The organism is Flammeovirga sp. AWQ4_249 (assembly GCF_056161045.1).
In genome coordinates this window covers 1-57,671 of sequence record NZ_JBSWYJ010000026.1, presented here as the reverse complement: position 1 = coordinate 57,671, position 57,671 = coordinate 1, and the positions used below count along the sequence as shown (strand labels likewise).

Below are 57,671 nucleotides of genomic sequence, written 5' to 3'. Positions count from 1 at the left end.
ATAAAGCCAACTGATGTTTAAACTATTTTCAAAATATTCTAAAACTTCCTCAATGGGATGTTTGTGAACCCCTTCCATATGACCATCAACCAATCGGAGTGCAGCCCATTCATGTGGAGTAAATGATTCTTTTAGCTTATCAAAACGACAAATTTCATCAAAATCATCTTCCAATACTTCCTTAAATTTTACGATATCAATCTTGTTGTTGATAATATCTTCAATTTCTAAAGGAGAAAGAAACTCTTCCCATTTTACTCTTTCTTGTGGGATTTTATGTATTGTCTTAAAAAGAATATCAATTTTTGTCCATAATTCATCATAACTATAATTATGGAGCTCAATAAACTGTACAGAAGAACGAAGTGCAGTATATAGTTTTCTAGCTTCAATAGCTTTTTTACCAGCATCAAACCAATCTTCCCAAACTTTTTCTTCTAGTTCTTCTGGAAATTCAACAATCCACTCGTACTTACGCATATCATTTTTTTGATGCGTAAGATTCATTCTATTTTCAATACGGTCTCTCAGGTTTTGTAGGCCTTTTATGGAGTTCGGTAAATTGTTCTTTTTAATTAATTCATCAACAAATTTCTTCTTAGAAGAGAATTGCCATTTTACGAGAGTCAAAGGGTTACTACGTGTACGAATGGCCATAGTGACCCATTCCATAGCATCTCCAATCTGCTCATCAGAAAGCGTTTTTTCGACTTCAGTACCTCTGTTATTAAATGCACTTAAGCATCCTCTTTTATGGTTTTGCCAATCCTGAACCGTTGGTACTCTTCCTCTTTTCTTGATGATATAATTAAACATCTTGTAGACATCAGCATCACTAATTACTTCCATAAATTTAGTGACCTGACCTTCTTGTCGAAGGATCCAAAGACATTCATCAAAAGAAAGATCAACTTGTATATTATCAGAAATTTCACTCAAGATCTTATCCTTGAAAGGGATGATTCTATCTAAAATTTCATGAATATGAAGAATAGCACTGCTTTCAAAGTTGGTAAAAGGAATACGATCTTTCCAGATGTAATCTTCATCATCTAAGCTCCTAGCAAATTCTAAATAAGTTTGCAGGCGATCTTTATAATAGTTGACTTCTTTAAGGTCAAATTGTTGATAACAGCCTTTTAAGTGTGTATGTGGAGATTTTCGGTTACATTTTAAGTAAAGTTCTTTGGCTGAAATTCCACATTCAGATATATCAAATAATGCTTCCCTGAATTCATCCAATTGAGAAATTGCACTATCTATTTGTTTAGAATGTAAAGCAAAATTTCGTTCCAATTGCATTGCACCTAAACTATTATTGTCTTCTTTGAATTTATCTAATGCATCGATCTGATCGTGCATTTTTTTATAAATATGTCCTCTGTCATATCGGTGATCATGAACCATAGCACAAAATGTCCCTAAAGAAATATCTTTCATTCTTTGGTACACCACTTCAAGTGCAGCTCTTTTTTGTGAAATGACTAATACGTTTTTTCCACGTGTTGTGAAATCAGCGATTAGGTTACATATTAACTGTGACTTTCCACTACCTGGAGGCCCTTGTACCACCACAGAATTACCAGACTTTACTTCTTTGATGACCTTTTCTTGTGAGGCATCAATAGGATAAGGAGAAAGTAATTCTTCTTCTTGATGTGCTTTGCCTGCAAAAGTTTCTTTTAAACCTAAGCCATCCAAATGATTTACCGAACCCCCAAAAAATCCTTCAAGATCTTTGACATTATCATTATCAATTAATTGATCATAATCAGGCATTAAATAAGAGTCTGATTGCGGAAAAATGCCTATCAAAGCTTCTGAAAACAATTTCATTTGCCCCTCTTCAAAATTAGAGGTGAAATGTGTTTTGGTTAAAGCTTCAAAGGGTTTGACCCATTCACCAAAAGTATCTTGATTAAAGTTTAATTCTAAATTCGAATCTTCTAAGGTGTGATATAATTTAGTAAGAAATGCAGTTGTGTCTTTAGGGAAATCCTCAAATGTGAGTTCTAGAAAATCATCGTCAAAAGAAACTGCATTGTGATGTGAAATAGCAAGTAAGAGTGTTTTATTAAAAGTGACTTCTGTATCATCTCTTAGTACAAGATTCCAATTGCCATCTTCCTGCTTTAATTCAACTGGAAAAAATAAAAGTGGTGCACGTAAATTCCCCCCAGAAATTAAGCGACCTTGAACAAAAGGATACCCTAAAAATAAGTCATGACGCCCCCCTTCTTCCAATACAAATTTGGCAGCTTTAGCAACACGACGGATTTGTGTGCTGATTTTGTTAGCACTACTATCCCTACTATCAGCAATAGGACAGATAGGAATTTCTTTAAATCCTTTAATGACTTGTCTAATAATATCAAATGCAGGAAGTTGCATTAATTGATCTAAATCAGCAATGTCGATATACTGCCCTGAATAAGCTCTTGGTAAATACAATGACTTATTTCTTGCGGACAGGTTAGCAAGTCTTTTTTGGTACGTTTTGAGGGTCTTTTGCACAGTTTACTTTTTATTTTCACTATTTCTCACAGAATCTTTCTAAAAAAATGTAAAACAATAGGAGTAAATGCTTTCTCTTACTCACCTTTGCAGGAGAAGATTCTGAATTTACTATCAAGATACACAACGAAAATTAAAATCGTAATGGATAACAGAAAGAAAAATATAAATTATTCAATTATTCTAATTACACTGATGGGAATTGTATGGCTTTACAGGACTTATTTTCCAGAAGCTCAAAAACATTTCTATGTAAGAGGAACGACAATGGGGGTTGTTCCTTATAATATTAAGTATATTGATGAGGAAGGAAGACCGTTAGATAAAGAAATTGAAAAAATATTGAAGGATTTTAATCAATCGTTATCTACCTACATCGAATCTTCTGAAATTTCTAGATTTAATAAAGGACAATCTTTAGCCTATGAATCGACGTTTTTCTATCCTGTATTAGTGGAAAGTAAGCAAGTATATGATGCGACAGATGGTGCTTTCGACCCAACTATTCAGCCTCTAGTAAAAGCATGGGGTTTTGGTCCTGGAAAAACACCGACAATTAAGGATAATGAAGTAGATTCAATAAAAGCGTATGTTGGTTTTGATCAGTATATCACATTTGATGATAAGGAAGTAACCAAATCTTTGGAAGGTGTTGAACTTGATTTTAGTGCAATTGCTAAAGGATATGCTGTTGACGTGGTGGCTGATTTACTAAGAGAAAAAGGAATTCATCGTTTTATGGTAGAAATTGGTGGTGAGGTTGTTTGTGAAGGAACGAATGAGAAAGAGGCTATTTGGAAAATAGGAATCGATAATCCACGTTATGATGAAGGTGGGCAGGAACAACAGATTTCATTAATTGTAGAACTTGATAATAAAGCATTAGCTACTTCAGGAAATTATAGAAACTTCTATGTAAAAGATGGAAAAAAATATGCACATACTTTAGATCCTAGAACTGGGTATCCCGTTCAACATAGCTTATTGAGTGCCTCAGTATTTTCTTCAAGTTGTATGCGATCTGATGCCTATGCTACTGCATTTATGGTAATGGGTGTAGAAAAAGCAAAGAAAGTAATCGAAGCAAACCCAGATTTGGAAGCAATTCTGATTTATGATGAAGGAGGGAAAATGAAAAATTACATTTCTGATGGTGCAAAAAGTATAATTTATAAATAATTAAATAAGCCTCTTCATTATTCGTGAAGAGGCTTATTTTTTAATCGTACAATTCCCACCATTTTTTAAGGGTATCATTTTTACCTAAAGTAATTATTTGTCCTAGAGGGGCAGTGAAGACTTCTAAATCTTGTTTATGGGCTTCCCTAAGAAAACGTTCAATGGGTTCTTTCCATGGATGTAATGCCAATACAAATCCACCCCAATGTACAGGGAAAGCTTTTTTCACTTTTGCATCGACTGCAGCTTGAACACTTTCTTCCGGATACATGTGTATTTGATGCCAATTTTCATTGTATTGCCCATTTTCCATGATTCCCCAATCAAAAGGACCTAGTTTTTCGCCTACTTCTTTGAAATGCTCACCATAACCACCATCTCCACTCCAATAAATATTATAATGATCAGTTTTTAATGCCCAACCACCCCAAAGTGATTTTGCTCTGTCATTCAAACCTCTACCTGAAAAATGCCTTGACGGAGTATAAGTGATGGTAATATCATCTACTTTAATTTCATCCCACCAATCCATTTCTGTAATGATTGACGGATTTACACCCCAAGAAACTAGATGACGTTTAATGCCTAACCCTACAATAAATCGATTGGTTTTGGTCATCAATTTATCAATACTATCCATATCCAAGTGATCATAATGATCGTGCGTCATCAATAAATAATCAATCTTTGGAAACTGATCTATAATTTCTAAACTATTCTTACTAAATCTTTTCGTTCTAATTGGTCCAATAGGAGAGGCATCTGGACCCAACATTGGGTCGATCAATATACTTTTACCATTCAGTTGTAATAGACCTGCTGAATGTCCATACCAGATAAATTTAGGTAGCTCTATATTTTCATTAAATGATTCTCGATCAAAAGGAAGGATAGGTAAGTTGTCTTTTGGTGCACGAGTAGCTCTATCAGTAAATTGCTTTTTGAGTAAACCTGGAATATTTCGAAAATTTATATTCATGGTAGTAACGGCCAAGTTTTCAAATTTTCCCTCTTTCCATTGAGAGGATTTTGAAAACTTTTGTTCTTCCTCAGGGGTAAACTTACCGCCAAATTGTTTCTTGAAATTGCTTAGCATACATTTTAGTTTGGGTACTTCTTTCAAGTTAATAATCAAATTGTAAGTAACAAAAACAACCTCTTTGAATTTTCAAAGAGGCTGTTTGATGAATTGAGTAACTTGGATGTACGTAAAATACCCGTTTCATCTACGTACAATAATGAACCGTTAGGAATTCAGAACTTCAAAAAATGGTTGTAATTTACTTACCATATACTACTTGTTGATTGATTTGGGGGATATTATCTTTTTCATACCAAAAGACAATACCGCTTAATATCTCTGTTATTAGTGCTAGATAGAATAAACTTCCTCCATCACCGTTAACATCTATGCCTAATAGGGTCAAATGTAAAAACAAGGCCCCTCCAATAATTCCTAATGTTAATCCTGCACCTATCCAAGAGGTACGTGGAAATACGATTAATATTGCTGCTATGAGTTCCATAATACCTACTGCAACGCGACCAAAAGGCTCCATTCCAACTTGTGTGAAAATATATACACTATCAGGATGAGCTGTAAATTTGAATCTTAATGTTTGTATTAAAATAATTGCGACGGTTAATTTTAAAGCGAATATCAGGTACTTCTTCATAACAGTAATATTTTAATTTTTTGTTTTGGTATGTTACAAATATGCAAGGTTCAAATTCCACGAAGTGTGAAGTAGTTCACAATCATTAAAAAAAGTAAAAACTAATGATTGTTAATGGATAAATCTTTTGAAATCTGTTAACCGTACACTTAATCAACTTTATCTCAATTGTTATTATCCTAATTTTTATCACTATGTTCGGTATTCATCCAATAATCAGAAAAATCATCTTTTGGTTTAAATTAACAATGACATTAACATCAAGTTCATTGATTGCATCAGCAGAAGGAGCTAGTGTAGAGTCTGATTTTGTAATTATGTCATTTATTGAAGATACCGTTACATTAGTAATGGATTAATTCTTATGTCTGATAAGAAGCTTAGTTAATAGATAAAGTTTATTTGGTTTATCATGTTTTATGATGACCTTTTTTTTTGCTTAATATTTCTGAAGGATAATTTTTAATTTCTTAAATAAAATTAGCTGGTAATCTCACATCTTTTAAGTTTAAAAAATCAACTTAACACCGTCAAAACCGTTTTTAATTATCATTAGCAAAGGATAATGAACTGTACTTAAGAAAAATGTGTTGAATGCATTAGGGAAAAGGATTCAAATACCCTATTAATGTGAATTTTACGCTTAAATTTTTCTTTTTGAAGTCTGATTTTGGTCATTTTTTAAACCAAAATATTCGTCTAGTTTGCGGTGCAAAAAAAAGAAAATTATATCATTATTATATATCATAATTATAAAATATGAAAACGATCGATTCTTATAATTTCGAAGGAAAGAAAGCAGTTGTACGTGTGGACCTTAATGTTCCATTAAACCCTGACTTTTCAGTTCGTGACTTTACACGTATCAATGCAGTTATTCCTACGGTAAAGAAGATCATTGCAGATGGTGGATCAGCAATCTTAATGTCTCACATGGGACGTCCGAAAGATGGTTTTGAAGATAAATTCTCTTTAAAGCATATCATTGCTCCACTTTCTGAAAAATTAGGCGTTGAAGTTAAGTTTGGTGGTGACCCTATCGGTGCTGAAGCTGATGAGATGGCTGCTAACTTAAAGCCGGGTGAAGTAATGTTATTAGATAACTTACGTTTCTATCCAGAAGAAAAGAAAGGAGATGAAGGTTTTGCTCAAAAATTAGCTTCTAGAGGCGATGTATGGGTAATGGATGCATTCGGTACTGCACATAGAGCTCACGCATCTACAGCTGTTATCGCTAAATTCATGAAAGAAAAAGTTTCTGGTTATGTAATGGCTGCAGAAATTGAAAACGCAAAGAAAATTACTGAAAACCCTGAGCGTCCTTTCACTGCAATCATGGGTGGAGCTAAAGTTTCAGATAAAATTTTATTAATCGAACGCATCATGGACGTTGCTGATAATATTCTTATCGGTGGTGGTATGGCATATACATTCTTCAAAGCACAAGGTGGTACTATTGGTAACTCTTTATGTGAAGAAGATAAATTAGACTTAGCTTTAGAATTAATCGAAAAAGCAAAAGCTAAAGGAGTAAACTTAATGTTGCCAGTTGATTCTGTATGTGGTGATAAGTTTGGTGAAGATGCTACTGTAGCTTCTTATGACTCAAATGCAATTGCAGACGGTTACATGGGTCTTGATATCGGACCAAAAGCTTCTGAGGAATTCTCTAAAGTAATCAAAGAATCTAAGTCAATCCTTTGGAATGGACCAATGGGTGTTTCTGAGTGGGAAAACTTTGCTAACGGTACTACAGCTGTTGCAACTGCAGTTGCTGAAGCTACTGAAGGTGGTGCATTCTCATTAATCGGTGGTGGTGATTCTGCTGCTGCAGTAAACACTTTAGGTTTCGGTGATAGAGTATCATACATTTCTACTGGTGGTGGTGCAATGTTAGAATTAATGGAAGGTAAAATTCTTCCAGGTATTGCAGCATTAGAAGACTAGTAGTTGTTCAACATAAATAGAAGGTTCCCCTTCGATTCTAAGCGATACTTCTCAACAAGAGAGGTGTCGCTTTTTTTACAACTTAATTTTTATAGCAGATAGCATTGGAACTTCTAACCGATCATCATATTGCACTCTACAAGCATTCGTAAGGTAAAAGGTAAGTGGTGATCTATATTTCTCTCCATTTAATTTATAGTAACGATCATGATCAATAACCCATCCATTAAGTGAACCGTATCTTTCTTTACCTAATTTTAAAAGAGTGCTTCCAATTTTTTCTCCTTGAAATTCATTGTGAATGATCATTGCAAACCACTGCGTATTCTCTCTTTCAAACCTGAAAAACCAACCGACAACTTTATGAGCATGTGTTGTAGCAATGATGTGTTCTTTATGCTGTTGATTATTAAGGTAAGTGTCAAACTCTTCTTCAGATTTATAAGTCAGCTGCATTGGATATTCATCATTCCATAATTTATACAATGCTGTTTTGGTATAAGAAGATAAATTTTGAACGACCGAGAAATTGTAATCTTCTGTGATTAAAATACTTTCCATCAGTTTATTATAATTTATTTTGAAAATGTATAAACTTAAACAATGTTACTTTCGTATTATTTGATGAAACAATCAAAAACTATAGAATTAAAATGAGAAATACTACACAAAAATTAGAGATCTTCATGATTTATCAACGAATAAATAATGAAAGAGGCTTAAGTTTCTTTCATGTTTAAATTTACAAAAAAGTAATTATCGCTTGAATGAGTGACAAAATTAATGATTTGTTACTATTCAATCGAAAATGACTGTTTTGTAACTTCTTTTAGGAAGAAAGATTATTTTAAAGAGTTGACTATCAGTTATTACGATAATATTTAGTATTTACCCGTCAATTCATGTTAAACAGTTAAGACAATTTAGAAAAAAATGTTAGATATCAAACTTATGTTAAAAAAATATATTTTTTGAAACGTAGTTACATTTTTCCCGTCTAGAGTAATACCTAATTTTAAAACCTTGTATCAATGAAGACTGTCACTAATACCTACAATAGTACTACTATACCAAAAAAGTGGATGACAACCCTTACTGGTATATCTTATCTTCTTATGGGAATATTATTTTATATTCGCCCTTTTGAAGGCATACATCAAATGTTGATTGCGTTTGGGGTAATGCTTACGCCATCTTCTTTATTTGATGTTTATTTTTCAACAGATAATAAGGATAAGATTTATAGCTGGGGCTTTAATATGATTAATGCCATCTCTGATCTATTGATGGGATTAGTTTTCATTATCCATGTTCATTTAGGTAATTCATTTGTCCTTTATTCTGCTAGTTTTTGGATTTTGATGAAAGGAACTTTTGGATTGAATTTTTCTACTCAGATCAAAGGGAATTATCTTATAAAGTTGGTTTATTTATTCAGTAGTTTATTTGGGATTAGTATTTCAATGTTATTGATTACAACTGATTTATTCCCAGTCTTTCCAATAAGAGAAGTTTTCGTTGCAGGTTTATTCTCCTGTACAATCAATAAATTTATTTCTGTGTATTTACTCAATAAGAGTCATTATTAAAATTAGAATACTCAGAAAATTAGTGACAAAAAAAGCTCAAATTGACGTATCAATTTGAGCTTTTTTATTTATTAAAGTATGAAGCTTTCTGAATTAATGCTCAGTAAATAGCCTTATTTTATACTCACTTTTGCTGTAATAGAGGCTAATCTTTCTTTGTAAACATCTTTATCGAAGTTTTCCAAATTTTTTATAGCAACATTAAATTTTACAGCGTATGTGCTTTCAAATTTGTATTTATTCTTTTTCATATATTTTCTAAAGTTTGTCTATCACTATAAATACAGCCTTAATTTACATACTAAAAATGAATGAAGAACAATTCATTATGTAAATGAACTTAAAAATTATAATAATTTAATCTGGAGTTAACTTTAGTTTAATCCTCCCCCTGATGAGTTTAACTTTCTAGCTCTACGTCCTTGGAACTGACCTCCAAAAGCGTAAGAGAATGAAAATCTATAAACAGGTCTCTCTTGTAGGTAATATGTGTTTTCTGTAAAACCATTACCATAGATCGTTTTTGAATCACCAGAATTGATAATATCATCAATTTTGAAAGAGATATTTCCTTTCTTCTTCAGTACTTGCTTTTTGATTGCTAGATTTAGTGCATAACGAGGAGCAGTGATTCTTTGTGCATCATATTGCTGACCAGAATAACGTCCCATAATCTGAAGCGTAATCGATTTCGGTAAGTTCAATCGAGTATTTAATTTGGCTTCCCAGTTGAATGGATTGGCATCTTCAGGAATGACGAAATCTTCATTATCATCTTCAATATCTAAGTAAAAGATATTCATATTGGCATCAATTGACCACCAATCCGTTAATTGGTAATTGGCAGAAATTGATGCACCTCCTGTGATAGAAGAACCTAAGTTTTCATAAGTATAAATCGTCAGATCTTCTTCTTCATCATAAGTTGAAACCGAGCGAATGATATCAGTACTATGACGTAAATAAATACTAGTATTTAGACCCAATTTATTTTTATTTAAACCATGATCAAAACTAATCGAATTAGTATATGAAGGTTGTAATGATGGGTTACCAACAGTCATAGTAGATGAATTTGATCTTTGTTCAATTGGAAGTAAATAGAAAATATTTGGTCGATTAATTCTTCTACTATAACTCAATCCAATAGTATTATTTTCACCAATTTGTTGTTGTAAATGAACGGTAGGAAAAAGGCTATTATAAGTGATATTGAAAGTGGTATCCTTCAGACTCTCTTGATTTAATGTACCATCAATTTGTGCCATCTCACTTCTTAAACCTGCTTTTACAGAGAAGTTCCCCAATTGTAAACTATATGATACATACAATGAATTGATCATTTGATCATAATTATAGATATAATCAGTAGTCGATTCACCATATGAATTAGAGATTTGAGCTTCAGCATTTGTAAGCTCACCTTTATAGCCTACCTCAAATGACGATTTATCATTAATGTCTTGAGAATAATCAACTTTTGCAGTAGCATAATCCCAATCTGAATTGGTATTGTTTTCTCCTTGACGTAATGGATCATTTTCTATACTTGTATAGGAAGAGTTTACCGAAGAACCACTATTATAATATAAGTCAGTTTCTAAAACACCTTTTTTGAATTCTTTCCTATAGTTTAATGAAATAGAATATCCACTAGCATCATTTTGACTTCCGCCTGTTTCATTTTCTGTATTCATTTCTCCTCCAGTAGTAAAGTTTCTATTCATATAAAAATTCTCATTACTACCTTTCCAGTTCCATTGTTCAGTAAATACAGTAATTGTATTTGTTGAATCTAGGAAATAGTCAAGACCAAATTTATAATTATAGTATCTACCATTTCTGATATTTGTCCCATCTTGATCAAAACTAGGAGAGGTTTCGCCTATTAATGTTCTTTTTCTATCATTTTGATTTTCAAAACGATTTTCACCATACGAACCTTGACCAAAGAAATTGAATTTATTGACACGGTAATTTAAACCTAAATAACCATTGTATTTTTCACCCGAACCTGCACCAACGTTTAGTGAACCATTCATTCCTTTCATTTTATCCTTCTTAGTGATAACGTTAATGATACCCGATAATCCATCAGGATCATACTTCGCTGAAGGGTTAGTGATTACTTCAATCTTTTTAATTGAACCTGCTGGAAGTGTTTGAAAAATTTGAGCAGGATCTATTTGAGAAGGCTTACCATCGATCAGTACTCTAACATTGCTTTCACCTCTTAAACTAATCGACCCATCAGAATCAACACTGATTTCTGGGATCGTCTGTAATACTTCTGAAACAGAATTGCCATCAGCAATCATAGCTTCGCTAACATTGACTACCTTTTTGTCAATACTTCTTTCAATGCTAGTTTTTTCACCTTGAACAACCACTTCTTCTAATTCTTCTACATTAGGTGCCAAGATAATATTACCAAGGTTAGTAGTTTGCTTTTCAACTTTTACTGTTTGTGTAAGGTTTTTATAACCTACAAACTGAACTTGGAGTGAATATTCACCATATTGCACATTTCGGATTACAAATGATCCGTTGTCATCTGTGAGCCCTCCACCTATATTTTTGCTGTTACTGTCGATTAGTACTACAGTAGCATAACTTACAGGGGTATTGCTTTGTTGATCGATAATAGTTCCTTTTATACTTCCTTTTGCAATTGGGTTATCATTTGCTTGAACACTAGTATTAAAACTAAATAAGGTTAGTATAGTCAAAAAGTAAATTAATTTGAACTTCATTTGTAAGTAAATTATTAGGTGTATTGTTTGTTTATTAAGTTTTACAAACTAAAAGTTCGCAAAATATGATAAGTATTAATTTTTATTGATTAAATTGTTTTAATTATTGTTAATGATTATTACAAACTCATAATTACTGCTGTTACAACTTCTAACTGTTTATGTTGACTGATCCTGAAATACTGATATTAGATGATCATTTGCTATTTTGTCAGGGAATAGAAAGAATCTTGGTAGAAAGTTTTTCCTCTACAATTAAGATCATAAATAATCCTGTTGAGGCATTAGATCTTGATCTCAATTACTATGATATTATCTTAGTGGATATGGATATGCCTCAAATGAAAGGTTATGAATTTGTACGTAAAGCTAAAAGCCTTGGATTTGAGTCTACTAAGTTCTTAATTGTGTCAATGCATAACAAGCCTTCTTTAGTGAAAAAATCAATAGAATCAGAAGTAGATGGCTATATTCTAAAAGATGATCCAATGCCTATTTTTATTGATGCAATTACTAAAATTTTATCTGGCAAAAATTATTATTCTGAAAGAATCAAAGACTCAATGAAATTCTTGACGCTAGATTCTATTATCCTTTCACCTCGTGAGGAAGAGATTCTGAAATATATTGCTAGAGGTTTAAACTCTAATGAAATATCGAATGAACTATGTATTAGTGTAGAGACGGTAAAGACGCATAACAGAAATATCAAAACAAAGTTGAAAATTGATAATAGGGCAGAACTTATTAAGTATGCATTTAATAATCTATTGATTTAAAAATACTACAGACTTACTATCATTTTAATCTTGCTTAAAACTGGAAATGAAATTTTTTAAAGTTCATTTTTTATTGCTTTTTATATCACTTCAATGCCTTACTATGTATGGGCAAACTGATGTTAATCTGAAAAAATCTTCTGTTGACTTATCACCATTGGTTGAAGTTTATCAGTCAGATATTGTCAGGTTTAAAAATCATATCCCAATATTTCATGAGACATGGCAAAATCAATCTATTTCAGGTCTATCAAGAGGACCTTTTGATAGAGGACATTGGTATAAAATTAGCCTGTCAAGTAATAAAGAAGTAGAAAAGGTATTGTACTTTAACTATAGTTTAATTCAAGTTTTGGATATATGGATAAAGTCATCAAATGGAGGTTATAAACATTTGGAGGGAGGAACAGAGAATAACCGTCTTCAACAGATGATAAAAAGTTCTGATAAGGGATATAATTATCTATTAAAATTTGAGGAAGAGGAAGTAAAGGATATATTTTTTCATCTAAAAGGAAACGGTTGGCCCATTCATACAGAAGTATTACTATATAACAAAGATACTTTTATTGAAAAATATCATTCAGATTTTCAAATTCTAGGGTATTTAAGAGGAATCGTTGTTACTTTACTCTGTATTGGTTTTTTGATCAGTATATTCTCCAAACAAAAAGTATTTCTTTATTATGTGTGTACTATACTATCGGGAGTTCTTTTTGCTGAAAGCGAAATAGGAACGTTTATTAAATTCCTTGGTATAAAATATCATGATTTTAATTATTTATTTAGACATGTATTCAATCTGACATTTGTCTATTTTTTAATTCATTTTTATAATCATATACTACCTGATAGAAAGCTATTTATTGACGCTATACAAAAAGCTAATCCTTTTATTGCTTTATATTTTTTTCTTTCAATGTTTACGTTGATTGCTCTTCATAGTGAAAATTTTGTCGCCGTAAATTTTGTAGTCATTGTACTTTTATCATGGTTAAGTTTCGTTCTTTGTACAGTAGTACTTTATCGAAATAGAAAGCATTCAACCTTATCAAAGTATATCTTTTATTTACATATTTGCAGAATAGCCACGATAGCAATATTTGTTACCTTACCTCATCTCGGTATTATCAAAAGGTCATCAATTACAGACTATGTTTATTACATTTTTATTGTTTATGAATCCATTATCTACTTTTATCTCTTGATGAGAAGATCATTGACAATTTATAATGAAAAGTTATTGCTGATGCAGGAAGTGGATGATGGTAAAAGAAAATATTCTAATGCATTGTTAGAAGGTCAAGAAAAAGAAAGGAATAGAATTGGAAGAGAATTACATGATACGATAGGTGGGAACCTTGCGATCGTCAATAAATCCAAAGCATTAGAAAATCTAGAAGTAAAAGATATTCTTTCTCAAACTATCGATTCTATACGAGATTTAAGTCATGATTTAGTATCCCCAAGTTTTCAACATATTTCTCTAAAAGAATCTATTATTGACTTAGTCGCAAAATATAGTTCTGTCGATCAAAAAATTCAGCTTCAGTTTCATGATTGGCCACAGGTAGAGGATACCAGAGTCAAAAATCATTGCTTTAGAATTACACAAGAATTATTAAATAATTCTTTGAAACATAGTCAATCCACCAATATTTTCATTCAATTTTTTGGTACTGAAGACAAAAAGGGAAGAATAGTCTATGAAGATAATGGCGTTGGTTTTGAAGTTGGTAAAGTAAAAAACGGAATTGGCTTAGATAATATTCGATTTAGAGTAACAACATTGAAAGCATTATTGACGATAGAGTCTTCCTCAAATGGAACGACGATAGTTGTAGATGATATTTCATTTGATTTAGCATCATCAAAAGTAAAAGACCATGAAAATTAAATTTTCCTCATGGTCTTTTTTTATATTTTAGTCATTTGACTTTTTCTTAGTCTTTCTTTTATTGCCTTGACGACTACGTTTGATTTGTTTCTTACGTTTCGCTTGTTGTTGAGCAATATCTTTTTCCTTTTCTAGCATAGGGAAAGGATTTTCTTTTATTTCAGGAATCTTTTTACCGATAAGCTTTTCGATATTTTTTACATCCTGAAGCTCAGTTCCATCCGCAAAGGAAATAGCAACACCTTCTTCTCCAGCTCTACCAGAACGTCCAATTCTATGAACATAAGTTTCTGCCACTTCAGGGATCTCAAAGTTGATGACTAATTTTAATTGACTGATATCAATACCTCTTGCAGCAATATCAGTAGCCACTAAAACTCTAGTTTTTTTCTTTTTGAAGTTCTCTAAAGCTCGTTGACGAGCCGTTTGAGACTTATTACCATGAATGGCCTCTGCCTTTATTCCATTTTCACTTAATGTTTTAGAAAGATGATTTGCCCCTCTTTTTGTACGCATGAAAACAAGAATAGTATCTTTTTTATTTTCTTCTAAAACCTCAAATAAAAGCTGTTTCTTATTTCTTTTATCTACATAATAGATGAACTGATCAACGGTCTCCGCTGTCGTTGAAGTAGGAGTTACTTCTATTTTTACAGGGTTTTTAAGCATAGAATTACTTATCTGCTGAATACTTTGAGGCATTGTAGCAGAGAATAATAATGTCTGTCTTTTCTGTGGAATTAATTTAAGAACTTTTTTGATGTCATTAATAAAGCCCATATCCAGCATTTTATCAGCTTCATCCAAAACAAACATCTCTATTTTACTCAGATCAACGTAACCTTGTTGATGTAAATCCAATAGACGGCCAGGAGTAGCGATTAATACTTCCACACCTTGCTTCAACCTCTTTACTTGTTTGTCTTGAGGTATACCACCAAAAATTACAAGTTGTTTTAACTTTGTTTCTTGATTGTAAATACTAAAATTATTGCCGACCTGCAATGCAAGTTCACGAGTAGGAGTAAGAATTAAAGCTCTAATAGCATGTCCATTATTCGAGTCTTTACTTAAGTTTTGAATAATTGGAATGCAAAAAGCAGCTGTTTTACCTGTACCCGTTTGAGCACAACCCTGAATATCCTTTCCTTCTAATACAGAGGGAATGGCTTTTTCCTGAATAGGAGTAGGTGTATCATACCCTCTATTTTCTAATGCTTCTAAGATTTCAGGAATAATTCCTAGTGAATCAAAAGTCATGAACGAAACGTTTAAATGATTGAACTGCAAAGGTACAGTATAGTTTTTAAGTAGCCTAAGATCAATTACAAACGGAAACGAATATAGACTTTTTTATATGATTTTTTTAAAAAGAAAAAAAGCTGTCGAAACATTCAACAGCCTTTTCATTATGATGTGTGACTACTTATACAAATTTGAAAGGCAAAGCTATTCTTCAGCTTTGCGACATTCGAAAAACTCTGTTGAATACTAAAATGTATTGCTAAATGGATTTCTTTTTACATGAACATGCAAAAGTTGATTTTGAGATATAATGATTCAGAAAATCGTCAGTACATTTAGATAGATAATAATTTAGTAAGAGAGTGTTTCTTATGGTTAAATATATCTTAGATATTGGTACTCCTACCTCTTTTTCATTCCAACATGTATTTATTACACCAATATCTTGTACAAATCTATCATATTTTTAACATTAACCCAAAAAAAAATTCTTTTCCTTACAAAACTTCGTTCCTAACACTGACAATACGACAGAGAATTATGTCAAAATAACGTTTTTTTCGGCTTGGAATGCAATTTGAAAAGAAATGCTTGACGTTATCCATAGGGTAGCGCACAAGTAAATTAGTATTTTAACGAACAAAAAATATATAAACATGGCAGCAAAAGGTTCTATTTCAGTGAATACTGAAAATATCTTTCCTATCATTAAAAAATTCTTATACTCTGATCACGATATTTTCTTACGTGAATTAGTAGCAAACGCAGTTGATGCAACTCAAAAGCTTCAAAAGCTTGCTTCAATGGGTGAGTTTAACGGAGAGTTAGGAGATTTAACGATTCAAGTTGACGTAGATAAAGAAGCAAAAACAATCTCAATCACTGACCGTGGTATCGGTATGAGTGAAGAGGAAGTTGAAAAATATATTAACCAAGTAGCCTTCTCTGGTGCAACAGAATTCGTAGAAAAATTCAAGGATGTAGATACTTCTACTATCATTGGTAAATTTGGTCTAGGTTTCTATTCTGCTTTCATGGTAGCAGATAATGTTGAAGTGATTACAAAATCATTCAAAGATGCTCCTGCAGTAAAATGGACGTGTGATGGTTCTACTGAATATGAAATTACTGAATCTGATAAAGCAGATAGAGGAACAACAATCGTTCTTCATGTAAATGAGGATTCTGAGGAATTTGTAGATGAGCACCGTTTACGTCAAATCTTAAACCGTTATTCTAAGTACATGCCAATCCAAATTCAAGTTGGTGTTGATAAGCGTACTGAGAAAGAAGGTGAAGGTGATGATGCTAAAGACGTAGAGATTGTTGAGCCACATATTATCAACAAATCTGAGCCATTATGGGCAAAAGATCCTAAAACACTTACTGACGAGGATTACTTAAACTTCTACAAAGAGTTATATCCAATGTCTGAGGAACCAATGTTCTGGATTCACCTTAACGTTGACTACCCATTTGAGTTAACAGGTATCCTTTACTTCCCTAAAGTAAAAGAAGATGTTACTCCTCATAAAGATAAGATTCAATTGTACTCTCGTCAGGTATTCATTACTGACAATGTAGAGGAAATCATGCCTGAATTCTTAAGATTAATGCATGGTGTAATTGACTCTCCAGATATTCCATTAAATGTTTCTCGTTCTTACTTACAGTCAGATGCAAACGTGAAGAAAATTTCTTCTTACGTAACACGTAAAGTTGCTGATAAGTTAAATAGCTTATACAAAAATGACCGTGAGAACTTTGAGAAGAAGTGGGAGTCTATCGGATTATTCGTGAAATACGGTATGATGACTGATGACAAATTCTTTGATAAAGCAAAGAAATTTACGCTTTTAGAAACTCTTGATGGTAAGTTATACAACTTCGAAGAGTACAAAGAGTTAGTTCAAGGTAACCAAAAAGACAAAAATGATAAGTACGTATTTTTATATACTACTGATCAAGGTACTCAAGATACATATATCCAAGCAGCTCAAAAGAAAGGATATAGTGTATTGAAAATGGATACATTAATTGACTCTCACTTTATCAGTAATACTGAACATAAGTTTGATGATATTACTTGGAAGCGTATTGATTCTGATACAGTAAACAACTTAATTGAAACTGATGAGAAAAATGAGTCAGTTTTAACGGAAGACGAAACTAAGAAGTTAGTTGAAATCTTCAAACGTGCTTTAAATGATGATAAATTAGAGCCAAAAGTTGAAGCGATGACAGCTGATGAACTTCCAGTAATGATCACTAAGCCAGAGTTCATGCGTAGAATGGAAGAAATGTCTGCTATGCAAGGTGGAATGGGCGGTATGTTCGGTGGTTTCCCTGGCGGTGATACAGTAACAGTAAATGGAAACAGTGAACTTGTTGGTAGAATCTTAAAAGAAGAGGATTCTGCTGCTCAAGATAAGTTAGTGAAACATGCTTATGACTTAGCAAAATTATCTCAAGGAAACTTGAAAGGTGCTGATTTGACAGCATTTATCAACCGTTCTTTAGAGATTATCTAAGTCTTATAGATAAATCATTTATTAGCCATTGAGATGTATTTCTCGATGGCTTTTTTTATCTTTATAGAAAATAAATTGGTAGAGTTCTTGATACTCTTAACATTGGTAAGAATACTTTTACTTTAGTAAGCTCTTAATGCTTAGGGAAAAATGAACTGTTCTTAAGGAAAAATGAACAATACTATTTTATCTAAGAACACCCATTTTTGTACTATTAAATATTCTATTAAAAACTGATCTTAATTATCAACGATTTAATACAATGAAAAAATCACACATTATCACAGTTATTAGCCTGTTACTATCATTCTCATTATTTAGCTTTATCAATACAGATGATGAAGGATTGTATACATTTAAAAACTTAAAAGGAAAAGATGTTAATCTATCTGAGTTTAAAGGAAAATATGTATACATAGACGTTTGGGCATCTTGGTGTAAACCATGTTTAGGTGAAATACCAAAACTTAAAGAATTAGAAGAAAAACATAAAGATGGGGAGGTTGTATTTGTAAGCTTATCGCTAGATCAAAATACTGCAGCTTGGAAAAAAATGGTCAAAAAGAAAGAATTACATGGAAATCAGTTTCATTACAATGGAAATGATTCTTTTGTAAAGAAGTTTAATATTGAAGGAATTCCGCGTTTTATCTTATTAGATAAAGATGGAAATGTAAAAGATCCAAATGCACCACGACCTTCTTCAGAAGAAATTCATACTCTATTCAAAGAGTTGGGTATATAAATAAGATGAAATATTTAGGAACTGTATGGGAATTGACTCATACAGTTTTTTTATTTTTATGAAATGGTAATTCAAAAAACAATCTCATTACGCCCATATCCAAGAGGCTATCATATTATAACGGATGAAGTTATCTCTTATCCCAGAAATAAAAGGGAAAACAGGCATACTACAGGTGTTTATACAGCATACTTCAGCTTCATTGACTATTAATGAAAATGCTGACCCTGATGTAAGAACTGATTTTGAAAGTCATTTTAATAAAGTATATCCAGAAAATGCTCCATATTATGTTCATACTTATGAAGGTCCAGATGATATGCCAGCACATTTGAAAGCATCCACATTAGGGAGTAGTGTCTCATTACCTATAGGCAATGGATATCCACAATTAGGAACTTGGCAGGGTATATATCTTGGAGAACATAGAAATAGAGGAGGAAGTCGTAGGTTAGTACTAACCTTCATTGGAGAATAGATTATTTTTTCTTCTTCTTTTTCTTCTTTTTTTGCTTTTTATTCTCCTGAATATCTTGTTTTTCTTTTTGCTTATCTCCCTTAGCTTCCTGTTTTTCAATCTTTTTTTCCTCATCAGGAAGCTGACCATAAGTACCTAGAACGGCGGTTTGCGCACCAGACATTATCGTGTGAATCAGGAAATGAATAACAGCTTTGTACTTTACTCTTTGATAATAAAGTGGTGAATGCCTTGGTTTATGGTTTTTAAGATTATTAGTATAAACAATATTATTGGCAGCAAATGCAGCAATAGATAAAAAAACATTGGACTTCTTATCGTTTTTACCTGTTAATTTGATTTTTAAGTCTTTGTAATAAAAATCTAAATCCCCTCTACCAATACTATCATTTAAGGCAGCATTAAAATCTATTTCCGTAGCTGTACCACTTTGGAATAAAACTCCCATGTTAGGCTGTGTAAATTGATTTAAAGCAGAAAGTGGAAATGCATTAAAATGACCTTTTGCAATCATAAAATCAGGAGCATTTTCTGCTAATAGTAAATCAATATCTAAAGTGGTATTTGCCTTTTCTAAGAAGTCAAAACTAAAGTCGAGGTGTATTGTATTATCTTTTGTATTTTTAAAATTAGTAATCAAACCATTTATATTGGACAATGGAATACGACCGGCCTTAGTAGCTTTAGGTGCTTTTTCTCGGTAAGTAAGATGACTTGAATTAAGACTGATAGTATCTACAGCAACTTGTACATCTAAATTTCTTAATGCTGTGTGAGGAAGAGATTTAAACTTTGTTGTGTCTTCAAAGAAATTTTTATCTCTATATATATCAGCGGTTAGACTATCAATAGAAAGGCTTTCTAAATGGTATTTTTCTTCATTAAATAATTCTTTTTCTATCAAACCATTTCCTTTAATATCTTTAATTTTTAAAGTAAAACGATCAGTTTGAATTCCAGCTTTGACAAAGAATTCATATTCATTATATTGAGGGATTAATTCTATTCCTTTAAGTCTAAAGAAATCTCTTTTGTTACTGATAACTAGAGTATCAAACTTATATTGATAAAGACTACCATACCCTTTCATAAAAGTAGGTCCACAAGTATATCGAAATTCTTTTAAGGCAACGATCTTGTTTACATTTTCGGTAGTGTCAAGATTAAATTCTAATCCTTTTAAAATAAAGTTTTGTTTGGTATGAAATACATGATGATGCTTGTAATTGTTTGTAACATAGTACCCATTTAATTCTAGATTTTGAATATTTATGGAAGTAATACCAATCGTAGATAACCTAGTTCTTAGGGTTTGAAACTTAGGCATTGGGTTTGCCTTTTTTTCTTTTTTAGGTGCTGAATCTTTCCAGAAATATTGCATACTAGGATTTACTAACCTAAAATTTTCAATATTTACATCACCTGCAATTGCACCAAAAATGAGATTTGAAAGTTCAATTTCTAAGGTATCTACTTTACCATTGACCCAACTCTTCTTGTCTTTACTCAAATGCGGTATAATACTAATTCCAATGGCTTCCACTTTACTATTTGTCCATTCAATATTAAATTTTTTAAAATTGACGTAATAGCCTTTCTTATCTTTTCCTAAAGCAAGTTCTTTTAAACTTTGAGCAGCAAACTCTTCAAGCCTTACCTCACCTAATTGAACACCATAATAGACTATAATCGCTACAATGAATGAAATGATGATGAGAACGTATTTATTTTTTAATAGGAGTTTCAAGGTTCAAGGAAAGTATATTTTGATAATAGGTACTGTATTAAAATAAAAAAAAATCCCCTGTAAATGAATTACAAGGGATAATTTTTGAAATAATTATTGAGATAACACAATGAAATACTCTTTAGAATAAATGCATGACAGCAAAAAGAGAAACACTCGATACCACTACCCAAAGTGCTATACCTTGGTACATTGGACGAGTTCCAACGTGTTTGATACTTGATACATTCATTGTACATCCAATTGTAAATAGTGCTAAGGATAATCCTTTGTGAGCAATAAATTTACAGAATGGTGCAATAACCTGAGCACCTGGAACATATGAGTTGATTAACATCGCGATAACAAAACCAATAATAAATGTTGGCATTGTCTTTAAATTCATTTTTCCTTTTTGTGAAAAAGAAGCAATCAATGATACAGGAACAATCCATAATGCTCTCGTCAATTTTACAGTAGTAGCAATCTTAAGCGCTTCATCACCATACTTTGCGGCAGCACCGACTACAGCACTTGTATCATGAATAGCTAAAGCTGACCACCATCCAAATTGTACCTGTGTAAGGTCGAAATAATGTCCTACTATTGGGAATAAAACTAAGGCTACTGCATTGAGTATAAAAACGGTTGCCATCGCAACTGAAATTTGATGATCATCTGCTTTAAGGGCAGGAGCCATCGCCGCAATTGCACTTCCTCCACAAATAGCGGTTCCAGAAGCTATCAATCGATAAATTGTCTTATCTAATCCTAATTTTTTACCTAAGAATGCACCAAAACCAAGAGTTAAAGCGATACTACTGAAAGTAACTAAAGAGCCTTCACTTCCTGTCTTCATAGCATCCACGGCATTTAAGCCAAAACCTAAGAAAACGACTGACCATTTGAGGAGCTTACTACTTAAATTTTTATTTAATTTTTGATTGGGAATGTTAAAGAATACCGCAAATAAGATTCCTGCAAATAGAGCCATAGCAGGAGATACCCAAGGAGTAAGGGTTAGTAAAGCGAGAATAATGTAAATTAATTTGTCTGAATTATTAGGTTTTTTCATTTTATATTTATTTTGATAATGATACAAAGGTCTTGTAATTTTTTATCAAAATGAATCATAAAAAAGAATCGTCTATAACTTTTTGTTATAATGAAGCGTAGCGTAATCCATAAATTTAGTGCCTAAACCAATCGAACCACCTTCTTTTATTACAAAATGTAAATCTCTATTGATTTCAAAGTCATCAATTTCTATAATTTGGAGTTGATCTCTATTCAATTCATCTAAAATGGAATAAATAGATAAAATAGCATAATTTGGAGAAGAAGAAACATACCTTTTTATACTTTCTGTAGAATCTAAACACATGATTGTGTTAATATCTTCTTCTTTTATTCCTTTTTCGCTTAAGGCATCTTTTATAATCTTTCGAGTACCACTTCCTTGTTCTCTGATTACAAATGGTTTTTTGATAATAGCCTCAAGAGAAAGTGTATTCTGATGTGATTTATGAAATTTTGTAGAGCAAACAGTCACTAATTCATCTTGTAAAAAAGGAATATATTTTAATCCACCTCGGTGCGGTGAACCTTCAATCATACCCAAATCAATGATGTCATCAATCAACCAATTTTCAATCGCTTCAGTATTTCCAGATTTAATTTCAATATTGACATCCTTAACTTTCTGTTGAAAAGAAGCAATGACATCTGGAATTATATACTGAGCAATAGTAGTACTTGCACCAATTCGTATAGTTCCTCCATGATGATCCTTTATGGCATCAATTTCAAATTTTAATTGACGCTCTAAAGCAAACATTTTCTCACAATAAGCTTTTAAAATTTCACCGGCAGGGGTAAGGTGAATAATAACTCCTTTTCTTTCAAGTAGTGGTAACTCATATTCTTCCTCAAGTGCTCTTACATGCTTTGTAACGGCAGGTTGAGATATTTTGAGTACCTCAGATGCTTTTGTAAAACTTTGTCTTTGAACAACTTCATAAAATACATGTAATCGAAAGAGGGATTTCATAAACTTGAAAAGGATTTATTTTTTTCTTAATTTATGAAAAATAACAGATACGAAGTTGCTAAACTAATTTTAATCCAAAACTCCCTAAACTATTTTTAAGCTAAGCTGAAAATTGTTTTTGACGAATAGTATGAATGATAATAATCAATGAATTATGATGATTTTCATTGTTATAAAACATTTGAAAAAGAAGTAACTTTTGTCTGTAAATAAAATTATTGATCCAATAACTATCTCCTAGATGACATCATTAAAATTTAACCATCCAATTTTGGTATATGACAGTCATGTGCCTATACAACATTATTTTTTCAATGACTTAAAAAGAAAAAACAACACATTGAAAGAAATTGAAATAAATGCCTGTCCTGTACCTGAAAGTTTATTGCTTCACATTCTAGAAAATGTGAAAGGTTCTCCTTCTAGAATTTTGATTAATGAAAAATCACCTTGGTATAGGTGTTTTGCTGAAGACTTTATCGAAATGAATCAAATGGTCTTGTTGCAAACCCTTACAAACTTTCCTTCATTACTCAAAACACCTATAGTAGTTCTAGAAAACGAGATTATTGTAGCTCCTAATGTAGAAAACTTCTCTTACTCTAATGATGAAGTACTTATCTAAAAATTTAATAAGCTCATTTTAAAACAGTGGGCTTATTTTATTTTGTGTCTAAAAGCAAGTCTTAATAAATTTGCATGATGTACTGAACCTTCGTTTTTTGCAAACTTATCCTCACGAATAAACTGTGCTTCAATACTCATTAAGTCTGTTAATTTACGATTAACGAGGGCTATTGATCTGTTTTTATTAAAGAAAGAAGATTCATTTTTATCTTCAAAATTGATAAAAGCTTCAGTTCCTACACCAAACATCCAATTATCAATTTTTTTACGAATAATAAATGAATATCTCATCCTAAAGTCTACCTCGGTTTTTGAAGTTCCTTCACTATCTGTTAGATCTGTAAATATTTGCTGTTCAAAACGTGCTCGTTGTTTTATAAAAATAGTTCTGTCTTCAGAAAGCATATGTGTACCAATGAAATCCTGCATTGGTCGGATTTCTTTTACATCAGGCTCATTATTTCCAAAAATATAGAAATAACCTCCACCAACTCTTAGCGAGAAGTTTTTGTTGAATTTGTATTTCAAACCAGATCGAATTTGAAAACGATCAACAGGTTTGTCGAACATTAGCATATAAGCAGCATCCGTATCTACACTCCATTTCTCAGCAAGTTGAACACTGTTGAAGTAATGTAACCAAAGACGATTATCTTTATTGTCTTGGGCATTTGCTTGATGAATATTAGAAAGAATTAATACTAAAATGTTTAGGATAAGAAGTCTCACGATTCGTTTCATAAAAAAGTTGCTAGTTTGATAGAGTTAAATAATGTTACTCTACCGCAAAACTAACAACTTTTTTGGTTTGACCCTATAAAATTAAGTCATTAACAGAATTAGAATCTTTTTCCAATAGAAACCCCAAAACTCCAAGTGTTATAAAGGTTACCTTTTATGTCGTAAGAGACGTTTGGAGATAGCTCCCAATAATTATGTAATTCAAATTCTTTTTCGATTAGAAATTTACCTACAAATAAGTTTTTATTTTTTTCAACTTCAAGACCTGGTCCAGCACCAATATTCCATCCTTCCCAAGGTGAATAGAATAACACCAAAGCGCCAACATAAGCATATTCTCTTTCCAGAGTTTCAGCACTGCCATGTTCACCATGACCACCTGATAATTCAACCATATATTGTGCAATTTCAATATCATTGATTAACCCTACAGAAAACTTATGTGAAATCTTATAAGTATAATCAAATCCAAAAGTTGGCACCAATAAACCTTCTTGAGATGGGATAGCCTGAGGTATATAAGTGTAACCCATGTACATAGAAAATTTATGACGCTTCTTTTTTTCACCTTCATGATGTTCTTTTTGATGCTTATCGTGTAGATTGATAGCATGAGTAGTTGTAGAAGGAGAATGATGGTCTTGTGCAAAGGAATAATTTCCTAAGAACAATAATAGAATGCTGAAAAACGACGTAATTGTTTTCATTTTCATTTGCTTGTTTTAATTATTGATGTAAACTTAATGTTTAATATTAAACTAATAAAAAACAAAATGTGAACATCTTTGAATCGTTTGCTAAATTTTTAATTAATATGGCAATGAGTAAGTTAGATAGGGTTGATAAAGGCTTTAAACAACAAAAGACTACTACCGAAGTAATAGTCTTTTGTAATTTATGGACTTATAATGTCTTTTTTAATTCAATGATTAAACATTGACCGGGATTCAAAGTAGCAGACATCCAATTATCATTAAATTGGTAATCTTTTTTCTCCACGAAGTCCCAATATTTTCCATTGTAAGTACCTGGAATATTTAGATAAAAATCTTGACTGTTTTGATAATCTGTATTGGCAACAACCAATAAGCTATGCTCTGGATGCCAAGGATCAAATCTTTCAAAACCGATTACATTTTCAAAGGCTGTTTCTGGATAATGAATTTTCATTGATTTATCATTACCTCTTAAATGTGTGTTACCAAGTAACCAACCAAAATGATTGTATATCGAATTAATGTATTTGATATAGCCAATCAAGTTATGGTCGTTGTTCCATCTTAGTGCCGACTTATAGAAAAGTGGTAAACGTTGTTGACTATAAAAATCAGTTTCTGATTGTAAGAAATTCAAACCAGTATTTACAGGCCACTCTTCCAATAATTCATACCCTTGATGGATAAATGGAATTGAGTTTGGCAAGAACTTATTCAGTACATACGTAACCTTACAATGTGGTTCTCCACCTCTCATCATAGCACGAGGCGTATTGTGCGTCTCTGGAGTTCCATAATAAGGAAGTGGTAAATGTTTACTAGAATCTTCAACGATACGTTGAATACCATCTCTCTTATCTCTAACTGTGACTCTCCATTCATGACCTAATACTGCGTTGAAACCAGCTTCTCTACTTTGTTGAGTCACATCAAAGTTTTCTTCACAGAAAGCAAAGTCAGCATCATTTTTACGTGCAGTATGAATGATTTCTTCCATTAATGGTTTTGGAAGAGCATGCCCCATATCGATCATGACACCATCGATACCAAATGATTGGTAATGTGGAATTACACCCGCGATTTTATCCCAAAGCGGTCTATTGACATGAGTAGGTTGAGCCAGTTCAGGATTATAATAACGGATTGTATCATATGCAATGTAGTTATAATCATTTGGTGTATGATCATAAGGGAAGTTATACATACGTAGATACGTTACATCTGACCAAGCAGGTTGAATATCATCTGGTGGCCAGTCCGCAAATGCTCCAGGAATGATTAATTCTCCTTCATCTGTATAAGCGACAAACTTACCATCTTGAACTTGAATTTGATCTGGTGTTGGTGGTTTTTTGAATAAAGATCTATACTCATTACTTGGAGCATAATAGAATCCATTTCCTTTTGGTATTTTCAGAATTTCTGCTAATTCATTGGCAGGAAATTCTGGACTTTGGTATTCATGCGCTCTATGACGGTCGATCCAATAAAACCACTCAGGATTTGTTTTTACCCAATCACCACCTAAAGAAGAAGTTCTTAATACAAACTCCATGATGACACGCATACCCATCATATGGGCAGCTTCTACGAAGGCTTCAAATTGATCCTCTACAGAAAAAGGAACTAATGGGTCCGCTAAATTTTCATCAAGTTTATATTGATCTTTAATTGCATAAGGAGATCCTAAATCACCTCTATTACCATCTTCACCAATACTGGTAATTGGCAACATATATACAGTATCGCATCCTAAATCTTTAATGTATTTAAGAATTGCGATACATTTTAATAAAGTACCTGTTTCTCTAAAACCATTATTACTACTTGTAATATCCATTCGCTGGCCAGAACCTACATGACCATCGTTGTCATGATCATAGGCTGTAGTCAATCTTGGAAATAGATTATAGAATGAAGCTGTATAAGTCCAGTCTCCACCATATCCATGGATTTGATTACGTAAAGTAGATAATGAATGATTGTAATTTACAGAAGCATCTGTCGGATTAGTTATTTCCTTGATGGCATTCTTAAAGAAAGTAAAAGGATTGGTTTTAACAGAATATGAGGCTCCGTGTTCTTGTCCCAACCATAAGGAAGGAACATAATACTCCCTCGTTTCTTGAACTTCATGTTGTTCAAGGTAGTTGAGAATTTTTAATAGCTTTGAATCTTTTTTCATACTTACATTTTTTAAATCTCAATGTCGAGAAATAAATGATGTCACCCATTTGTTGACTATCTAATTTACAATCTTTTTGGACATTCAAACCACCTTGTTACAATTGTTTTTGTTAACAATTTATTTCAACCCGTTTCGATACATTTTTTTATCAACATTGTCATGTAAATTAATTATTTATCTAAAAAAACTTAACAATATATGTAATTGAATATTTGCTAAGTAACTTTGTATGTTCGAATATATTAGACCTTAATTTTATTAATTTCTAAACGAAAAAAATAATAGACTTCTATTGATTTGAATTCACAATCAAGATCTATATGGTGGGTAATTTCCCTGACAACATTCTGCTTTCTAATCATAGGCTATAAAGTATATGAAAACGGAGGAAGTCAATCTAAGAAATTGGCTTTTGAAGTTACTAAAGAAAGAGCAGTACGTTATGGTGAATCAATTGAATCTCGTTTGCAAACTTTGCTTAGCGAAATGAGATTGATTGGTAATACCATGCGTATCATTAATGGTACTCAGGATAAAAAAGACCTTGTAATGGAAGGGCTTTTAGATAATACAGTACATAATTATTCAAATATTGAATCTTTATGGATGGTTTTATTTGATAGCATGGATTCGAACAACCTAATTTATAATCCCATTTTTTACGATAAAGAAGTAAAATATGAAGATGGAACAATTGAACATCGATTGATTCATAAAAAAATAGATTGGGATAATTTTCCTTTGAAAGATCGTGTAGTAAGTTCGAGAGAATCTTTTGTAACATTACCCAAACATATTAGAAGTGATGATGACAATAAATTTGTGGTTCATGTAGTACAACCTTTCTTTACCTACGATGGAAAATTTATTGGAGCAGTTGGAAGTTCTATTCGTCTTACATTCTTCCAAAGATTTATTGAACAAAGCGAAGATTTTAATAATAGATATGTTTGTATCGCTGCACCTAATGGACAAATTGTAGGTTCTGTAAATGAGTCTGACATTGGAATGAATGATGGAATTCCGGCTTACTTGTTTGCATCTCTTCGTAATGATCAAAAAGTTTCTAGAATTGTAGAAAATAAAGAAACAGAACAGAGCTACTATGAAATGTTATTCCCGATTAAGATTCAAGGAATGACAGAGCCATGGGTGATCACGACTAGAGTCCCTCTAAAGACGGTTTTAAAAAGCTCTATTCAATCAAGAAACTTCACAATGGCACTCGTATTTTTACTTTGGGTGATCATTACTTCATCATTGACATTTATGATAAGTAAATGGAAGAATGAGTTGAATCAAAGGAGAATTGTTGTTGAAGAATATAAAAAAACCAATGAACTACTTCGTAATATTCTGGATAACTCAGATTATATTATGATGTATACACTTGATAGAGATAAAAGACTATTAAGCTGTAATAATAAGTTTATGAAAATTACAGAGATGTTGACAGGTATCAAACTGGAAAATGGTATGTACTTACTTGACATCTATGATAAAATAAAAGATAACAATAAAAACATCTTACAAAGTGAATATTTCGACCGTTGTATTAAAGGTGAGGATATCGTTGTTGTAGATCGTTTCAAAGGATATTATTTCGAACAATTTTTTAACCCATTTAGAAATACACAAGGCGAAATCATTGGTGTAACTTCTTTCCTTGTCGATGTTACAGAATTAAAAGACGCTCAAAAGCAATTAGAGGTGCATAAAAACCACCTTGAACTTTTAGTTGAAAAAAGAACGAAGCATATCGAAAGACAGAATGAGGCTTTAAGAACTCAATCTGAAAAGCTGAGAATTGCCCATGATGAAATTCGTGAGCAAAACAATACACTCGAACACAAGAGTGAGGAAATTGAAAGTAAAAATACAGCACTTCAAGACTCTCTTGTGAAAACAGAAGAAACTCTTTCTCAATTAAAAGAAATGCAAGATCAGTTGGTAAGTTCTGAAAAACTTGCCTCGATTGGTCAGTTGACTGCCGGTATTGCTCACGAAATTAATAACCCAATTAACTTCGTTGCCAATAACGTACTTCCATTAAAAGATGATGTTGAAGACCTTATTCAAGCATTTAACGAACTGAAAAGACATACTAAAGAGGATATCATTACCGAAATAGAAGAAGACTATGAAGTATCATTAGTCATCGAAGAAATAGGTGATTTATTATCAGGTATTGAAGAAGGAGCAAAGAGAACCACACAAATTGTGATGGACTTAAAGACTTTTGCTAGAATGGATTCTTCTCAATTCAAAGATGCTAAAATTGAAGAAGGTATAGATACTTCATTGACGCTTTTAAATAACAAACTAAAAGATAGAGTTCAAGTACATAAGGATTATGGTGATATCCCTCCAGTAATTTGTAATGAAAGCAAAATCAATCAAGTATTTATGAATATCTTGAACAATGCTGAGCAAGCAATTAAAGGTGAAGGAAATCTAACAATAAAAACTTGGGCTGACCAAAAGATGGTATACATCAAAATATCTGATGACGGTTCTGGTATGGATAAAGAAACGGTGAATAAGATCTTTGATCCTTTCTTTACCACAAAGCCTGTAGGATTAGGAACAGGGTTAGGAATGTCAATATCATTTGGAATTATCCAAGATCATTCGGGTGATATTAAAGTTGAATCAGAGCTAGGTAAAGGAACTTCATTTACAATTTCACTTCCAATAGAAGGACCAAAAGGAGAATAAATTAGAAAGATTCTTTTACTTTATTCAACACTTTAGCAATTCCTTGCTGTATGATAAAAGGCAACATAAAATAGCAAAGCATCATCTTTTCTTTTGATTCCAATTGAAAGATACTTTTCCATACTTTTTTGACGTTAATAAATTCCTTAAAAGAGACCAATGCTTTTTTCATAAAAGCTCTTTCATTAAAGGATAATTTATTTTTATGATAATCTATTTTGCGAATAAAACTCGTGTAAATTCGAATAGATTGAAGTTCAAATGGAAGATAAAAGGAAGCGTATAATCCTTCTTTTTCCATCAACTCTTTTGTTTTGTATTGTAGTTCAAATTCACCTAAAGAATTCATGTTGAAAGAAGAAGTTAGAGAATTTTCCCTTTGTCTATAAAAATAAACTCCTTCATTAATTGCTACTTTATCCAAAGCAAGAATTATTTTTCTAGCCTGAAATTCATCTTCATAGTAGTTTTTACTTGGGTTGTTAATGATAGAATAATCTCTAAAAGAAGCTTTATAAACTCCAAATGCTGAAATTTTCCAATCTAATGTATAGTAAAACATTTTCTTCGCAGAAAAGACACCTTCTTCTACTCGATTTTGTACATGTGTTCTCTCTGGGTTATTAGGATAATAAAAAAGTAAAGAAAAAAGAGAAGCATCAACCCCAAGCTGATTGATTTGATGTAACGCTTTTGCAATCGCATTTTCTGATAACCAATCATCATGATCAACATAACAATAATAATCTCCAGTCATAATGTGTAATGCCTTATTACGAGCATTACCAACTCCTTCATGTTTTTGTTGAATGACAATTACTTTTTCGGGATACCTTTTTTGATAATGATTTAATATCACTAAACTTCGGTCACTAGATCCGTCATCTACACAAATGATTTCAATATCTTTATGAGTTTGATTTAAAAGACTATTAAAATAATCCTCCAGGTAATCTTGACTATTATAAACCGCGGTAATGATACTAACCTTCATAACTTTCTAAAAATACAGAAATTGTTTCTTTACGTTTTATCTTTTGAGTTTCTGTCTTTAAGAATTTTCCAATGGAGAAGATATTCTTAGGAACTTCATATTTACCTAAATTTTCTTCTAATTCCATATAAACAGATTTTTTTTCATTTTCTGTCAAACTGATCCCTTCAATAAAAACGGTCACTTCTTCTCCTAATTTAGCATGTGGAATTCCTCCTACAAATAGATTGACTGATGTATAACCAATGTTTTGAAGCGAAACTAAAAGTAGCTTTTCTAATTTTTCAGCTTGTACTTTTACACCTCCAGTATTAATGATATTATCAGCTCTTCCAAGCCATTCAAAACTAGTTTTCGATTTTAATTTAACTACATCATTGGTTTGAATTTCTTCAAAATCTGTCATTGGAGCAATAATATTCAAACAATTTCTGTCATCTATTCCTATCGTTACTCCTTCAAGTACATGATAAAGGTGATCACTCTCTTTTGAGATTTCTTTTAATGCAATATGAGAGACTGATTCTGTCATTCCATAGGTCATATAAACATTAACATCTACTAATTCGTTGTCAATTAATTTTTCAAGATGAGCATTAATAGGTGCACCACCAATGATGATATTTTGACAACTTTTTAAATGATCCAATTCTTCTTTCTCATCAAAACAACTTTGTACTTGTAAAGGTGCTAGAGCGACAAAGTCAAAAGAAGGTAAAAAAGGTGTTCTAAAAGGATGAGAGGTTGGAGGAATAACCCAAAGATTAAAATGATTCACCAAAGCTCTAACAATCATCATTTTTCCGGCGATATAATCAGTACTAAGACAACATAAAGCTTTATTTCCTTCTTTTAAACCTAAAATTTTAGCAGTAGCTAATGCACTAGATGTCATTTGCTGTCTTGTAACAGTTATATTTTTGGGAGAACCAGTACTTCCAGATGTTTGTAATGTAAATTCCACTTTGCCATTTAACCATTCAAAACAAAAAATAAGAATGTTATCTACAAACTCATCTCCATCCATAGAGAAGTTTCCATGCTTGATATCTTCAATTTCGAATTGTTGATTGGCAATTTTTATGAACATAAATGAATATTATTGATTAAAAGGATAAAAAGAGGTTGCCATTTTAGGAATGATAATTGAACTTTGTAGCCTAAATGCAAATACAGAATACCTAAATGGATAATAAAAATAAAACAATAAGGCTTAATTCTATATGTCTTCTGATTTTATTTACTTTTTTTTCTTTAAAAGTAATAGGACAGGCAAAAGATAGGACCTTAATCAAAACCTATTATGATGATTGGGCAGGAATCGTGGCGGAAGAATTCTATGTGATTGATGGTGATTCTAACCGAATTGATGGAGAATATAAACGCTATTACCCAGGATCAGATGACCTAATTGTAAGATCGCATTATAAAGATGGTGTATTAAATGGAACATTTGAAGAGTACTATGAAAACGGACAAAGACATTTCATAACACACTACAAGAATGGAGTCCAAAATGGTAAATACACTTCATTTTATGTAGAAGGAATGAAGAAAACTGAAGCTCATTTCAAAAATGATGCAATGGTCGGAACCATGAGAAAATTTTATCCAAGTGGTGATCTTCAAATAGAAAATGATATCAAAAAAGGACTTTGGACCGAATTCTATCCAACAGGAGAGAAAAAGTCTGTTTCACAAATGAATGGTGAAAAGAAAAATGGTCTGACTGAAGTGTTTGATGTAAAAGGAAATTTGGTACAAAAAGCAACTTACAAGGAAGGTGTAATAGATGGTACTGTTTATACTTACTATCCAGGTACTGCGTCATTGAAAAAAGAAAGTAATTTCATAGAAGGAAGTTTGGAGGGAGAGTCTAAAGAATATTATGAAAATGGTATTGTCAAAGAAATCATTCCGTTTAAAAATAATAAAGAAGACGGTTTAAGAAAAAGCTTCTATCCAAATGCTAAACTAGAATCTGAAGAGAAATTAGTTGAGGGACACACCACTGGAAATTATAAAAATTACTATGAAAATGGTCAGTTGAAATCTGAGATGATTACTTCTTTAAGTAGAGATAGAAAAGGAATATTCAGAGAGTATGATGAAATGGGTGTTTTGCTAAAAGAAGGACATATGCAGGATGGTAAAATGCATGGAAATACATCGGTTTATTATGCCACTTCAAACCTAAAATCAAGTATTAATTATGCTAAAGGATTAAGAAAAGGTGATTCAAAAGAATACTATGAAGATGGAAAAACAGAAAAAATACATGATGTATTCTCAAAAAATGGGACTGTACATTCATCTAAAGAATTTTATGAAACTGGAGTGTTAAAAAGTGAAGGTGATTACCTTGGTAAAGTAAAAGATGGAGAATGGAAGTATTACTATTCGAATGGTACCCTAAAGAGTAAAATCACTTATATAAAAGGTTTTGAAGAAGGTGAGGTAGATATTTTCAGACAAAATGGAATTCTTCTTACCAAAGAAAAATATAGAAAAGGACGTTTAGTAGGAATACGAATTGAGTATCATGAAGATGGAGAGACAGTTCTTCATGAAGTGCCTTATGATAAGGGATATATTTATGGTACAGTGAAAGAGTATTATAAAAATGGTCAACTTCGAGAAATAGGAAAACAATATAAAGAACAAAAGCTTAAGAATTGGAAGTACTATGATGAAGAAGGAAATTTAGAAAAAGAAGAGATTTACGAAAAAGGGACTTTAATTACTGTAAATTACCCTAATGAATAAAAATGAGAATAGATAAATATTTATGGTGTGTTCGTGTATTCAAAACACGTACAACAGCTACGGATGCTTGTAAAAAAGAAGAGGTTTTATTGAATGATCAAATACCAAAACCTTCTCAAAAAGTTAGTGTTGGCGATATCATCAAAGTTAAAAAAGAGCCTATTTGGAGAACTTATAAAGTACTCAACATTATCGAAAAAAGAGTGGGAGCAAGTTTAGTGGAGGAAAATGTAGAAGATATCACTTCTGAGGAGGAGCTTCAGAAGCTAAAAGAATACATTGACGAAAGAAAATTTTACCTGAGATAATGGCAAAAATAAAAGAGGTTTTTCCACAAAACCTCTTTTATTTTTTTGTAAATATATGTAAATTAAATTCTAAATTATACCTTAAATGAAATAACAAGACTTTTTATGTATTTTGAATACATCCATTTTCTACTGTTAATAATGTATTTATCAATAGGTTTGGCTATATGGTCATTTTACAAAACCTATATATTAAGAGAAGACACTTCTAATGGTTCTTCTTATAATAATGATGATGACGATAATAATGGTGGATGGCCCGTTACTCCTAAAGAACCTGATCTAGATTTACCTCCAGGAATATTCATTTTACCTCCTAATGCTCCAGACCCAAGTCAAAGAGAAAAGGAAGTCACACTTTTGTAGATTTTATTCTCCTAATTTTTGCCTTAATGTATAAGCTTGTGCTGCAATACCTTCTTTATTAGGAATAATGCGTAATAATTTCTCTAAAGTTCTTAGCGTCAAAACTTCTAACTTAATTTCCCTGTAGATATTACATAAACCGGACAAAGCTCCAAAGTGACGAGGTTCTAATTCGATTACTTTCTTTAGATCAGATAAAGCTTTATTGTACTCACCCCTCATATAATAGGCGATGGCTCTCTTATTATAAACTTCAGCGTGTTCTTTATTAAAAACTAATGCATGTGAAAAGGTAGCAATAGCATCTTTATAATTTTCACGGCTTAATTGTTCTATTCCTAATACAATAACATCATCTAAAAAAGGATCATTGGTTTTTTGCCATAACTGTAATATTGAACTTTCTAAGTCAGAAATTTTTTCAGTATCAGTAGCCTTTTTTAATTGTTTAAAGAGGATGTCAACTTCTTCAGTATATTGTTTCATGATGTTATACTTTAGATTTTATTAAAATTTCATTTACTTTTATAGTGTAAATGGCAATTTGTTTCATATTGTGTTACACATCATTAATACATAATCGCCCTAAAAAAGTTTCTTACAGTTGAATTCATTAGGGAAAAACTTAACAAATCTTCAAAGTTCATGAGAATAGTACAAACATTTCGTGGTTTGGTATATATTTTATTATTAGGCCTTTATCACACAGCTTCTGCACAAAGTATTGAAAGGACCACTGAAATTATAGATACTTTAGCAAGTGATGCTCTAAAAGGTAGACTTGCAGGTACAGAAGGAGAAAGAATCGCAACTGATTATATAAGCAACGAATTCAAGAAATTTGGTTTATTACCTGCAGGCGAAAACGGTACCTATTTTCAAGTACTAACAAAATATGAAAAGGTTAAAAAAGTAAATAAGCTTAGTATCAATAAACAATCTTTAAAAGAAGAAGACTTCTTTGTTGATACCAATTCAGAAAATATTTTACTGAAGAAAGTTAAAGGCCTAAAAATCGTAGAGATCCCAGAAGGGACTAACCTTATGGATTTTAGAAAAGAACTTCTTGAAAGTACAGAAGTAACTTTGATCTGGGTGAAATCTGAAAACCACAAAAAACAATTAACTAAACTTAGATTTAAAAGTAATAGTCAAAAATACTTAGATACTATTGATACGAAACAATCGCTTATTTGGGCGGTGCCACCAAAATCTGTAGAAAGTAAATTTAAAAAAATTGCATTGGATTTTCAACAAGAAGTTAAAAAGGTTGAAATGAGAAATGTGATGGCAAAATTAGAAGGGACGACCCAAAAAGAGGAAATCGTCATGTTTGGAGCACATCATGATCACATTGGAATATTAGAACCAATTCAAAATGATTCTATCGCCAATGGAGCAGATGATGATGCAACAGGTGTAGCTGCAGTCATTCAAATAGCCGAATATTTTGCGAAGAAAAAACACGCAAGAACATTACTATTTACCACTTTTACTGCAGAGGAACTAGGTTTAGTAGGTTCTCAATATATGGCTGATAATATGTCTGAGGAAGAACTTAAAAATATTAAAGCCTTAATCAATATAGAAATGATTGGCAAAGTATCAGCAAGAGGAAAAAGAAAGGCATTTATTACTGGTTATAAAAAGTCTTCTTTAGGAAAACTAATGCAGATGAATCTTAAAAAAGCTCAAGTAAGATTCAACTTCTTTGAGGACCCCTATCCAGAATTGAAATTGTTTATGAGATCTGATAACGCTTCTTTTGCAGCCAAAGGAATACCTGCACATACATTTTCATCAACCGATATAGATTTCGATTCTTATTATCATACAGTAAATGATGAGCCATCAACATTGAACTATCCTAATATAGTAGAAGTTATACAAGGGATTATAGTTGGTATTGAACCTATTGCAAACGGTAAATTTACACCTTCTAGAATACGTTAAAATTTTTATGGAGAACTACTTTTTTTGTACTTTTGCAATGTTGTATATACTACATAAAAGCAAAGTATTAACAAAGTAAACCTAATTGAAATAGATGAATTTAGTGAGATACATTAGCCTAATTTTGATTGTAATGTTTGGAGTACTTGATACCCATGCACAGATCAATCGTTTAGGTGTGAAAAATGAGTGGAACACAGACGTTGAAAATTCGTCTATTTCATTATATGAATATGAAGCATTAACTCCTAATAATGTTTTTAAAAGCATTACCAATCCAAGGTTTTATAACGAAGAAAAAGCACATAAACATTATAATTCCACTGATAATGTAGTTGTTCTAAGTGCTGGACGTGAATATAAAGCCTATCCCATGGACTTGTTAATGTATCATCAGGTCATCAATGATAGAATTGGAGGGAAGCCAGTTGCAATTACATATTGCCCTTTTACAGATGCGGTTATTGCTTACGAAAGAAGATTTCAACACAAAGGAGTACAAAGAGAATTAACTTTTCAACCCTCAGGAATGATTAGGAAAAGTAACATGGTCCTTTTTGATGAACAATCTGAATCTTGGTGGCAACAATATACGGGTGATTGTAAAACAGGAGACTTTAATGGAACTCAATTGAAAGAGTATCCTTTATTAAAGATGACAATGCAACAGTTTTATGATCAATATAAATATGGATTAGTTATCAGAAATACTGAAAGAGATGAGTTGTTGCCATATGGGAAAAACCCTTATTACAAATATGATAATGTGTTAACAGAGAAGCCTTTATATCTTGATAATATGCCGAGTGAAAGGCTTATGCCAATGGAAAGGATAATCACTGTAAACATTTTAGATAAACATATTCTTTATCCTTTAGAAGAAGTACAACACAGAGGTGTGATTAATGATATGCCAATGGATATGTATGTCGTTGTATTTTATGAAGATTATTCTACTTCTATGTTAGAAGGAAGAGAAATTAAGGAAAACAAGAGGGTAGGTTCAGCCGCTGTTTTTTCAGCATTCCATAACAGTCAACTTTTGACATTCTCTAAAGAAGAAGATTATTTTGTAGACGAACAGACAAAATCAATATGGGATTTTAGAGGACATTGTATTAAAGGAAAATTTAAAGGACAGCAACTAAAGTTATTATCATTCAAACAAAGTTTTGCTTTTCCTGAGCTTGAATTTTACCCAAATAGCCTGATTTACAATATAAATTGGTAATCTTCTCTAATAAAAAGTAATTAGTTGTTCAAACATATTTAACTTTGTATGTAAAGTTGTATTTTGAAATAAGAGATATTACTTTATTCTATCCATAGCTGATTATATAAGCTACACTTCTAAATGATTGAATTAGCAAATGAAAGATTTTAAAGCTATAAAGTTATCGTATAAGAATACACCTCTAGAAGTAAGAGGGCAGTTCTCCCTGTCCCAAACAGACTGTGAGAACCTTTTAAAGGTATTCAAAAAGGATGATCGTTTGAACGAATTATTATTGGTTTCAACGTGTAATCGAACGGAAGCTTACTACATAGCAGAAGAAGATTTATCTAAAGACATCATACAAGAAATCTGTAAACTTAAAGAAGTTGAAGAAGAAAAAGCACTCAACTATTTTGAATCTATATGCTCTTCTTTAGATGCTCAAATGCATTTATTCAGAGTAGCTATGGGACTAGAAGCACAAGTGGTAGGAGATATTCAAATATCTAGTCAGGTCAAAAGAGCATACCAATGGACAGCAGATCATGAAATGGCAGGGCAATACCTACATCGCTTGATGCACACAATCTTCAATGCGAACAAAAGAGTTCAAATAGAGACAGAATTTAGAGATGGAGCTGCATCTGTATCTTACGCTGCTGTGGAAATGATAGATGAAATCACTTCTGATGTCTCAAATCCAAAAGTTTTAGTTGTTGGGCTAGGTGAGATAGGCACAGATGCTGTTCGAAACCTTCAAAATACAGATATTACAGATGTGACTATCATGAATAGAACATTATCTGTAGCTGAAGAATTAGCCAATGAAACAGGTTATCAGGTAAGAGAATTTTCTGATTTGTGGAAAGTAGCAAAAGAAGCCGATGTTATCATCTCATCTCTTCCAATTGCCAATTATTTTAATGCTGAAAATGTAAAGACATTAGATATCTTAGCATTTAAATGTTTTATGGATTTATCAGTTCCTCGTTCAGTATCAACAGACGTTGAAAAGATTCCAGGAGCATTAGTTTATACTGTTGATGATATTAATGCAAGAGCAACAAAAGCATTGGAAAGAAGATTAAATTCTATTCCTAAAGTAGAGGCAATTATTAATGCATCTTTGGAGGAATTTAATAAGAGAACTCAGGAGATGGAATATTCTCCTATCATAAAAGGATTAAAAAGTACTTTAGAAGATATAAGAACTAAGGAAGTTCAGAAATTTGAAAAAGAATTAACTTCTAAAGAGAAAAAGAATGTAGAAAAAATCACTAAAAATCTATTGAATAAAATTCTTAAAATACCTGTTCTACAGCTAAAAACTACATCAAGTATTGATAAGAAAGAAGGTCAGAAAATGGGTAAAGTAATTACTGATTTATTTGACTTGGATATTGATAAGAAATAAATTTATTGATTTTATCAAATATAAAAAGAGCGTATTACCTTGATAAATAATACGCTCTTTTTATGCTTTATTTTTTATTTTCTTTTCCTAAATTAGGATTAACTTCTGGTAATGGTAGTGGATCTCCTGCTTTTCCAAATGATCGAATAAAGAAGAATAAACCAGCTAATACCGCAGGGATACTTAATATTTGTCCCATGTTTAATGCCATTCCAGCTTCAAAATCTACTTGATTTTCTTTGAAGAATTCCCAAACGAAACGCATTCCAAATACAAGAATTAAGAATAAACCAAATGTTCTTCCTTGTCTTAATTTAGTGCTCTCATTTTTATAAATTGCTCCTAAGATAAAGAAGATTATCAAATAGGTGATTGATTCATATAACTGTGCAGGGTGACGTGGTGTCATTGGATCTGCTACTTGAGCTTTTGTAAAAATAAATGCCCATGGTACATCAGTTGGACGACCAATAATCTCTGAATTCATTAGGTTACCTAAACGAATAAAACAACCTGCTAGTGCAACAGGAATTACAATTCTATCTAATATCCATAACCAGGGTTGGTCTGGTCTTTTGCTACTGTAAAGGTATAAAGCAACGATAATACCGATTGCTCCACCATGACTGGCAAGACCACCTTTCCAGATCATAAATATCTCTACAGGATGTCTTAAATAATAATCAGGTTGATAAAAAAATACATGACCTAGTCTTGCTCCTATAATTGTAGCAACTACCATGTAAATAAGAATGGCATCGGCTTCTGATTCTGGTCTATTTTCATTCACGAAAATTTTTGCCATAATCCAAGTACCGATAAAAAATCCAAGTGAAAATAATAACCCATACCATCGTACAGGTAATAAATCAGGGAAGATCTCTGGATTAACTGTCCAGGTTATGTATGTTAGTGTTGATTCCATATCACAAATATGTAAAATGATGTCGTAACAAAAAAAGTATCTAAGTGATTATATAGGTAAATAAGATGGACTTATTTCATTGGATCATTTTTTTTATAAGAAGATATCAATGAAGCATCTGTTAAGGAGTATTTTTCAGCTCCATTTTCATCAATTGATAAATAAAGTAAGCCTTGTTCTCGTAATGTTTCCATCTGTTCTTTGACATTAGCAGCTGAAACATTGGAAGCTAGACATACTGCAGCGATGCTGATTCCTTCTTTGTGTTGAGATGCCAATGCAATTATATCCGCATCAGTAAGTGATGGTTGAGATTGATTATCTGAAGCAATGGATTTATTCTTATTAAACCCACCGTTAAGATAAACACCTAAACCGATGGCAGTACTAAAAGCAAGTATAACAACTAAGAACCCCATATTATTTTTTATTTTGAACCAGAAAATTTCATTCTAGGATTTGGTGAAGTTGAAAGCTTTTCAAAATCACCACCTTCATATTGATAATGAGCAGCCATTGCGATCATTGCAGCATTATCTGTACAATGTTCAAATTCCGGAATAAATACATTCCATCCTAATTTTTTTCCTTCTGATAACAAAGTCTCGCGTAATCCCGAATTAGCAGAAACTCCACCTGCAATTCCAATTTCTTTGATCCCTAGTTCTTTTGCAGCTTTTTTCAATTTCTTCATTAAAATATTAATTAAAGTAAATTGAATACTTGCACATAAATCAGCTTTATTTTTCTCAACGAAATCTGGATCTTTTTGTGATTCCTTTCTTAAAAAGTTCAAGAAAGCAGTCTTAATACCACTAAATGAAAAATTGTAATCTGGAATATTTACATTAGGGAATTTAAATTTCTGAGGGTCTCCATCTTTCGCAAACTTGTCAATTAATGGCCCTCCAGGATAATCTAATCCCATTATTTTGGCTGTTTTATCAAAAGCTTCTCCAACTGCATCATCAATTGTTTCTCCAACAACCTCCATTTCAAGTGGTGATTTTACTACCACTAATTGAGTATGTCCTCCACTAACCGTTAAACAAAGAAATGGAAACTGAGGTTTAGGATCATCAATAAAATGAGCAAGAATATGAGCTTGCATATGATTGACACCAATAAGAGGCTTATTTAATGCCATTGCCATTCCTTTTGCAAATGAAGTTCCCACCAAAAGAGCTCCCAATAACCCAGGTCCTTTTGTAAAAGCTATTGCATCTAGATCAGATTTACTTATATTCGCTTCACTAAGTGCTTCACTGACTACAGGTAAAATATTCTTCTGATGTGCTCTCGAAGCCAACTCAGGAACTACACCTCCAAATTTTTGGTGTATTTCTTGCGTAGAAACTATATTACTAAGGATAGTACCATTTTTTACAACTGCTGCAGAGGTTTCATCACATGAAGACTCAATAGCTAATATTATTCCACTCATTGTATATAATCTTTGTCAATACGATTTACAAAATTACATTACTTGAAGGGAATTTTCTTAATAAAAAGAGAACCATTAACGACAAATTATTTTTTTTATAATAAAAGGATGAGTTTACATACAAAAACAGAGGAACTATACACTCACTATAATTCATTGAATAATGTTGAGCTTTCTAGAGAACATTTTCAAACACTTTTTATTTATTTTCCTTGCTTATTGATTGTGGCTTCAGATGGGGTAGTGGATGAAGAGGAGTGGGTATTTGTAAAATACCTAGCAAAATTTATGGCTGAAGGTTATAAAAGCTCTTTGACCAGAACTGAATTAGAAAATTTACAAAAAGTTTATTTCAATGAATTGGAATACTTGATCAAAACATTAGATCAGTGGAAAGATCCATTTCTAGATACATTAAAAAGTTATTTAGAGCAAAATGATGATGAGAAAGATGATATCTTGGATATTTTGACACTATTTGCTGAGGCTTCTGAAGGAATTAATGATGAGGAAGAAGAGGCTATTGAAGAAATTTCAGCGAGATTGAACCTAGAATAATGAATAGGATATATATTGTTAAGTCCTGTTTATAAAGTTTTTAAGTCAGGGTTTTGAATATGAAAAAAGGGATTAAACTCAAATGTTTAATCCCTTTTTGATTGTGAAGTGACTTCTATTTTTTTACTAGAGTCATTTCTTCAATCAATCGAGGACACTCTCCGTATTTATCTACAACGAATAATACATATCGAATATCAACGATAATATTTCTACATTTCACTGGATCAAACATTAAGTCTGACATTGTTGATTCCCATGTTCTATCAAAGTTAATACCGATCAATTGACCTTCAGCATTAATTACTGGAGAACCAGAGTTACCTCCTGTAGTGTGATTTGAACCTGTAAGACAAACCATCATTTTATCATCCTCTCCATATTGTCCGTAATCTTTATTTTTATACAGATCCATTAGTTTTTGAGGAACATAAAATTCATGAGTTTTAGGAACATCAGTACGTCTCTTTTCCATTACACCTTCCAATGTAGTGTAGTATTTATAATCAACACCATCTCTTGGTTCTGACCCTTCAATTTTACCATAAGTTACTCTAAGAGTACTATTAGCATCAGACCAGTATTTTTTACTAGCACCTTTTACATTGGCAACATATTCTCTATTTGGGAAAACTTCTTGAAGTGCTTTTACATAGGTACGCATTGATAAATCTATTTCTTCACTCAACCTTTTGTATTCAGGAGCAATTTTATTTAAATAGATTTGATTGATCTCTTTACCAATTTGAAATGCTGGATCTTTACTAATTTTTTTGAAAATACTTTCAGGAGACCCTTCTAATAGAGCCATTAATTTTTCTTCATTTACAAAAATACTCTTCTTGTAAACAGTATTTGCCAATTTTTGGAAATCATTCTTAGCTTTGGCAGAAGCAAATGAAGAGGGTAAAAATTCAGTTGCAATAGCCTCAGAATACATTTGTGAAGCAGATACGAATACTTCTTTGTCTGTCGCTAAATCAAAGTTTTTGAAATATGCCTTTGTACTTCCTTTTAATCTTGATAGCTTTTGTTCAAATTCAGGGGTGCCAGCTCCTTCCTGAAGAATACTAAAACCTAATGCAAAACGTAAAATTTCAGGACCGTAGTACAGTTCTTCAATGTATAAATCTCTACCTAATTGATATTTTTCAATTTGCTCAAACTCTTCTTGGAATTTAGAAAGTAAACTTTCATATTCTTTATTCCCTTTTACTGCATCAGCAAACATTTTTTCTTGCTCTTCTTTTTTCTGAATAGCATCAAGTCGTTTTAAGCCTTTACTTTCACCAATCCATTTTTTGTAAGCATTGGCAACTCTTGCCTTTTTTGCAGAATATTTAATACGAACACCATCATCTGTAGCCATATTCTTATCATAAATTTCTATCGTTTTTTCACGCATAGCAATTTTGATAGGATTAGAAACACTTACTGTGTAATCAACACCTTCAGAAGGTAAATATTGTTTTGTTCTTCCAGGGAAGCCATAAACCATTGTAAAATCATCTGGTTTTACTCCATTTAACGAAATAGGGAAGTGGTATTTTGGAGTGTAAGGAACATTGTCCTCAGAATATTCAGCAGGATTTCCATCTTTGTCAGCATAGATTCTGAAAATAGAGAAATCACCAGTATGACGTGGCCAAACCCAGTTGTCTGTATCTCCTCCAAATTTACCTATTGATGAAGGTGGAGCAAATACTAAACGAATATCTTTAAAAGTTTCCATGACAAACATATAGTACTCATTACCATAGAAAAAAGGCTTAATGATATAATCATAATGTGTATCTTTAACTGCTTTATCTCCAACATTTTTTATGTTTTCTTTGATGATTTCTTGACGTTCTTCTTCAGAGATATCTTCTTTCACACCAGATAAAATGTCTTTTGTAACATCTTCAATTCTTACAACAAAACTCACAGTTAAACCTGAGTTTGGTAATTCTTCACCAAAAGATTGAGCTGCAAACCCATCCGTTAATAAATCATTTTCAACGGTAGAATGAGATTGAATTTGACCATATCCACAGTGATGATTTGTAAGAATTAAACCTTTATTAGAAACAACTTCTCCAGTACATCCTCTACCAAACCAAACCACAGCATCTTTCATACTCGATTTGTTTACAGAATAGATGTCTTCTGCTGTTAATTTAAATCCGTTGGCTTGCATATCTTCTTCATTAAGTTTTTGAAGAAGAGACGGTAACCACATTCCTTCATGTGCAAAGGCAGAGAATGGAGCCAATACACAAGTTATTAGAATAATGTGTAAGTATTTTTTCATTCTTATTTAGATAAGTGTTTATAATATATATGGTAATAAAAAATGCCGAAGAAGATAAATCGACTTCGGCAAATTTGGTATTTTTCTCTGACTCCTAAAATGAGAGGAGTCATTTTTTAGTCAATGAAATTAAAAATTCTATTCCATCTAATCAGTGAAGCATCTGGATTTCTGTCCATAGACATCCATACCATTACAGCTTTACCGATAATATGATCTTCAGGAACATAACCCCAATATCTAGAATCAAGAGAGTTATGTCTGTTATCACCCATCATAAAATAGTAATCTTGTTGTATAGTATAAGTTTCTTGAACTTGACCACCAATATATAATTGACCATTTTTGAATTGAGCATTTTCGTTATCCTCATACGTTGTGATAATTGCCTTGTATTGAGACCAATTATCTTTTGTAATTGTAATAACATCACCTTCTTTAGGGATATATAAAGGTCCGAAGTTATCAATACTCCATTGATTACTTGCTTTTTGAGGGAAAACAGAAGGATCTTTAGGAGCATAAATTTTCTCTACACTTTCAATAAAATCCAATTTTCTTAATTCTTCTGCAGTATGTCCTGGAAGCATTGCTTGATAAGTAAACTTACCTTCTGGACCAGGTCCCATCAGTAATTTATAATGAGCAATGTTATATTGATCATAAGAGTAGACATTGTATTTCTCCAATACTCTTTTACCAATTTGAGATTTAGCAACAATTCTATATTGTGTTTCACTATCTTCTGGTACTTCTACTCGGTTACCATTAATGAAAACTTCTTGGTTTTTGATTTGAATAGTATCACCTGCAATACCAATACATCTCTTAATGTAATTAAGCTTCATATCAGAGGGAAATCCTTTTTCAGCAGGGTAATTAAATACTACTACATCATTGTTTTCTACATCTGTAAAACCAGGAAGTCTAAATTGTGGTAATTGAATCCAATCTAAGAAAGAAGGAATATTTGTACCCCAAATTGTTTGATGTGTAAGAGGTAATTGCAAAATAGTCTTAGGAGTTCTAGGACCATAATGTACTTTACTTACAAATAGATAATCTCCAACTAATAAAGATTTCTCCATTGAAGAAGTTGGGATAGTAAAAGCTTCAAAAGCCGCCCATCTAATCAATGTTGCTGCAATAACTGCAAATATTAATGCGTCCGTCCATTCTTGAACGACACCTTTTTTCTTTTTTTCTTTTTTCTTAAACATGATGAGATTAAAATCAGATTTAATTATAATGATAACATGTCCTGCATTCCAAAAATACCTTCTCTTTGGTATAACCATTCACCAGCAAGGACGGCTCCTAAAGCAAATCCTTTTCTAGAAAATGCAGTGTGCTTGATATCAATTTGGTCAATCTCAGAAGTATATGAAATTTCATGAGTACCGGGAACATTTGGCTCTCTTAACGCTTCAATTTCAATACCATTATTTACAGCTTCATCTTCACCTTTTAAAGTCCATTTATCAATGCCTTCAAAGTTTTCAATGACACCTTCTGCTAATGTAATTGCAGTTCCTGAAGGAGCATCTAACTTTTGAGTGTGATGAATTTCAACCATAGATGATTTATATTCTGCATTGAAAGCACTCATCATTTTGGCTAATTTTTTATTTAACTCAAAAAAGATATTTACACCTAAACTATAATTTGAGGCATAAAAGAAAGCTGTTTTATTTTCTTTCGTTGTTGCTTCTACTACTTCTTTTTGTTTTAACCAACCTGTAGTACCAGATACAACTCTAATTCCTTTGTCTAAACATTTTTTGATATTGGTATAGGCAGCACTTGGTTGAGTAAATTCAATAGCTACATCAACAGTTGAAGGATCAATAGTATCTAAATCAGATGCATTGTCCTTATCAATAATAGCTGTAATTGAATGTCCTCTTTCCTTTAATATCTCTTCAATGGTTTTACCCATTTTACCATAACCAATTAATATAAAATTCATTTGAAAGTTTATTTTGAATTTAAATTTAATGAAACTGTCATTCCTACAGCAGGTAAACCACTATAGGGATCCGTAATCGCAGCTGGCTTTATTTTTAAAGATAAATCTTCACTAATATCATAGTATTTTAAGTGTTGATCTACTGCAGCATCTAAAGCACCTAATAAATACCACATACAACCTACAATAATCATAAAATCTCGATCCCTTCTGAAGTTATCTTTACGTCTATCTAAATTATCTTCTGTAAGATTTCTATATTGTTCAGGAATCAAGATGTCATTTGTAGGATCATTATCAGCTTTATAAGCTAACCAATGACTACTTTCTATGTAGTTATTATGGTTAAACTGAATAAAGTACCCAAATACAGCCATACCACCATATAAAATAGGTACTTTCCAAAGTTTACCATTATATATCTGTCCTAAACCAGGAACAGCAATGGAATAAAAAGCAGCTTTAGTAGGCTCTGATAAGTATTGATACTGCTTTTTTTTCTTCTTCTTTTTTGCCTCTTGATCAATATGGTTGGGAACTGCAGAAATAGAGGATAATGAATCAATTGACCTCTTATTTCTTTCTTCCGCTGTTAATCCATCATTCTCTTGAGTATTGTCTGTCTTTTTTGTTGGTTCTTGTGCATATACAATAGTTGACCCAAAAAATAGAAACAGTAGAGTAATGATAAAAAAAGTAATATTTTGTTGCTTTTGGAGCATTTAGTGCGTCTTTAATATATCCAAGATACGGTTGAGGTCTTCAATGGATTGATATGGAATGTTTATCTCACCCTTTCCGTCATCCGCATTTTTAATTTTGATCTGAGTTCCAAAGTGTGTAGAAAGATCTCTTTGAAGTCTGCTAAATTCAAAATCTAAAGGCTCTTTTTTATTTTTAGCTTTACTACTTAAAGGATCTTTACCTTGAATAATTTCTCTAACTAAGTTTTCTGTTTTTCTAACAGATAATTCGCTTTTTACAACAGTATCATACAATGCAAGTTGAACTTCAATGCTATTTACATTCACTAATGCTCTTGCATGACCCATTGAAATAATTCCTTGACGTAGACCTGTCTGAATTTCAGGTGGTAATTTTAATAATCGAAGGTAATTAGCAACAGTTGAACGTTTTTTACCGACTCTATCTCCAAGTTCTTCTTGCTTTAAGTTACATTCTGCTACTAACCTTTGATATGATATCGCCACCTCAATAGGATTAAGATCTTCTCTTTGGATATTCTCAATCAAGGCCATTTCTAGCATCTGAGTATCATTGGCTCCTTTAATGTATGCAGGGATTTTTTCTAATCCTGCCATCTTAGAAGCACGCCAACGACGTTCACCAGAAATAATTTGATATTGATTTTCAGTTAATTTTCTAACTGTAATCGGTTGTATTATACCCTGTACTCTAATAGAATCGGCAAGTTCCTTCAATGCATCATCTTGAAATTCAAGACGCGGTTGAAAAGGATTTCGTTCGATATGATCAATTGAAATCTCATCAAGTTTCTCAACAACATTTACATTTACCACTTCATTTTCTGGTTCTTTGGTAGGTTGAGGGGCACTTGATTCTGTTTTTTTACTATCACCAAGGATGGCACCTAGACCTTTTCCTAGAGCTTTTCTTTTTTTCAAAGTCTTTTTTTCTGAATTATCAGGCATAATATCGCCAATATCAAAGGTTATAAAATAAGATGACGTTAAGCTTTAACAGGGATCTTATTTTTCTTAATAATTTCTTGAGCTAAGTTTAGGTAGCAAACAGCACCTTTACTCACAGCGTCATGAGCAATTACAGGCACACCAAATGATGGTGCCTCACTCAATTTAATATTTCTCGGGATAATTACATCAAATACTAAGTCGTTTAAGTGCTTTTTAACTTCTTCAACAACCTGATTTGATAATCTTAATCTTGTGTCGTACATCGTCATCAAAATACCCTCAATTAATAAATTAGGGTTTAATCTTGATTGGATTAGCTTTACAGTATTTAATAATTTGTCAAGACCTTCCAATGCATAAAACTCACATTGAACAGGTACAATTACTGAATCTGCAGCTGTTAATGCATTTACTGTAATTAAACCTAATGATGGAGAACAATCAATAATAATAAAGTCATAAGAGTCTTTGATTTGCTCCAATGCTTTTAACATTCTTGTTTCTCTATCTTCAATATCGATCATTTCTATTTCAGCACCCACTAAATCAATGTGTGATGGAATAATATCCAAATAATCGTATTCTGAATTTATAATAATATCTTCTACATTGATGTCTTCCACCATGCAGTTGTAAATACTTTTTCTTTCTTCTTTAGGATCTAAATTTAATCCCGAAGTGGAGTTTGCTTGCGGATCAGCGTCAACTAAAAGAGTATTGTATTCCATTGCAGCAAAACTAGCGGCAAGGTTTACGGCAGTGGTTGTTTTACCAACGCCCCCTTTTTGATTGGCGACTGCTATAATTTTTCCCATCGATATCTCTTTTCTAAATTTTGTTTTAACTACAAATATAGTTTTAATTCACGCACAAATAAAAAAACTACACGTTTAATTCAAAGTGAGTGAAACTCAAAGCCTAAATTTGTGAAATGTTCAAGATATTTGGGTAAAACATACCTTAAATTTTTTTCAGCTTTGATACTATCATGAAAAACGATAATTGAACCGTTTTCAGTATTTTTAATAGCTGCTTTTAAGCAATTTTCTTTTTTGTAGTTTTTATTATAGTCACGAGTAAGAACATGCCACATGATAATCTCGTAATCTTCTTTGATTTCGTTTATCATTTTTTTTCCAACTTGTCCATGTGGAGGGCGGAATAAAGGTTTTTCTTTTTCTACTTTATATAAAGGGTTCTTTTTCATCTCTATTTCACACATTTCAATATTTTTCAAATAAGTAGTTAAACTCTTTTTCCAATATTGTAAATGATTAAACGTGTGATTTCCGACACTATGCCCTTCTTGTAAAATTTGTTGATATACTTCAGGGTGTTTACGAATATTATCTCCCACACAAAAGAAGGTTGCTTTAGCATTATATAAAGCCAATTGCTCTAATACCCAAGGTGTTATTACAGGAATAGGTCCATCATCAAATGTGAGATAAATTTTACGAGAAGTACCTTCTTCTTTTTTCCATGTCAAACTAGGGAAAATTTTATTCCTGAAAATACTTCCAACTTTTTGAATCATTTTTCTAATTTTTTATTCCTTTTCTGCAAATATAACAGTTTGAAATATTGATTAGGAATAATATTTATTTCTTTGCTATTTTTTGTTTAAAAAGACATTATTATTATGAAATAACTTAAAATTACTCGTTAGGATTCGTAATTATTTATAAAAACTAACGGGGGTATTCTATATATATTTGCAAAATAAAAAGGAAGATCTTTATATTTGATGTAAACAATGATCGAAAATGTTGAAGAAAACGCAAAATATTGTCCTTATTATTAGAAAAACTATTGTCGTCCTTCTCGAAGGGAGATAATGGCAGGATCTTATTTTGCATAAATCATAATAAAGAACGGCCATTGTCAATATCCTTTTAAGTAAGATGACAATGGCTTTTTTTATAAAGAACAATTTCTAGTAATTGATTAAACAGTAGTCTTAATTTAAATAAAACTCTTCTGCCATGTTGAAATACTATGACAAGAATACAGTGATTTTCCATAATGGAGAATTTGTGAAAGCTGAAGAGGCAAAGGCTGATTTATTTTCTCAGTCATTGCACTATGGAAATGGTGTGTTTGATGCAGTAAGAGCATATGATACTGCATTAGGACCACATATTTTTAAAGCGAAAGAACATTATACTCGTTTTCTAGAAGCAGCAAAAACAATGCATCTTGAACTACCTTATAGTGTCGATGAACTCGTGGGGATTACTTATCAATTACTTGAAGAAAATGGTTTTACTGATGCATATGTTAGACCATTAGTATATGCAAGTGCTAATATGGACCTAACTCCAACAAAAACGCATAATTTATTTATTGCTGCTTGGAGATGGGATAAATTTTTAGGAAAAGACTTATTAGATATTACGATATCAAAATATACTCGCCCTAGTCCTTATTCATTTAATGTAGAAGCAAAAATATCAGGACATTATATTAATTCTATTGTTTCAATTGCAGAAGCAAAAGAAAGAGGTTTTGATGATGCTTTATTACTAGATGTTGAAGGATATGTAGCAGAAGGAACAGGTGCTAACTTCTTCTTTGAAAAAGGAGGAAAGCTTTATACTTCTCAGAAAGGGCATATCTACCCAGGAATTACAAGAAATGTAGTTTTCGGAATTGCTAAAAGTTTAGGTGTAGAAGTAATTGAAGGACAATTTAAACCAGAAGATCTAAAAGATATTGACGGAGCTTTCTTTACTGGGACTGCAGCACAAATTACAGGTATTAGTAGTATTGACAAACAACCAATGAAGAAAAATTGGGAAGATACTATTGGATGTGAAGTGTTCGAGAAATATAGACAGTTCGTTACTCAAAGCGAATATGACAATTACTCGATAATCTAATTATTGAAACTAAAAACAGACAAACGATAAAAATATTATGGCAGAGATGTTAAATAAGCATAGCCGCACAATTACTCAAGACGATACACAGCCTGCTGCTCAGGCCATGTTATATGGTATCGGTTTAACGGAAGAAGATATGAATAAACCTCAAATTGGTATTGCAAGTACTGGTTATGAGGGGAATACATGTAATATGCACTTGAACGGTTTAGCTGCAAAAGTTAAAGTTGGAGTTCAAAAGGCTGATATGGTGGGACTAGTATTTAATACTATTGGAGTAAGTGATGGTATAACAAATGGTACTATCGGTATGCGTTATTCTCTACCTTCAAGAGATATTATTGCAGACTCTGTTGAAACAGTAACAAATGGACAATTTTATGATGGTTTAATTACCGTTGTAGGTTGTGATAAAAATATGCCGGGTGCAATGATGGCAATGTGTCGTATTGATCGTCCAACTATTATGTTGTACGGTGGTACTATTGCTTCAGGGTGCTGGAAAAAGAAAAAATTAAATATTGTATCTGCTTTTGAAGCTTTAGGTGAAAAAATTGCCGGTACAATCTCAGATGAAGATTATAAAGGTGTAATCAAAAATGCTATCCCAGGTGCAGGTGCTTGTGGTGGTATGTATACAGCTAACACTATGGCTTCAGCAATTGAAGCAATGGGTATGAGTTTACCTTACTCTTCTTCTAACCCAGCAGTAAGTGAGAATAAGAGAGATGAATGTCAATTATTAGGTCCTGCAATTCGTAACTTATTAGAATTAGACCTTAAGCCTTCTGATATTTTAACTAAAGCTTCTTTCGAGAATGCATTAGCTGTAATTATGGCTTTGGGTGGTTCTACTAATGCTACATTACATATGTTGGCAATTGCAAAAGCTGCGGATGTTGAATTGACATTAGATGATATTCAAAGAGTATCAGATAAAGTACCATTCTTTGCTGATCTAAAACCTTCAGGAAAGTATTTAATGGAAGATGTATTTGCAGTAGGAGGAATTCCTGCAGTAATGAAAACACTTCTTAATTGGGGATTATTAGATGGCTCTTGTATGACTGTAACAGGTAAAACGATTGCTGAAAACTTAGCAGATGTTGATCCTTTAGGTAGTGAGCAAGATTTAATGAGACCTCAAGATAATCCAATTAAAAAGACAGGTCACTTACAAATTCTTTACGGAAACTTGGCAACAGAAGGTTCTGTCGCTAAAATTACAGGTAAAGAAGGAGAAAAATTCGTAGGTCCTGCAAAGGTTTATGATAACGAATTTGCAGTTATTGATGGTATTTCAAATGGTGAAGTATCCAAAGGTGATGTAGTTGTAATTCGTTATGAGGGTCCTAAGGGTGGTCCTGGTATGCCAGAGATGTTAAAACCAACTTCAGCAATTATGGGAGCAGGTCTTGGAAAAGATGTAGCACTTATTACTGATGGAAGATTCTCAGGTGGAACACACGGTTTTGTAGTAGGACATATTACTCCAGAAGCAGCTGTAGGTGGAAACATAGCACTATTACAAGATGGTGATATGATTACAATCGATGCAGTTACGAACAAAATCGAGGTAGCCTTATCGGATGAGGAGTTAGCAGAAAGAAGAAAATCTTGGGTTGCTCCAGAGCCGAAATTCAAAAAAGGAATTTTATACAAGTATATAAAGACAGTTTCTTCAGCATCTCAAGGTTGCGTAACTGATGAATTTTAATCAGTAATTAGAAGTAGTAAAAATTGTTTCAATATGAGTACAGCGACAAACGAAATGACACTTGAAGCGAAAGCAGAAGGTCAAAAGACACAAAGAGTAACAGGAGCGGAAGCAGTGTTAATGGCATTGCTGGAAGAAGGTGTGGATACACTCTTTGGGTACCCAGGTGGAGCGATTATGCCTGTTTATGACAAGCTCTACCATTATGAGGACAGGTTGAACCATATTCTTGTTCGTCACGAGCAAGGAGCAGCACATGCTGCTCAAGGTTATTCACGAGTCAATCATAAAGTGGGTGTCTGCGTTGCAACATCTGGTCCTGGAGCAACGAACCTAATTACTGGATTAGCAGATGCAATGATCGATTCTACTCCAATGGTAGCAATTACTGGTCAAGTAGCCTCTCATTTGTTAGGTACTGATGCATTCCAAGAAACTGACGTAGTTGGTATTTCTACTCCTGTAACAAAGTGGAATTACCAAGTAACGAAAGCTTCTGAGATTCCTGAAGCGATTGCAAAAGCATTTTATATTGCTAAAAGTGGTCGTCCAGGTCCAGTATTAATTGATATTACAAAAGATGCTCAATTCCAAGAGTTTGATTTTGAATATAAGCCTTGTACAAAAATACGTAGCTATAAACCTGTTCCAGTGGCTTCTGAGGAGTCAATAGAAGCAGCAGCAGCGTTAATAAATCAGGCTAAAAAACCATACATGTTGGTTGGTCATGGAGTAATGCTTTCAAAAGCAGAGGAAGAATTACTTGCTTTTGCTGAGAAAACAGGTATTCCAATGGCATCTACATTACTTGGTTTATCTGCTGTACCAAATGATCATCCATTATATGTGGGATATTTAGGTATGCATGGTAATTATGGTCCTAACGTGAAAACCAACGAGTGTGATTTATTAATTGCAGTGGGGATGCGTTTCGATGACCGTGTGACTGGTGATTTAAATAGATATGCAACACAAGCAAAAGTGATTCACATTGAAATTGATCCTTCAGAGATTGACAAAAATGTAAAGGCAGATGTAGCTGTTATTTCAGATGCTAAAGCTGCATTAGAAAGAATTACACCAAAGGTAAATAAAGCTTCTCATGATGAGTGGTTGGCTGAATTCCATGCTTGTGATGAGATCGAACAAAAGGAAGTGGTTGATTATGCTTTAGGCGATTCTACTGAAAAAGTAAAAATGTCTGAAGTAATTAAAATGCTTTCTGATAAAACAAATGGTGAGGCAGTAATCGTTACCGATGTTGGACAACATCAAATGGAAGCTTCTCGCTATTATGAATTTAAAATTACAGATAGTATTGTAAGTTCTGGTGGTTTGGGTACTATGGGATTCGCATTGCCAGCAGCATTAGGTGCAGCAATTGGAGCACCAGATAGAACAGTAGTTTCTATTTCTGGGGATGGTGGTTACCAAATGACTGTACAAGAACTAGGTACTATTTTCCAATACAAAATTCCTGTGAAAATTCTAGTATTGAACAATAGCTTCTTAGGTATGGTTCGTCAATGGCAGGAATTATTCTTTGATAGAAGATACTCTTTTACAGAAATGGTAAATCCTGATTTTGTAAAATTAGCAGAATCATATTATATCAAAGCTGACAAATCTGACTCAAGAGAAGAATTGAGTGAGAAAATGGATACTTGGTTAAATACTGAGGGTCCTTCATTCTTGGAAGTTGTTGTAGAAAAGGAATCAAATGTATTCCCTATGATACCGACAGGAGAATCAGTTTCAAATGTTCGTTTGAAGTAAAAAAATTAGATTATGGAAAAGCAAAGATTCACATTATCCATTTTTACAGAGAACGTAGTAGGTTTAACGAACCGTATCTCCATCATCTTCACAAGAAGAAAAATCAATATTGAAAGCTTGACTACTTCAGCTTCAGAGATTGAAAATGTTCACCGTTTTACGATAGTATTCTATTCAGATTGTAAAGAATCAGCGGAAAAGGTGGCAAAGCAAATCGAGAAGCAAATTGATGTAGTTCGTTGTTTCCTTTATGAAGATAGCGAAACGATCTATCAAGAAGTAGCTTTATATAAAGTAGCTGTGGATAATCTTAAAGATACTGATGCAGTTGAAGGAATTGTCAGAAGGAACCATGCTAGAATTCTAGCGGCAAAAGCTGATTTCCTTGTGATTGAAAAAACAGGTCACGAAGAAGAAACACATGCTTTGTATGAAGAGCTAAAACCTTATGGTCTATTACAATTTGGACGCTCTGGTCGAATTTCTCTTTCAAAGGAAAGACAAGAGATTAGTGCTTTACTTGCAGAATACGATCAAGAGGATGCGATTGTGTAAGGTCACAGACCTTTAAAAAAATAAAAACTTTCAAACTAAGAGAACACAAATATTTATTATTATGGCAGAGATTAATTTCGGAGGAGTAGTTGAGAACGTTGTAATGCGTGAAGAATTTCCATTAACAAAAGCTCAGGAAGTTCTAAAAGAAGAAACTATTGCAGTTATCGGTTATGGTGTACAAGGACCTGGTCAAGCTCAAAATATGAGAGACAATGGTTTAAACGTTATTGTTGGACAACGTAAAGGTGGTGCATCTTGGGATAAAGCAGTAGCTGACGGATGGGTTCCAGGTGAAACTCTATTTGAAATCGGTGAAGCAGCCGAAAGAGGTACAATCATTTGTTACTTACTTTCTGATGCAGCTCAAATTTCTGTATGGCCTCAATTAAAAGAGAAACTTACTCCAGGTAAAGCTCTTTATTTCTCACACGGTTTCGGTGTAACTTACCACGAACGTACTGGTATTGTTCCTCCAAAAGATATCGATGTGATCTTAGTAGCTCCAAAAGGTTCAGGTACTTCTTTAAGAACTATGTTCTTAGAAGGTCGTGGTTTGAACTCTTCTTATGCTATCTATCAAGACGCTTCTGGAAATGCATATAACAGAACTATCGCTTTAGGTATTGGTGTTGGTGCTGGATATTTATTCCCAACTGACTTCAAAAAAGAGGTATTCTCTGATTTAACTGGTGAGCGTGGTTCATTAATGGGTGCAATCCAAGGTTTATTCGAAGCACAATATGATGTACTTCGTGAAAACGGTCACTCTCCATCTGAAGCATTCAATGAGACTGTTGAAGAATTAACTCAGTCATTAATGCCATTAGTAGCTAAAAATGGTATGGATTGGATGTATGCAAACTGTTCTACTACTGCTCAAAGAGGTGCATTAGATTGGAAAGACAAATTCCGTGATGCAGTTCGTCCAGTAGTTGAAGATTTATATCGTTCAGTAGCTACAGGTGAAGAAGCTCAACGTTCAATCGATACGAACTCACAACCTGATTACCGTGAGAAATTAGACGAAGAATTACGTGTATTACGTGAGTCTGAAATGTGGAGAGCAGGTGCAGCTGTAAGAGCTTTACGTCCTGAAAACCAAGAAGTAGCTGAAGAAGTTTAATTCTTCTCTATCAAAATATACAAAAGGGATGGTTTCGGCTATCCCTTTTCCTTTTTTCATAGATAAATCAATTTATCTAGACCAATATTAACCACCTCTATTAATATCTACTGGGAATGAGCATGGCAGAAACTGAAGAAATGGTAGGTTTACCAAGTGTAGAATCAATCGTAAAAGCACATAGAACATTAAAGGATGTAGTCACTAGAACTCCTTTAATGAGAAATATGAACTTATCTGAAAGATATGAAGCAGATATCTGGTTAAAGAGAGAAGATCTTCAAATCGTACGTTCATATAAGTTGAGAGGAGCTTATAATAAGATGTCTTCTTTGACTGATGAAGAGAAAGAAAGAGGTATTGTATGTGCAAGTGCAGGCAATCACGCTCAGGGTGTTGCTTATTCATGTAAAGCTCTAGGGATTCCTGGTGTAATCTATATGCCTTCTCCAACGCCTAATCAAAAGGTAAGTCAAGTGAGGATGTGGGGGAAAGATATGGTTGAAGTAGTATTGATAGGTGATACTTTTGATGATGCTTATAATGCAGCTATGAAACGTTGTGATGAGGATGGAAAGACATTTATACATCCATTTGATGATCCAAAGGTCATCGAAGGACAAGGTACTGTTGGATTAGAAATATTGGAGGATGCAACAGATGAAATTGATTATCTAGTGATGCCAATTGGTGGTGGTGGTTTATCTTCTGGTGTAGGAAGTTATTTCACGCAAATTAGTCCTAGTACAAAATTGATTGGAGTAGAACCTGAAGGAGCTCCAGCAATGAAGGTGTCTATTGATAAAAATGAAGTTGTAACACTCCCTAAAATTGAAAAATTTGTCGACGGAGCGGCTGTACAAAGAGTTGGTGATAACACTTTTAGAATTGCAAAGCAGTTTTTAGAAGATGTTGTATTAGTACCAGAAGGAAAAGTTTGTTCTACTATTTTACGTCTATATAATGAGGATGCTATTGTAGTTGAACCAGCTGGTGCACTTTCGATTTCAGCATTAGATGCTATTAAAGATGAAATCAAAGGTAAAAAGGTAGTATGTGTAGTCAGTGGATCTAATAATGATATTGGACGTATGGAGGAGATTAAAGAAAGATCTCTTTTATATGAAGGATATAAACACTATTTCATGGTAAGATTCCCTCAAAGAGCAGGTGCTTTAAGAGAGTTCTTAGCAGAAGTTTTAGGACCAAATGATGATATTGTTCACTTTGAATATACTAAGAAAGTGAACAGAGAGAAGGCACCAGCTATTGTTGGAATTGAAGTGAAATACCCTTCAGACTTCGATAGTTTGACGGAAAGAATGAGAGAAGGTGGTTACAAATTTGAACTTCTCAATGAAAATCAAGATATGTTTAACTTTTTGATTTGATTTTTAATTATTAAATCAATCTTGTAAATCAATGGCTTATGATTTTATTAAGATAAAATTACAATTTAGATTCGCCTAAGGCTTGTATAATCCAAATCAAGGGTGCATATTTGCATCGCTTTTAAGAAAAACGCCTCTTAAAAAGCGACCTGGAGCAGTAGTTCAGTTGGTTAGAATACCTGCCTGTCACGCAGGGGGTCGCGGGTTCGAGTCCCGTCTGTTCCGCCAACAAGTCTTCAT

General features: G+C 32.5%; 49 protein-coding genes and 1 tRNA gene (1 of these 50 running past the window's edge). 24 read left to right on the top strand and 26 right to left on the bottom strand.

What is annotated here, in order from left to right; translation table 11 throughout:
- On the bottom strand, positions 1 to 2,514 hold the 5' portion of the coding sequence (locus ACXAHM_RS17805; RefSeq protein WP_474962556.1) for an AAA domain-containing protein. The gene continues 1,500 nt to the left of window position 1, outside the view; the window shows 2,514 of its 4,014 coding nt (coding positions 1-2,514); it begins with the start codon at positions 2,512 to 2,514; its stop codon lies off the left edge, out of view.
- A 144-nt stretch (positions 2,515 to 2,658) separates the two neighbouring features.
- On the opposite strand from ACXAHM_RS17805, the gene ACXAHM_RS17800 reads away from it, so the two are divergent.
- Complete coding sequence (locus ACXAHM_RS17800) at positions 2,659 to 3,693, top strand: FAD:protein FMN transferase (RefSeq protein ID WP_474962554.1); 1,035 nt, start codon at positions 2,659 to 2,661, stop codon at positions 3,691 to 3,693.
- A 40-nt stretch (positions 3,694 to 3,733) separates the two neighbouring features.
- On the opposite strand, the gene ACXAHM_RS17795 is transcribed toward ACXAHM_RS17800, so the two are convergent.
- Both ACXAHM_RS17795 and ACXAHM_RS17790 read right to left on the bottom strand, forming a co-directional pair.
- On the bottom strand, positions 3,734 to 4,789 hold the full coding sequence (locus ACXAHM_RS17795) for an MBL fold metallo-hydrolase (protein WP_474962551.1): 1,056 nt from the start codon (positions 4,787 to 4,789) through the stop codon (positions 3,734 to 3,736).
- 184 nt (positions 4,790 to 4,973) lie between these two features.
- Positions 4,974 to 5,369: a DoxX family protein gene (locus ACXAHM_RS17790; protein WP_474962549.1), complete on the bottom strand. Its 396-nt coding sequence runs from the start codon at positions 5,367 to 5,369 to the stop codon at positions 4,974 to 4,976.
- Between the two features lie 759 nt (positions 5,370 to 6,128).
- Between ACXAHM_RS17790 and ACXAHM_RS17785 the strand changes: the two genes are divergently transcribed.
- Positions 6,129 to 7,316: a phosphoglycerate kinase gene (locus ACXAHM_RS17785; protein ID WP_474962547.1), complete on the top strand. Its 1,188-nt coding sequence runs from the start codon at positions 6,129 to 6,131 to the stop codon at positions 7,314 to 7,316.
- A 75-nt stretch (positions 7,317 to 7,391) separates the two neighbouring features.
- Here the strand turns inward: ACXAHM_RS17785 and ACXAHM_RS17780 are convergent, their stop codons facing one another.
- Positions 7,392 to 7,877, bottom strand: coding sequence for a GNAT family N-acetyltransferase (locus ACXAHM_RS17780; protein ID WP_474962545.1), 486 nt, complete (start codon positions 7,875 to 7,877; stop codon positions 7,392 to 7,394).
- Positions 7,878 to 8,347: 470 nt separating this feature from the next.
- On the opposite strand from ACXAHM_RS17780, the gene ACXAHM_RS17775 reads away from it, so the two are divergent.
- Positions 8,348 to 8,905 carry a DUF308 domain-containing protein gene (locus tag ACXAHM_RS17775; protein ID WP_474962543.1) on the top strand — a complete coding sequence of 186 codons (558 nt, stop codon included), beginning with the start codon at positions 8,348 to 8,350 and terminating at the stop codon, positions 8,903 to 8,905.
- A 113-nt stretch (positions 8,906 to 9,018) separates the two neighbouring features.
- Here ACXAHM_RS17775 and ACXAHM_RS17770 read toward each other — a convergent pair whose 3' ends face one another.
- Both ACXAHM_RS17770 and ACXAHM_RS17765 read right to left on the bottom strand, forming a co-directional pair.
- Complete coding sequence (locus tag ACXAHM_RS17770; RefSeq protein ID WP_474962541.1) at positions 9,019 to 9,156, bottom strand: hypothetical protein; 138 nt, start codon at positions 9,154 to 9,156, stop codon at positions 9,019 to 9,021.
- 123 nt (positions 9,157 to 9,279) lie between these two features.
- Complete coding sequence (locus ACXAHM_RS17765) at positions 9,280 to 11,658, bottom strand: TonB-dependent receptor (RefSeq protein WP_474962539.1); 2,379 nt, start codon at positions 11,656 to 11,658, stop codon at positions 9,280 to 9,282.
- A 161-nt stretch (positions 11,659 to 11,819) separates the two neighbouring features.
- Here ACXAHM_RS17765 and ACXAHM_RS17760 point away from each other — a divergent pair, with 161 nt between their 5' ends.
- On the top strand, positions 11,820 to 12,437 hold the full coding sequence (locus ACXAHM_RS17760; protein ID WP_474962537.1) for a LuxR C-terminal-related transcriptional regulator: 618 nt from the start codon (positions 11,820 to 11,822) through the stop codon (positions 12,435 to 12,437).
- A 103-nt stretch (positions 12,438 to 12,540) separates the two neighbouring features.
- Entirely contained in the window at positions 12,541 to 14,334 is a 1,794-nt protein-coding gene (locus ACXAHM_RS17755; RefSeq protein WP_474962535.1) for a sensor histidine kinase, read from the top strand.
- Between the two features lie 27 nt (positions 14,335 to 14,361).
- On the opposite strand, the gene ACXAHM_RS17750 is transcribed toward ACXAHM_RS17755, so the two are convergent.
- Positions 14,362 to 15,594, bottom strand: a complete 1,233-nt coding sequence (locus ACXAHM_RS17750) for a DEAD/DEAH box helicase (protein ID WP_474962533.1) — start codon at positions 15,592 to 15,594, stop codon at positions 14,362 to 14,364.
- Between the two features lie 641 nt (positions 15,595 to 16,235).
- Here ACXAHM_RS17750 and htpG point away from each other — a divergent pair.
- From htpG to ACXAHM_RS17735, 3 genes are all read left to right on the top strand, one after another.
- A complete protein-coding gene (gene htpG / locus ACXAHM_RS17745; RefSeq protein ID WP_474962531.1) occupies positions 16,236 to 18,110 on the top strand; it encodes a molecular chaperone HtpG in 1,875 nt (624 codons plus the stop codon).
- Positions 18,111 to 18,372: 262 nt separating this feature from the next.
- Positions 18,373 to 18,855 (top strand): TlpA family protein disulfide reductase, encoded by a 483-nt coding sequence (locus ACXAHM_RS17740; RefSeq protein WP_474962528.1) that lies wholly within the window; start codon positions 18,373 to 18,375, stop codon positions 18,853 to 18,855.
- Positions 18,856 to 18,979: 124 nt separating this feature from the next.
- Positions 18,980 to 19,333: a secondary thiamine-phosphate synthase enzyme YjbQ gene (locus ACXAHM_RS17735; protein WP_474962524.1), complete on the top strand. Its 354-nt coding sequence runs from the start codon at positions 18,980 to 18,982 to the stop codon at positions 19,331 to 19,333.
- Between the two features lies 1 nt (position 19,334).
- On the opposite strand, the gene ACXAHM_RS17730 is transcribed toward ACXAHM_RS17735, so the two are convergent.
- From ACXAHM_RS17730 to ACXAHM_RS17720, 3 genes are all read right to left on the bottom strand, one after another.
- Positions 19,335 to 21,080, bottom strand: coding sequence for a hypothetical protein (locus tag ACXAHM_RS17730; protein ID WP_474962520.1), 1,746 nt, complete (start codon positions 21,078 to 21,080; stop codon positions 19,335 to 19,337).
- Positions 21,081 to 21,201: 121 nt separating this feature from the next.
- Complete coding sequence (locus tag ACXAHM_RS17725) at positions 21,202 to 22,134, bottom strand: YeiH family protein (RefSeq protein WP_474962516.1); 933 nt, start codon at positions 22,132 to 22,134, stop codon at positions 21,202 to 21,204.
- A gap of 72 nt (positions 22,135 to 22,206) precedes the next feature.
- On the bottom strand, positions 22,207 to 23,109 hold the full coding sequence (locus ACXAHM_RS17720; protein ID WP_474962513.1) for a LysR substrate-binding domain-containing protein: 903 nt from the start codon (positions 23,107 to 23,109) through the stop codon (positions 22,207 to 22,209).
- Positions 23,110 to 23,350: 241 nt separating this feature from the next.
- Here ACXAHM_RS17720 and ACXAHM_RS17715 point away from each other — a divergent pair, with 241 nt between their 5' ends.
- Entirely contained in the window at positions 23,351 to 23,734 is a 384-nt protein-coding gene (locus ACXAHM_RS17715) for an arsenate reductase family protein (protein ID WP_474962510.1), read from the top strand.
- Positions 23,735 to 23,766: 32 nt separating this feature from the next.
- Here the strand turns inward: ACXAHM_RS17715 and ACXAHM_RS17710 are convergent, their stop codons facing one another.
- The 3 genes from ACXAHM_RS17710 to ACXAHM_RS17700 form a co-directional block, all read right to left on the bottom strand.
- A complete protein-coding gene (locus ACXAHM_RS17710) occupies positions 23,767 to 24,477 on the bottom strand; it encodes a DUF2490 domain-containing protein (protein WP_474962508.1) in 711 nt (236 codons plus the stop codon).
- A 98-nt stretch (positions 24,478 to 24,575) separates the two neighbouring features.
- The gene (locus ACXAHM_RS17705; RefSeq protein WP_474962506.1) at positions 24,576 to 25,184 is read right to left on the bottom strand and encodes a hypothetical protein; all 609 of its coding nucleotides are present in this window, start codon (positions 25,182 to 25,184) and stop codon (positions 24,576 to 24,578) included.
- Positions 25,185 to 25,380: 196 nt separating this feature from the next.
- On the bottom strand, positions 25,381 to 27,378 hold the full coding sequence (locus tag ACXAHM_RS17700) for an alpha-amylase family glycosyl hydrolase (RefSeq protein ID WP_474962504.1): 1,998 nt from the start codon (positions 27,376 to 27,378) through the stop codon (positions 25,381 to 25,383).
- Between the two features lie 300 nt (positions 27,379 to 27,678).
- On the opposite strand from ACXAHM_RS17700, the gene ACXAHM_RS17695 reads away from it, so the two are divergent.
- Entirely contained in the window at positions 27,679 to 30,099 is a 2,421-nt protein-coding gene (locus ACXAHM_RS17695) for an ATP-binding protein (RefSeq protein WP_474962501.1), read from the top strand.
- A gap of 1 nt (position 30,100) precedes the next feature.
- On the opposite strand, the gene ACXAHM_RS17690 is transcribed toward ACXAHM_RS17695, so the two are convergent.
- Positions 30,101 to 31,093 carry a glycosyltransferase family 2 protein gene (locus ACXAHM_RS17690; RefSeq protein WP_474962497.1) on the bottom strand — a complete coding sequence of 331 codons (993 nt, stop codon included), beginning with the start codon at positions 31,091 to 31,093 and terminating at the stop codon, positions 30,101 to 30,103.
- Complete coding sequence (locus tag ACXAHM_RS17685; RefSeq protein WP_474962492.1) at positions 31,083 to 32,183, bottom strand: AMP-binding protein; 1,101 nt, start codon at positions 32,181 to 32,183, stop codon at positions 31,083 to 31,085. Before ACXAHM_RS17685 ends, ACXAHM_RS17690 begins: the two co-directional genes overlap by 11 nt.
- 95 nt (positions 32,184 to 32,278) lie before the next feature.
- Between ACXAHM_RS17685 and ACXAHM_RS17680 the strand changes: the two genes are divergently transcribed.
- The 3 genes from ACXAHM_RS17680 to ACXAHM_RS17670 all read left to right on the top strand — a co-directional run bounded on the left by ACXAHM_RS17680 (position 32,279) and on the right by ACXAHM_RS17670 (position 34,533).
- Positions 32,279 to 33,859 carry a toxin-antitoxin system YwqK family antitoxin gene (locus ACXAHM_RS17680; RefSeq protein WP_474962489.1) on the top strand — a complete coding sequence of 527 codons (1,581 nt, stop codon included), beginning with the start codon at positions 32,279 to 32,281 and terminating at the stop codon, positions 33,857 to 33,859.
- Between the two features lie 2 nt (positions 33,860 to 33,861).
- Positions 33,862 to 34,167: an RNA-binding S4 domain-containing protein gene (locus tag ACXAHM_RS17675; RefSeq protein WP_474962487.1), complete on the top strand. Its 306-nt coding sequence runs from the start codon at positions 33,862 to 33,864 to the stop codon at positions 34,165 to 34,167.
- A 141-nt stretch (positions 34,168 to 34,308) separates the two neighbouring features.
- Entirely contained in the window at positions 34,309 to 34,533 is a 225-nt protein-coding gene (locus tag ACXAHM_RS17670) for a hypothetical protein (RefSeq protein ID WP_474962484.1), read from the top strand.
- Positions 34,534 to 34,536: 3 nt separating this feature from the next.
- On the opposite strand, the gene ACXAHM_RS17665 is transcribed toward ACXAHM_RS17670, so the two are convergent.
- Positions 34,537 to 35,019 (bottom strand): tetratricopeptide repeat protein, encoded by a 483-nt coding sequence (locus ACXAHM_RS17665; protein WP_474962481.1) that lies wholly within the window; start codon positions 35,017 to 35,019, stop codon positions 34,537 to 34,539.
- Between the two features lie 159 nt (positions 35,020 to 35,178).
- On the opposite strand from ACXAHM_RS17665, the gene ACXAHM_RS17660 reads away from it, so the two are divergent.
- From ACXAHM_RS17660 to hemA, 3 genes are all read left to right on the top strand, one after another.
- Positions 35,179 to 36,486: a M28 family metallopeptidase gene (locus ACXAHM_RS17660; protein WP_474962479.1), complete on the top strand. Its 1,308-nt coding sequence runs from the start codon at positions 35,179 to 35,181 to the stop codon at positions 36,484 to 36,486.
- A 133-nt stretch (positions 36,487 to 36,619) separates the two neighbouring features.
- Positions 36,620 to 37,717, top strand: a complete 1,098-nt coding sequence (locus ACXAHM_RS17655) for a DUF3179 domain-containing (seleno)protein (RefSeq protein ID WP_474962476.1) — start codon at positions 36,620 to 36,622, stop codon at positions 37,715 to 37,717.
- Positions 37,718 to 37,856: 139 nt separating this feature from the next.
- Positions 37,857 to 39,116 carry a glutamyl-tRNA reductase gene (gene hemA, locus ACXAHM_RS17650; RefSeq protein WP_474962473.1) on the top strand — a complete coding sequence of 420 codons (1,260 nt, stop codon included), beginning with the start codon at positions 37,857 to 37,859 and terminating at the stop codon, positions 39,114 to 39,116.
- Between the two features lie 67 nt (positions 39,117 to 39,183).
- Here hemA and lgt read toward each other — a convergent pair whose 3' ends face one another.
- From lgt to tsaD, 3 genes are all read right to left on the bottom strand, one after another.
- Complete coding sequence (lgt, locus tag ACXAHM_RS17645) at positions 39,184 to 40,041, bottom strand: prolipoprotein diacylglyceryl transferase (RefSeq protein WP_474962470.1); 858 nt, start codon at positions 40,039 to 40,041, stop codon at positions 39,184 to 39,186.
- Positions 40,042 to 40,112: 71 nt separating this feature from the next.
- Positions 40,113 to 40,460 (bottom strand): hypothetical protein, encoded by a 348-nt coding sequence (locus ACXAHM_RS17640; RefSeq protein WP_474962466.1) that lies wholly within the window; start codon positions 40,458 to 40,460, stop codon positions 40,113 to 40,115.
- A gap of 8 nt (positions 40,461 to 40,468) precedes the next feature.
- A complete protein-coding gene (gene tsaD, locus ACXAHM_RS17635) occupies positions 40,469 to 41,485 on the bottom strand; it encodes a tRNA (adenosine(37)-N6)-threonylcarbamoyltransferase complex transferase subunit TsaD (RefSeq protein ID WP_474962464.1) in 1,017 nt (338 codons plus the stop codon).
- Between the two features lie 108 nt (positions 41,486 to 41,593).
- Here tsaD and ACXAHM_RS17630 point away from each other — a divergent pair, with 108 nt between their 5' ends.
- Positions 41,594 to 42,043: a hypothetical protein gene (locus ACXAHM_RS17630; RefSeq protein WP_474962462.1), complete on the top strand. Its 450-nt coding sequence runs from the start codon at positions 41,594 to 41,596 to the stop codon at positions 42,041 to 42,043.
- Between the two features lie 115 nt (positions 42,044 to 42,158).
- On the opposite strand, the gene ACXAHM_RS17625 is transcribed toward ACXAHM_RS17630, so the two are convergent.
- From ACXAHM_RS17625 to ACXAHM_RS17595, 7 genes are all read right to left on the bottom strand, one after another.
- On the bottom strand, positions 42,159 to 44,336 hold the full coding sequence (locus ACXAHM_RS17625; RefSeq protein ID WP_474962460.1) for a S46 family peptidase: 2,178 nt from the start codon (positions 44,334 to 44,336) through the stop codon (positions 42,159 to 42,161).
- 116 nt (positions 44,337 to 44,452) lie between these two features.
- Positions 44,453 to 45,556 carry a signal peptidase I gene (gene lepB / locus ACXAHM_RS17620; protein WP_474962457.1) on the bottom strand — a complete coding sequence of 368 codons (1,104 nt, stop codon included), beginning with the start codon at positions 45,554 to 45,556 and terminating at the stop codon, positions 44,453 to 44,455.
- A 23-nt stretch (positions 45,557 to 45,579) separates the two neighbouring features.
- A complete protein-coding gene (gene dapB, locus ACXAHM_RS17615) occupies positions 45,580 to 46,305 on the bottom strand; it encodes a 4-hydroxy-tetrahydrodipicolinate reductase (protein ID WP_474962452.1) in 726 nt (241 codons plus the stop codon).
- Between the two features lie 8 nt (positions 46,306 to 46,313).
- Positions 46,314 to 47,027: a DUF5683 domain-containing protein gene (locus ACXAHM_RS17610; protein ID WP_474962449.1), complete on the bottom strand. Its 714-nt coding sequence runs from the start codon at positions 47,025 to 47,027 to the stop codon at positions 46,314 to 46,316.
- Positions 47,028 to 47,978 (bottom strand): ParB/RepB/Spo0J family partition protein, encoded by a 951-nt coding sequence (locus tag ACXAHM_RS17605; protein ID WP_474962447.1) that lies wholly within the window; start codon positions 47,976 to 47,978, stop codon positions 47,028 to 47,030.
- A 38-nt stretch (positions 47,979 to 48,016) separates the two neighbouring features.
- The gene (locus ACXAHM_RS17600; RefSeq protein WP_474962445.1) at positions 48,017 to 48,796 is read right to left on the bottom strand and encodes a ParA family protein; all 780 of its coding nucleotides are present in this window, start codon (positions 48,794 to 48,796) and stop codon (positions 48,017 to 48,019) included.
- 80 nt (positions 48,797 to 48,876) lie between these two features.
- On the bottom strand, positions 48,877 to 49,518 hold the full coding sequence (locus tag ACXAHM_RS17595) for a polysaccharide deacetylase family protein (protein WP_474962443.1): 642 nt from the start codon (positions 49,516 to 49,518) through the stop codon (positions 48,877 to 48,879).
- Positions 49,519 to 49,966: 448 nt separating this feature from the next.
- Between ACXAHM_RS17595 and ACXAHM_RS17590 the strand changes: the two genes are divergently transcribed.
- From ACXAHM_RS17590 to ACXAHM_RS17560, 7 genes are all read left to right on the top strand, one after another.
- The gene (locus tag ACXAHM_RS17590) at positions 49,967 to 50,863 is read left to right on the top strand and encodes a branched-chain amino acid transaminase (protein ID WP_474962441.1); all 897 of its coding nucleotides are present in this window, start codon (positions 49,967 to 49,969) and stop codon (positions 50,861 to 50,863) included.
- 37 nt (positions 50,864 to 50,900) lie between these two features.
- Entirely contained in the window at positions 50,901 to 52,583 is a 1,683-nt protein-coding gene (gene ilvD / locus ACXAHM_RS17585; protein ID WP_474962439.1) for a dihydroxy-acid dehydratase, read from the top strand.
- A 33-nt stretch (positions 52,584 to 52,616) separates the two neighbouring features.
- Positions 52,617 to 54,359: a biosynthetic-type acetolactate synthase large subunit gene (gene ilvB / locus ACXAHM_RS17580; protein ID WP_474962437.1), complete on the top strand. Its 1,743-nt coding sequence runs from the start codon at positions 52,617 to 52,619 to the stop codon at positions 54,357 to 54,359.
- 12 nt (positions 54,360 to 54,371) lie between these two features.
- Positions 54,372 to 54,914: an acetolactate synthase small subunit gene (gene ilvN / locus ACXAHM_RS17575; protein ID WP_474962434.1), complete on the top strand. Its 543-nt coding sequence runs from the start codon at positions 54,372 to 54,374 to the stop codon at positions 54,912 to 54,914.
- Between the two features lie 61 nt (positions 54,915 to 54,975).
- Positions 54,976 to 56,040, top strand: coding sequence for a ketol-acid reductoisomerase (gene ilvC / locus ACXAHM_RS17570; RefSeq protein WP_474962431.1), 1,065 nt, complete (start codon positions 54,976 to 54,978; stop codon positions 56,038 to 56,040).
- A 122-nt stretch (positions 56,041 to 56,162) separates the two neighbouring features.
- Entirely contained in the window at positions 56,163 to 57,431 is a 1,269-nt protein-coding gene (ilvA, locus tag ACXAHM_RS17565; protein WP_474962428.1) for a threonine ammonia-lyase IlvA, read from the top strand.
- Between the two features lie 151 nt (positions 57,432 to 57,582).
- Positions 57,583 to 57,659: transfer RNA gene (locus tag ACXAHM_RS17560), tRNA-Asp, on the top strand.
- Positions 57,660 to 57,671: the final 12 nt, after the last annotated feature.

Bases quoted from the DNA above. Each gene is read 5' to 3' on its own strand.
- ACXAHM_RS17795 (WP_474962551.1), bottom strand. From the start codon at position 4,789: ATGCTAAGCAATTTCAAGAAACAATTTGGCGGTAAGTTTACCCCTGAG.
- hemA (WP_474962473.1), top strand. From the start codon at position 37,857: ATGAAAGATTTTAAAGCTATAAAGTTATCGTATAAGAATACACCTCTA.
- ACXAHM_RS17690 (WP_474962497.1), bottom strand. From the start codon at position 31,093: ATGAAGGTTAGTATCATTACCGCGGTTTATAATAGTCAAGATTACCTG.
- ACXAHM_RS17735 (WP_474962524.1), top strand. From the start codon at position 18,980: ATGAAGTTATCTCTTATCCCAGAAATAAAAGGGAAAACAGGCATACTA.
- ACXAHM_RS17640 (WP_474962466.1), bottom strand. From the start codon at position 40,460: ATGGGGTTCTTAGTTGTTATACTTGCTTTTAGTACTGCCATCGGTTTA.
- ACXAHM_RS17755 (WP_474962535.1), top strand. From the start codon at position 12,541: ATGTATGGGCAAACTGATGTTAATCTGAAAAAATCTTCTGTTGACTTA.
- ACXAHM_RS17660 (WP_474962479.1), top strand. From the start codon at position 35,179: ATGAGAATAGTACAAACATTTCGTGGTTTGGTATATATTTTATTATTA.
- ACXAHM_RS17590 (WP_474962441.1), top strand. From the start codon at position 49,967: ATGTTGAAATACTATGACAAGAATACAGTGATTTTCCATAATGGAGAA.
- ACXAHM_RS17760 (WP_474962537.1), top strand. From the start codon at position 11,820: ATGTTGACTGATCCTGAAATACTGATATTAGATGATCATTTGCTATTT.
- ACXAHM_RS17790 (WP_474962549.1), bottom strand. From the start codon at position 5,369: ATGAAGAAGTACCTGATATTCGCTTTAAAATTAACCGTCGCAATTATT.
- lepB (WP_474962457.1), bottom strand. From the start codon at position 45,556: ATGTTTAAGAAAAAAGAAAAAAAGAAAAAAGGTGTCGTTCAAGAATGG.
- ACXAHM_RS17775 (WP_474962543.1), top strand. From the start codon at position 8,348: ATGAAGACTGTCACTAATACCTACAATAGTACTACTATACCAAAAAAG.
- ACXAHM_RS17610 (WP_474962449.1), bottom strand. From the start codon at position 47,027: ATGCTCCAAAAGCAACAAAATATTACTTTTTTTATCATTACTCTACTG.
- ilvN (WP_474962434.1), top strand. From the start codon at position 54,372: ATGGAAAAGCAAAGATTCACATTATCCATTTTTACAGAGAACGTAGTA.
- dapB (WP_474962452.1), bottom strand. From the start codon at position 46,305: ATGAATTTTATATTAATTGGTTATGGTAAAATGGGTAAAACCATTGAA.
- ACXAHM_RS17700 (WP_474962504.1), bottom strand. From the start codon at position 27,378: ATGAAAAAAGATTCAAAGCTATTAAAAATTCTCAACTACCTTGAACAA.
- ACXAHM_RS17685 (WP_474962492.1), bottom strand. From the start codon at position 32,183: ATGTTCATAAAAATTGCCAATCAACAATTCGAAATTGAAGATATCAAG.
- ACXAHM_RS17780 (WP_474962545.1), bottom strand. From the start codon at position 7,877: ATGGAAAGTATTTTAATCACAGAAGATTACAATTTCTCGGTCGTTCAA.
- ACXAHM_RS17765 (WP_474962539.1), bottom strand. From the start codon at position 11,658: ATGAAGTTCAAATTAATTTACTTTTTGACTATACTAACCTTATTTAGT.
- ACXAHM_RS17595 (WP_474962443.1), bottom strand. From the start codon at position 49,518: ATGATTCAAAAAGTTGGAAGTATTTTCAGGAATAAAATTTTCCCTAGT.
- ilvD (WP_474962439.1), top strand. From the start codon at position 50,901: ATGGCAGAGATGTTAAATAAGCATAGCCGCACAATTACTCAAGACGAT.
- ACXAHM_RS17740 (WP_474962528.1), top strand. From the start codon at position 18,373: ATGAAAAAATCACACATTATCACAGTTATTAGCCTGTTACTATCATTC.
- lgt (WP_474962470.1), bottom strand. From the start codon at position 40,041: ATGGAATCAACACTAACATACATAACCTGGACAGTTAATCCAGAGATC.
- ilvB (WP_474962437.1), top strand. From the start codon at position 52,617: ATGAGTACAGCGACAAACGAAATGACACTTGAAGCGAAAGCAGAAGGT.
- ACXAHM_RS17710 (WP_474962508.1), bottom strand. From the start codon at position 24,477: ATGAAACGAATCGTGAGACTTCTTATCCTAAACATTTTAGTATTAATT.
- ilvA (WP_474962428.1), top strand. From the start codon at position 56,163: ATGGCAGAAACTGAAGAAATGGTAGGTTTACCAAGTGTAGAATCAATC.
- ACXAHM_RS17750 (WP_474962533.1), bottom strand. From the start codon at position 15,594: ATGACTTTTGATTCACTAGGAATTATTCCTGAAATCTTAGAAGCATTA.
- ACXAHM_RS17785 (WP_474962547.1), top strand. From the start codon at position 6,129: ATGAAAACGATCGATTCTTATAATTTCGAAGGAAAGAAAGCAGTTGTA.
- ACXAHM_RS17800 (WP_474962554.1), top strand. From the start codon at position 2,659: ATGGATAACAGAAAGAAAAATATAAATTATTCAATTATTCTAATTACA.
- ACXAHM_RS17715 (WP_474962510.1), top strand. From the start codon at position 23,351: ATGACATCATTAAAATTTAACCATCCAATTTTGGTATATGACAGTCAT.
- ACXAHM_RS17600 (WP_474962445.1), bottom strand. From the start codon at position 48,796: ATGGGAAAAATTATAGCAGTCGCCAATCAAAAAGGGGGCGTTGGTAAA.
- ACXAHM_RS17605 (WP_474962447.1), bottom strand. From the start codon at position 47,978: ATGCCTGATAATTCAGAAAAAAAGACTTTGAAAAAAAGAAAAGCTCTA.
- ACXAHM_RS17630 (WP_474962462.1), top strand. From the start codon at position 41,594: ATGAGTTTACATACAAAAACAGAGGAACTATACACTCACTATAATTCA.
- ACXAHM_RS17675 (WP_474962487.1), top strand. From the start codon at position 33,862: ATGAGAATAGATAAATATTTATGGTGTGTTCGTGTATTCAAAACACGT.
- ACXAHM_RS17625 (WP_474962460.1), bottom strand. From the start codon at position 44,336: ATGAAAAAATACTTACACATTATTCTAATAACTTGTGTATTGGCTCCA.
- ACXAHM_RS17680 (WP_474962489.1), top strand. From the start codon at position 32,279: ATGGATAATAAAAATAAAACAATAAGGCTTAATTCTATATGTCTTCTG.
- ACXAHM_RS17665 (WP_474962481.1), bottom strand. From the start codon at position 35,019: ATGAAACAATATACTGAAGAAGTTGACATCCTCTTTAAACAATTAAAA.
- ACXAHM_RS17705 (WP_474962506.1), bottom strand. From the start codon at position 25,184: ATGAAAACAATTACGTCGTTTTTCAGCATTCTATTATTGTTCTTAGGA.
- tsaD (WP_474962464.1), bottom strand. From the start codon at position 41,485: ATGAGTGGAATAATATTAGCTATTGAGTCTTCATGTGATGAAACCTCT.
- ACXAHM_RS17670 (WP_474962484.1), top strand. From the start codon at position 34,309: ATGTATTTATCAATAGGTTTGGCTATATGGTCATTTTACAAAACCTAT.
- ACXAHM_RS17725 (WP_474962516.1), bottom strand. From the start codon at position 22,134: ATGAAAAAACCTAATAATTCAGACAAATTAATTTACATTATTCTCGCT.
- ACXAHM_RS17720 (WP_474962513.1), bottom strand. From the start codon at position 23,109: ATGAAATCCCTCTTTCGATTACATGTATTTTATGAAGTTGTTCAAAGA.
- ACXAHM_RS17655 (WP_474962476.1), top strand. From the start codon at position 36,620: ATGTTTGGAGTACTTGATACCCATGCACAGATCAATCGTTTAGGTGTG.
- htpG (WP_474962531.1), top strand. From the start codon at position 16,236: ATGGCAGCAAAAGGTTCTATTTCAGTGAATACTGAAAATATCTTTCCT.
- ACXAHM_RS17770 (WP_474962541.1), bottom strand. From the start codon at position 9,156: ATGAAAAAGAATAAATACAAATTTGAAAGCACATACGCTGTAAAATTT.
- ilvC (WP_474962431.1), top strand. From the start codon at position 54,976: ATGGCAGAGATTAATTTCGGAGGAGTAGTTGAGAACGTTGTAATGCGT.